The following is a 55532-nucleotide window of genomic DNA, read 5'->3' as shown; positions in this document are numbered from 1 at the left end:
CCAGCGGACGCAACCGACGGAAACAGCGCCACCAGCCAACGAGAGCCAGTCGACCCCGGCACCGTCGGCGAACTCCAGTTGCGCTCGCCCCACGCCGCGACCGGCTATCTCGACAACCCCGAAGCCACCGCCGAGACGTTCGGCGACGGCTGGGTGTCGACCGGAGATCTCGCCCGCGTGGATGAAGACGGCTACTACTACATCGAGGGCCGCACGAAGGACATGTTCGTCAGCGGCGGCGAGAACGTCTATCCCGCCGAGGTCGAGGACGTCATCTCCGAACATCCCGCCGTCGCGGAGGTGGTCGTTATCCCGGTTCCCGACGACCAGTGGGGCCAGGTCGGGAAGGCCGTCGTCGTACTCGACAACGGTCTCGGCCGGTTCTCGCTGGCGGACCTGCGGGCGTTCCTCGATGACCGCCTGGCCCGGTACAAACACCCCCGTGAACTGGCCTTCGTCGAGGAGATGCCCACGAGCGGCCCGTCGAAGATCGACCGCCAGGCGATCAGTGACCGCTTCGGCGAGGGCGAGTAGCTACCGGACGAACAGCGCGACCTCGCTGTCGGCCAGTTCGACGGGCTCGTCGGCATTGTCGACAGTCAGCCCGGGCGAGGCCAGCGCGACCTCCCATCCGCCACCGTCCACGTCGACCAGTTCCGTCGGCGTCACCGTCTCCGCGACCCCTTCCATCGTCGCGACGAACAGGAGTTCCTCGCTCCCGTCCGGGGCGCTGCGGTAGCCGTAGTACAGGACTGTCCCGTCGGTCGGATAGGCGTAGTCGAGGGTGTCCTCGTCGGTGAGGTTCCCGGTGACCCACGGGTGGTCGTGGCGGAACTGCCGGATCTTGCGGTCGAATGCCGTCCGGTCGTCGTCCTGGCTGTCGTGCCAGTGGGCGAGGTTCGCGAACGCGGCCACGTCGCGCATCCAGTCTCGGCCGAGTTGTTCGAGTTCCGCGATGGTGAAGGAGTCACCGACGGGCGTTCCGAGCGTGTTCAGCAGCGTGACGATGTCCGCCTTGTCGTACTCCGTCATGTCGACGGCGTCGGCGAGCAGCGAGAGGAACTCGGTGAGCTCGTCGCGCTCCTCGAAGCCCCACTCCTTGAGCCGCCGGAAGTGCCCCTCTTCGCGGAACTCCTCGGGGCGAATCTGCCACTCCGGGAAGTTCTTCTCCTCCGCTAGCACCTTCAGGTTCCAGACAGCGTCCGTGTCCCGGACGAATCCCCACGGCGCGCGCATGTTGGCGTGCGTGAAGTCCATCGGACAGCCGGGCATGAACGCGTGAAAGAGGACCGTCGAGGCGGGGTTGTTGTATGCCCGGTCGAGCTTCTCCGGTTCGGTGTCGCCGAGATAGCGGTTTATTTGTGGCTGGCTGAAGGGCGGCTCCGGTTCGAGCTGTGTCCCTCGCCTGATAGTATCGTGGTTGGCGACGCCGGAAATCCAGTTTTCGCCCATGTCGGCGACCTCCCTGACCCGCCACCATTTGGTCGCCCAGAAGGTCTGGAGGGCGGGCGTGTTGTGCGCGAAGGTGACCGGCCCCCACTGGTAGGCGTGGGGGTGTTGCTCGATGAGAGTGCGGTACGTCGAGGCCAGTTCCCAGTCCGAACGGGGCCACGGGCGGCCGTCCTCGTATATCATCCAGGGCCGGTACTCGACGCCGGCGACCGCCTGGGTGACCCGGTCCATCTCGGCGAGGTACTCGTCGTCGTGCCACTCTTCCTCGGCCTCCGGGTCCCAGTTGGTGAAATCCTGTGCGCCGTCGACGCGGATGCCGTCCGCGCCGAAATCCATCTTCCGGCGCTGGAGTTCCAGCAGGCCGGCCCGAACCACGGGCTGGGTGTAGTCGAGTTCCTGGCCGTACATCCCCGGGCCAGCGAACCACTCGTCGTTCAACAGCGGCAGGGCTCCGTTGTCGGCGTGACCCAGCGCGATATCGAAGACGACCTTGACCGGCTCCGGCAGGGTGTGCATCGTGGCGATGAAATCCACGAGTTCGTCGGGCCGTCGCGTCTCCAGGATGGCGGGGTTCACCGTGCCGAACCCGGAGATGACGATGTCGTACCCCCAGTTGACCATGTCCGGCCGCCGCAGTGTCGCCTGCAGGGCGTCGTCGCTTTCGGTCTCGGGCAGCCAGTAGCCCAGTTCGTCCTCGTTTTGGGTAATCGGCGCGAGGGGCATCAGCTGGACGGCGTCGTAGCCAACGAAGTTCCGCTCGGCGGGGGTCAGCTCCTCGCCGGCGGCCTGCTTCTCGCCGATGGTCTCGAACTGCCGGGTCAGTCCGGCGAGCGTCCCCGACTCTGTGGCCGTCCCGGGGTGGATCTCCAGCATGCTGGTGGCCGGCTCGAACCGCGGGAGCCCGTCGTCCTCGGTCGCATGCGGCGCAACGCCGTCTTCCGCAAGCCGCTGGAAGTAGTCGCGGTCCGCCCGCTCGTCGTCCAGTCGGCCCATGTCGTACAGTTCGGGCGGACCATACGCGCCGAAGGGAAGCGAATCAGCGAAGGGGTCGGTGATGGTCTCGCGGTCGCCGTCGGGTCCGTAGCTGAGCCGGTACAGCGTCCCCAACTGTTCACGGGTTCCCGGCCGCACGCCCTCGACAGCTGCCCAGGTGAACTCGCCTTCCCGTCGCGTCTCGACGAACTCGCGGTCGAAGGTCACGGTCTGCTCGTCGGCAGTGAGGTCGACGTCCTCGGTGGCCGTCAGCAGTTCGAGGTGCACCTCCGTGGCCGGCACCGAATCGACGAGCTGTGGCGTCCAGAAACCGAACGCGGCGTGGTCGCCACGACAGTGCGCGCCCAGCCGTGTCGTCAGTTCCTTACACGCCTCGAATCGGTCGTCGTGGGCGTTTAGTGTCTCCCGCTGTGACTCGACCAGGGCCTCCGACTCGTCCGTCAGCAGTGAAGCCATCGCCCTCTCCCGAGCTGTCCTGTTACCCGTCGCATATACTGACCTGACGGGCGACTGGAATATCAAACTAGCCCAAATATACAACAGGTGTTGTTAATCAAAACACCGCCAGTACACGGCCACTCACACGGTACAATCGCGGTTCGGCGTGGAAGTACCGCCCAGTCCTTAGGGTGGCAGAGCGATGGTTCGGTGGCTGTCTTTGAGACGGTCGGGACGACTGTCTCTGCCGAGAGAGCGGGATGAAATGTGGTGACGCTTGGGAGCCGAATACCCTGTGCATCCACCCGAACGACGTGATGCCGACTGACGGTCCGGACGAAACCGACCGTGATGCGATTTCGGATCAATTCGGGGCCTAATCCGTCAATCCAGGCGTATCTTCAAGAGGGAGGGAGAGGTTATCTTCTCTAGAAATACTATTGACATGTACGATCCAGCAGATCCGATACACGTACTGCAGGTAGACGATGCGCCGCTGCTCGACGACACTATCGAGTTCCCGGATACACGGGAGACGGACTCGCTCACGGTGACCACGACCGGCCGAGCCGAGAACGCGCTCGACCTCCTCGAGGCGAACGCTATCGACAGTATCGTCGCCACGGACGAGTTACCCGACAGTGCCGGCCTCTCGTTTGTTGACGCGGTCCGCCAACGGGACGACGACATCCCGATACTCCTGTTGACCGAGTCGGAGTCCGTCGCTAGTGACGCCATCTCGCAGGGTGTTACCGACGTTTACAGAACCGACACACACGCCGGCCACAGCGACCTCCTCGCTAACCGGATTCGGCTGCTTGTCGAACGGCACCGATCAAAAGAAACCGCCGACCGGGCCAGACGGCGACTGACGGAACTGGCGGCTCAGTCCGACGAACTGCTGTGGGTGTTCTCCGGGGACTGGACCGAGATACAGTTCGTCAATTCGAGGTACGAATCGCTGTACGGACGGTCCGTCGAATCGCTGCAAGCCAACCCCGCGGAGTTCATGACGGCGATCCATCAAGACGACCGGGACAGAGTCATCGGGGCGATGCAGCGCGTGTCGGCGGGCGAATCCGTCACGCTCGAATTCCGCATCACCCGACCTGACAGCGAACAGCGTTGGGTACAGGCTGAGGCGAAACCGGTCGTCGAGGACGGTACAGTCGACAGAATCGTCGGCGCTTCACGCGATATCACTGAGCAGAAACGCCGTGAGTCACGACTTTCCGCTCGCGACGGACGCCAGCAGGCCCTCGAACGACAGAACGAGCGTCTCGAAGCGTTCGCCAGCGCGGTCAGCCACGACCTCCGAAGCCCGCTGGACGTTGCCCGCGGTCAACTCGAACTCGCCCGGAGGGAACACGACAGCGACTACCTCGATGCGGTCGAGCGGGCACACGACCGCATCGGACAGCTCATCGAGGACCTGCTGACGCTGGCCCAAGACGGCGAGGCAGCGCTCGACAGCGAGCCGGTGCCGCTGCAGACAGTTGTCGAGCAGTGCTGGCAAACCGTCGAGACCGGCGACGCGACGCTGGAACTCCAGACATCGGCTGTCGTCCGAGCGGACCCGAGCCGGCTCCGACAACTGTTCGAGAACCTCGTCCGGAACAGTGTGGAACACGGTTCCACAAGCAGTCGGCCGCGGGCCGACGACAGCGTGGAACACGGTCCGACGCCACACACCGAGAGAACGGCGGACACGGGCGAGCAGCGTGGGACGACCTCGTTGTCACAGTCGCAGGGGACCGCAGCCACCGACCTGACGCTAACCGTCGGCCAACTGGACGACGGCTTCTACGTGGCCGACGACGGCGTCGGGATTCCGGCGGACGAGCGCGAGAAGGTGTTCGAGGGCGGCTATTCGCTGGGTTCGGGCTCCGGATCGTCAGCGAGATCGCCGAGGTCCACGGCTGGTCGATAGCGGTCGGAGAAAGCGACGCCGGCGGTGCTCGCTTCGAGATCACCGGCGTCGAGTTCGAGACGGCGTAACCGTGTCGCCGTGGTATCGGGTGACCACCACGTCACCCGGTGCCGCCCCAGCCAACACCAACTAGGGGTCCGAACCTTACGCTTCGTCGAAGACGGTGTCGCCCTCGACAACGTGTTCTTCGACGGCGTCGAGGTCGAGGGTGAGGCCGAGGCCCGGCTCTTCCGGAATCTCGATGTAGCCGTCCTCGATGACGTCTTCCTCGACAAGGTCCTCCCACCAGCCAAGTTCGTAGGAGTGGTACTCGACGGCCAGGGAGTTCGGGACCGAGGCCCCGACGTGGGCGCTCGCCATCGTCGCAATCGGCGAGGAGACGTTGTGCATCGCCACCGGGATGTAGTACTGGTTGGCCACGTCGGCGACCTTCCGCGTCTCGCGCATCCCGCCGACCTTCGGCATGTCCGGCGCGATCATGTCGACCGCCTGGTTCTCGATGAGCCGGCGCTCTTCGGTGACGCGGTAGCGGTTCTCGCCGACGGTGATCGGCGTGGTCGTGGACTTGGTGACCTCCTCCTGGACTTCGATGTTCTCCGGCGGGACCGGGTCTTCGAGCCACCAGACGTCGTACTCCTCGATGGCGTCTGCGAGGCGCTTCCCGGAACTGCCCGAGAACGTCCAGTGACAGTCGAAGGCCACGTCGGCCTCGTCTTTGACCTCCTCGGTGACCTTCTCGACGATCTCGGCCTTGTGGCGGATCTCGCCCGGGCGGAGGTGGCGGTTCGCGCGGTCTTTCTCCAGCCCGCTCGGGACGTCGAGGTCGAACTTCAGGGCGTCGTAGCCCAGCTCGTCGACGACGCGGCGGGCCTCCGCGGCGCAGGCGTCGGCGTCAGCCTCCTCCTCGGTGTGGCAGTCACAGTACACGCGCATCTCGTCGCGGTACTTGCCACCCAGGAGCTGGTAGGCCGGGACTTCGAGGATCTTGCCCGCGAGGTCGTGCAGCGCGACCTCGATGCCGGCGATAGCGGTGACGGTGACGCCCTCGACGCTCCCCTCGCCGCTCATCTTCTGGATGAGGTGCTCGTAGAGGCGGTCGATGTCCAGCGGGTTCTCGCCGACGACGAACGGCTTCATCCGCTCGATGAGTTCCGGGACGCCAGCGCCCCAGTAGGCCTCGCCCGTGCCGACGATGCCTGCGTCGGTGTAAATCCGGACGAGCGTCCACGGGAAGTTCCCGTCGACCATCGTCGTCTGCACGTCGGTGATCTCCACGTCGCGGCCGCCCCCGCGCTTGGCGGTGACGCCCATCGTCTCCGCGGAGAGCTCCCGCATCGTGTACTCTGCGTTCGGGTCGTGCAGGTCAGCGTAGTCTACGTCGTTTGCCTTTCCCATATCTCCGCTTGCTATCGGCGTCACAAAAGTGTAGAGGAAATCGGTCGCACACCGTTTCAGCTACACAACATCTGTTTTGACTCGTACCCACACTCTCAATCTGTGTTCGCTTTCCGGTCGTGCACGACGGCTTCGGTACACCTAAATGGAACAGTACTGCCACTATCTGATCGGCTTTTGCAGAAATTGTGATGGGACCGCCGAGATTCGAACTCAGGTCCGACGCACCCCATGCGCCGAGGATACCGCTACCCCACGGTCCCGCACTCTGGGAGAGGGGGGTGTTTTAATTAAGGGCTTCGCTTTGGTGACGAGAGTGCCAGCCCGTGACGGGGTTGACGGTGCTGGCGCGTCCCCGTCACTCGGCGACCTCGATGCCGGGACTGTCGATGGTAACGTTGGCAAGCGACCAGCCCTCGCTTGCGGAACGGGCGTCGACACCGATGGCGTTCCGATCTGCGGTCACGGAGATAGTCGAACCGGAGACAGTCCACGACGTGTTCGTCTTGACAGCGTGGATACCCTGCTGCCGGCTTTCGATGGTCGTATTCTGGATCGTCCACGCGCCGGTCGTTCGAGCGGCGAACACACCAATATCGCGGGTATCGAGTGTGGCGTCAGTGACCGTCCACGCGCCGCTTGAGAAGGCAGTGACGAGGCCGGTGTCGCTCCGCCGGACCGTTAGGTCGGTCACTGTCCAGTCGCCCTCGCTGCCAATAGCTTTCACGCCGGTGTCGCTCCGGCGGACCTCCGTATTTTGGACCGCCCAGTCGCCAGTTGTCCCTGAGGCGTCGACGCCGTCCGCACCGGAGCGGTCGACGACCACCGCTTCGACCGTCCAGTCGCCGGAAGACCTGCGGACATCGACACCGTCACCGCCGACTTCGACGAAGCGGGTATCACGGATCGTCCAGTCGCCACCGGTCGCGCGGGCGAACACACCGCTGTAGGTCGTGCTGGCAACGGCGGCATCCTCGATGGTCCAGCTCCCTGTCGTGTTCGGCGCGTACACGCCGACGTCGGCGGCGATCACAGTCGTGTCAGTGACCGTCCAGTCCCCGCTGGTGCTGTTGGCAACGACCCCAAAGCGGTAGTTCCGCACGGTGAACCCGGTGACGGTCGGTTCCGCCGAGCCGGTTACCGTCACGCCGGTCCCGTTGACGAACCGCGAGCCGTCAAGGATCGCCCGGTCGGGGGCGACGAGGGAGATGTTCTCGTCGACGCTGACCTGTTCGTAGTAGGTGCCCGGCCGGACCTCGACGGTATCACCGCCGTCGGCGGCATCCACGGCGGCCTGTATCGACCGGTAATCGTCGCTCCCGTCTTTGTCGACGGTCAGCGTCTCCTGTCCCGTCTGTGCCCCAGCAACGCTCGCCGGTAGCACGGCAACAGTCAGCACAACCGACAGCAGGAGGGCAAGCAGTGTGGTGCGCGCGTCGTCCATAGTCGAACGATAGGTACGAGTGGACGTAAACGGTACTGATATTTCACCGTGGGCGCGCAGGGGTACGGCCCGCGAAAGCGTTATCGGCCCGACCGGCGAACCCCTGCGTGTGCTGGAGTTGACGTACGAGTCGGGGACGGTCCGCGTGACGGGGGACCCGCCGTCGGACCTGCCCGGCGTCGAGTACGACGAGCGTACGCAGACCGGACGAGCACCGGCCTACCGGTACGCCGACCTCGTGGCGGCGCTTGACGAGCGCGGCGTGGCCTACGACAACGCCGTCTGCTCGCTCCCGTCGCTGTCGCTCTCGACGACGTACGACCTCCGAGAATACCAGCAGGCGGCGCTGGACGCCTGGCGGGACGCTGACGACAAAGGGTGTCTGGAGCTGCCGACAGGGAGCGGCAAGACCGTCATCGGCATCGCGGCGATGGTCGCGCTGGGGACGCCCACGCTGGTCGTGGTCCCGACCATCGACCTACTGGAGCAGTGGCAGCGCGAGCTACAGCGGGAGTTCGACCGGCCGGTCGGCCGCATGGGCGGGGGCGAGCAGCGCGTCGAAGACATCACGGTGTCGACGTACGACTCGGCGTACCTGCGGGCCGACGAACTCGGCGACCGGTTCGGACTCGTCGTCTTCGACGAGGTCCATCACCTCGGCGGCGAGGGGTATCGGGACATCGCTCGGCTGCTCACCGCGCCGGCACGGCTCGGACTGACGGCGACGTTCGAGCGGCCGGACGGGGCTCACGAGGTTATCGAGGAGCTCGTTGGGCCGCTCGTCCAGCGGGTCAGCGTCGACGATCTGGCCGGCGAGCACCTCGCGGACTACGACATCAAGCGAATCGAGGTCGCGCTTACGCCGGACGAACGGGACCGCTACGAGGAGCACCAGGGGACGTTCACCGACTACCTCACGCAGTCGAACATCCAGCTCCGGTCGGGCAGCGACTACCAGGAACTCGTCAAGCGGTCCGGTACCGACCCGGCAGCCCGCGAGGCGCTGCTGGCGAAACAGCGCGCACGTGAGGTAATGATGAACGCCCAGCGGAAGGTCGACCGGCTGGCAACGATTCTAGACCGCCATCGCGAGGACCGAATCATCGTCTTCACCGCTCACACCGACCTCGTGTACTGCCTCTCCGAGCGGTTCCTCATCCCGGCGATAACACACGAAACGGGCGCGAGCGAGCGCCGGGAGATCTTAGAGCGGTTCCGCGACGGGACCTACGCCCGTGTCGTGACGGCGAACGTCCTCGACGAAGGGGTGGACGTGCCCGACGCGAACGTCGCCGTCGTCCTTTCCGGGAGCGGGTCAGAACGGGAGTTTACCCAGCGGCTCGGTCGGATTCTCCGGCCGAAAGCCGACGGCGGGCGGGCGTTGCTGTACGAACTCGTGACCGAGGAAACCGCCGAAGAACGGGTCGCCAGGCGACGCAGATAGCCGACAGTAAAGCGTCGACGGACCACCTCAGCGTGTCGAGGCAGGATCGCCCTGACTCCCCGTGTTTTTGTCGCTCCGTGGCGGAGATACGCATGTGCTGACGAAAGACCTCCTGCGGGTGTCCCGCGCCGGCGGCGGGTACCACTTGCAGTTCGCCGACGCCGATGCGGAGCGACTGGCGGCCCGCGTCATTGGCATCTACCAGGGCCACGTCGCCGAATCCCGCGAGACACTGGAGACGGCACTCGCGGATTTGGAGCGGGAGGCCGACGATTTCAAGCTCGTCCGCGGGCTGGCGAAGCTCGTCGAGCGGGAGGCCACGTTCGAGACGCAGGCACCGGTCGACCCCGTCCGCGCCCGTCGCCGAGTGTTCGAAGCCGCGGCGGACATCGGCGTCGTGAGCGAGGTCGAGCGGGAACAGGCACTCGCAGCGGCCGCCGACCACTTCGGCACGGACGCCGCGACGCTGGCCGATGCGCTGTACGCCGACCGGGAATCGCGCCAGATTCTCACCGCCGTCGACTCCCGCTGGGGGCCGGCCGAACTGCGGACCCAGTACAACCTCTCGCTGGCGCAGACAGCGCTGTTCGACGCGACCGAGGTACGGGTCCGCTCCTCCGACCCGAAGGCGCTCGTCTCGGCGGTCAAGCGCCTCCGGCTGATGTACGAGATTCGCCGGACCGAGCACGGACGAGAGGTCGTCGTCACGGGGCCGGACGCGCTGTTCTCCAACACCCGACGGTACGGCACTCGCTTCGCTCGACTCCTGCGAACGGTCGCGACCGCGAGCGAGTGGGAACTGACGGCGACTATCGACGACCGGGGCACCGAGCGGGAACTCACGCTCTCGGACGGGGATGTCTCTGTCCCCGGCGTCGAACCCGTAACAGAGGTCAGCTACGACAGCGGCGTCGAAGCCGACTTCGCCGGCCGGTTCGCCGCGCTGGACCTCGACTGGGACCTGATCCGCGAACCGGAGCCGCTGGCGGCGGGCGAACACGTCGTCATCCCGGATTTCGCCTTCGAGTGGCGACCCGGCGCTGACACCGGGGTGCGGGATACGGGACGTGGGGAAGGCTCCGATGGAACCGACGGTGACCTACCCTTCCGGGTTTTCTTCGAAATTATGGGTTTCTGGACGCCGGAGTATATCGAGAAGAAACTCGCCTGTCTCGACGCGTTGGAGGATGTCGAGATGCTGGTCGCTGTCGACGAGTCCCTCGGCGTTGGGGAGGACATCGAAGCGACGGAGACCCGAGCAATCCGGTACGCCGGGACGGTCAGAGTGAAAGCCGTGCGGGACGCCCTGCGGCCATACGAGGAGCGACTGGTGCGCGAGAGCGCCGCAGACATCCCTGACGAACTCCGCCCTGACGCCTCGGTCATTTCTCTCGCTGACCTCGCCGCGGAGTACGGTGTCAGCGAGGATGCGCTGGAAGACGTGGCCTATCCGGCTCACGAGCGCGTCGGGCGCACGCTCGTTTCGCCTGCCGTGCTAGACGACCTGGCAGAGCAGATCGAGCCCGGAATGGCCTACGAGACGGCGAGTGACAGACTGGCCGACTACGGTATCGAAGACGACAGCGCCGCCCTGGCACACCTTGGCTACCGCGTCGCCTGGGAAGGGCTGGGTGAGGGGACCATCGAATCGCGGGACTGAGAGGCCAGTGGAACATAGCGGGGAATCAGCTCCCAGATACAGAATGCCGCACCGCGATGAACGGGGCGACCGTCGCTCAGGTCGCTTCGTCAAGTGGGTCCTCGGACCGCTGTCGCCCCCACTGTGGCATTTCGAAGAGGAGCCGGAGCGGCCAGATGACGTAGTACAGCGGATGCAGCGGGCCGGGGAGCGGACAAAATTGGTACTCCGAGTAGGTCGGGTGAAGTGACGAATGTAGCAGCAGGAATGGCACCAGCGCAGTTGCCGAATCGCTGGCAGCAAGATAAAACCGAGCGGCTTCGAACTGTGTGGGCGCCTGTTGCGTCCCAGTGGCCAGCGGTTCGACGACGTCCTTGGCTAATTCGGTGACGCGGTCGTCCGTGTGAAGGCGATCCAGCATCGGCGCTGGAAGGGCATACCCGAAGATAACACGGGCAAGTGCGGCTCCGAGCAGTAGGTTCCGCTCGACGCCAGTTTCCCGCGCCCGAGCGAGGACGTGTGACCAGTCGGCTTCCGTCGATTCCAGTGCCGCAACGAAATCACAGAGCCACTTCAGGAGATACCAGCGGTGCTTGGTTCCGTGGAACGCCAGCATGAGTAGCCGGTCTGGCTGCGCAAGCGCCGGAAGCGGTTGGCTGCCGACCGCTACTGTATCACGGCGATTCCAGAGTTCATCGAACGGTTGGGAGAACGGTCGCTCGGCGTCTCCCACGCGCCAACGAAGTTCCACGTCGAACTCCGGACCTCGCATCTCGTACTCGTGAACAATAGCTTTCGTCACGGGGCCGCCCAACAGCGCTGTGTCGTCCAATCGCGGCGTGCCCCCGCGCCACTCGTACCCCCGTCCTTCCAGAATATCCGCGGCAACGGTGATATCTTCCGGATGGACTAGCAGGTCCAGGTCGTTGTACTCGCGTACCGTTGCGTCGTCGTAAGTGGCTGCCGAAAGCACCGGTCCCTTGAATGGTATCGCACGGACACCGCGCGTCTCAAAACTCTCGATTATCTCCTGTAGCTCGGCCGTGAATGCGAGATTTCGCATCCGCTTTCCCTGTACTGTGCTGCTAAGTCGTGTCAACACGGACTCTGGCACGGTGAACTCATCACCACTCTCGGCTGCCATCGATTCCAGCCCCTGATAGAGGAGTTGCACGACGCCGTGGTAGCGGGCGAATTCAACAACGCGGTCCCAGTCAGGCGTGTCATCCAGCACGGGTGGATCGGGGGAAGCGTCGGTAACGATTGCGGTACGAGCACAGTCGACTACCAACTGGAGTTCGGGTTCAGCCTCCGTCAGCATGGCTCACTCTTGAGATCAGACTCAATCCGGTCTACGACCTCCGGAAGCGTATTGAGGTCGCGCGGTCGGCGGAGCCGTTTTATATCGGTCATGTCGACGACCTCTCCACAGGCGCTAAAGTTGGACACAGCCCGGCCGTCGGCTTCCAGCGCACCCAGCGTGTACGTGTTATCGACGAGCGCCATGATCTGTTCATCTGGCCTGACCGGTTCCATCTCGATGGTTTTCCCGTCCTCGAGCAGGTAGATGCGTTCCAGTGGCACCGGGGTCGCGGGCTGTTCATGCATGAGCCCGTAGAAATGCCGCTTACGTCCGTCATGGGTCCGTTCCGGTGGTTCGACCGGAGGGTCGAACGCTTCGACCGCTGCCGGATCAAGCTTTATCGAGGGATATCCGCTCCGGACGACTGGTCCCGCGTCACCCAGTACTATCGCAGCGACATCGTCGCTCAGAACGCGATGGTTATTGACCAGGCAGGCCATAGCGGTCGTCGTTTTCCCGACTCCAGACTCCCCGACGAACGCCACTGCACGCCCGTCGACGCTGACAGTGCTCGCGTGCAGCACGAAGTACCCCCGCTGGTCCAGTAGGTGGTTCAATGCCGGGCCGACCAGTACGTGCCGGAGGACTTCGCTGGGCACGTCCGAGACCGGGTCTACTGCGATAGACTTCCCGTCCCGGATTCTGACGGTTGCGGCGTCATACAGAAGGTAGTACTCGCGCTCGGTTATCGCGTGAAAGGTCGATTCGGGGTCCGCGGACAGTGGACGGGGAATCCGCTCCTCAGTGATAGTGATATCGGCCTGCTCGCCTGGCGCCGGTTCAGCGGACGGGAACTCCGGTACGTCGAAGGCCGAGCGGACCGTCAGCCCGAAGGCTTCGTACGTGGTTGCGTCTGTCGTTGCCATCCCGCTAAGTTCCTCCCTGCCTAGTTATCCGTCGATTCCGTCCGTCGTGATACACACCCCATCTACGACACCCCTGGTTCATACCAGGTCGCTTGACTGCTATGGTGGATAAGAATGATCTCTCTACTCGCCACCCACAGGCACGAGAACCGTCGGGATATGTCTACTGAACGGGTAAGTCCAAAGTCGAGTGCAAATGAAAAGAAGAATCAGCTAGGTGTGTGGACCGTCAATGGACGCTAGTTCCACTTCCCGTACCCGTCGTCGTAGTCCCCCCAGTTCGTCTTTTCTTCGACAGTTCCGTACGTTTCGACCGACGGCGTTTCGTATTCCTTCATGGGTTACCCCATCCTCGGCTACAGAGATTACTGTATTTGTTATAACACCTATTCTTATTAAATTCATATCAGAATAGGACTGTTACTACCTGTTAGCCACGTACTTCTCGTTCCGTGAGTGCTCGGAACCGACCGAAATCGTCGACCTCCCCGATAAGGACGTCACCGTTCGACTCGATCCAGGCGTGGGCCTCGAAGGTGTCCGACCGCGTATCAACACCGAAGCGGAGACAATGCGGCTGGTCGTTGGCCACCAACAGTGTGCTGCCCGTGAGGGCTCGATCAAGGCAATCGTAGGTGCCCGGGAGATGTGTCGCCGCTGTCAAAACCGCCCAGCGGACTGACGCTGGTGATCCCGTCTGATGATGGCACGGCAGGAACTGAGAGATAGTGCCGAAATATCGCTCTGCAGCCTCCAGCCCAGCGACTGCAAGCAGTGTTTTGCTCGCCGCGACCAGGACCGCAGCTTCACAGAGCAACAGTTTCTGTGCCCGTGGCAACGCCCTGAACTCACGGAGTCGGGCTCGCATCGATCTTGATGAGTTGCTCCGCGGCAAGCGTTTCCAGGAAGCGCTCTACGTCGTTTTCGGCTCTGTCCCTGTCGACATCGTACTCCTCGATCAGCGCCGAGACGATTTCCGTTGGCTCCGTCGGCTCCTGAATCCGGCCCCAGATATCCGGGCCAGTGCCCGACAGGCCCTGGTACCGCCCCGTTTCGTTGTTCAGCAGCACGATTTCACCGTCGATTGTCGTGGTGACACAGTTGTCAGTTGCCACGACAGTCGATCCGGAATCTATCGCTACCATGTGAATATCGGCGATACTCACACCATTTGTTATGGCCTCTTTTCGTCGCCGTCGCAACCAAGGCTGGCGGTAGACGCTCCCTTCGCACCCATACTGCCCGAATGTAGTGAGTCGGTAACTATGTTACATAGAATCTGCATCCAGAACAATGACTGATACTCCCTCAATCAGTGAGAAATACGCATCGCTGCGCCGCGTGGCGCTGTATCGTCCGGCGCTGACGGGGAGTATCGTCGCCGCCAGCCTCTTCGTGATGTTACTCGAGGGCGTTGGCCTCTCGTTCCTGTTTCCGATACTCGACGCCGCACAGGCGGGGCAAGGCCTCCCGCTTCAGGCGGACGGCGTTACCGGTGAGTTCCTTTCCGCGTATGCCGCCGCCGGACTGCCGCTCACGCTCGAATTCCTGCTGGTCGGCCTCGCGTGCGTGATGATCGTCCGGTACACGGCGTCGTTTGCAGTGAAATGGCTCGCGGCGAAGCTCACACAGACGTACGAACGCGACCTCAAGAACCGAGCCTACGAACTGGCGATGGGCGCGTCGGTTGCCTACTACGACGACAAGGGGTCCGACGACATCATGAACACGATTCTGACACAGACCCGGTATGCCGGCCGTGTCATCGGCCGGATCATCCAGTTCTTCCAGCAGGGGATTCTCTGTCTGGTGTACATCGGAATCGCACTGGCTATCGCACCGGTGCTGGCAGTCGGTGCGGCTGTCGCCCTCGGCGGCATCACAGCGCTCATCAGGTACGGTATCGAGCCCGGGTACGCCGTCGGCGACCGTGTGGCGACGGCCAACGAACGACTGCAGGAGACGACTCAGGCGGGGACCCAGGGTATCCGTGACGTGAAGCTGTTCGGCATGCGCGACGGACTGCTTGCCGAGTTCCGGGCCACGCTCGACCGATACACCTCGACCAGCGTCGCTGTTCGCCGAAACGAGGTCGCAATCGGGAGCCTCTATCGGCTCTCGGTCTCACTGCTCCTGTTTGGTCTCGTCTACGTCGCTATTAGTTTCCGGGCGCTGTCAATCGCGGAACTCGGTGTGTTCCTGTTCGCGATGCTCCGACTCGCGCCCCGGCTGAGTTCGCTCAACTCTACCGTCTACGCTATCGAAGGAGAGCTCCCACATCTGGTCCGAACCCACCAGTTCATCGACCGCCTCGAAACCCAGCAGGAGCCCACCGGCGGGCGGCCAGTCCCGGACCGAATCGCGGAAATCGCGTTCGAGAACGTCTCGTTCGCCTACGAGGACAAGCCAGTGCTTGCGGACTTCTCGATGGCTGTCGAGCGAGGCGAGTTCGTCGGCATCGTCGGCGAGTCCGGTGGCGGCAAATCGACAATCGTCTCGCTGCTCACTCGGCTCTATGCCCCGGACGGCGGTGATATCCTGGCGAACGGGACACCGATTTCGACCTACGACCTCGACGGCTGGCGTAACGCTGTTGCGATGGTTCGACAGGACCCGCACATTTTCAACGACACGTTGCGGTACAACCTCACTGCCGGTCGGAATATCTCCGACAGTGACCTCTACGAGGTCGCTGAGAAAGCTCTCATTCTCGGATTCCTCGATGACCTTCCGCAGGGGCTCGATACGGTACTTGGCGACGACGGCGTGAAACTGTCCGGCGGACAGCGCCAGCGCGTCGCACTGGCCCGGGCGCTCCTGAAGGATGCGGAGATACTCGTGCTCGATGAAGCCACCAGCGACCTCGACTCGAACCTGGAACGGCAAATACATCGAACCGTCGAGACGCTTGCGGGCGATCGGACCGTGATCGCAATCGCCCACCGGCTCTCGACCGTCTCCAACGCCGACCGAATCTACACGGTCGAGGACGGGCAGGTCACCGAACAGGGAAGCCACGCCGAACTGCTCGACGACGACGGGACGTACGCGGAGTTGTACGCGATGCAGGGTACGGCGGCCGCGGAGTTTTCAAGCGGCTGAGCGGTCGCCATCGGATCTGAATACACCGCCGGGTCAGACCTCTCGGCGGCGACCCTTCGGCACCTGTGACCTGAGTTCGCCGTAGACGTACAGGCCGACGCCGACCGGCTCGGCCGTGCCGGCGAGGTCGTGGGTGACGACGAGATACCCCCAGTCACCGTCCCAGTCGAGTTCCCGATCCTCGCCGGCTACGAACGCCCGAGCGGCGTCCTCGTCGAGGTGGATGACGTTCTTCGAGGCGTGCTCACCGAACCGCTGGACAGCCTCTAACGTCGGCTTCCAGTGTTCCTGGCGCGTCCGCAGGACCGTCATTCCCAGCCCTTCAATGTCGACTGGCGACGGCGGGCTCCCCCGATACAGCCACAGTTTGCCAGCGCCGCGCTCCCAGAACGTGTACCCGTCGAAGGTATCCGGCGGGACGCCGAATCGCTCGGTCCAGAAGTCGAGTACTTCCTCGCGGGTCGCTCGCTCGGGGTCCTCGCGCTCGTCGTCCGTTTCGGGGAGCCGCGTGAACACGGTGCTCTGGTCGCTCATTCGGCGGGCACCTCCAGTTTCGCACAGAAGAACCCGCCCGTGTCGTTGTGATGCGGGTAGATGCGCTTGGCGTTGGTCACGCTGGGGTCGAAATTCTCGTCTTGCCACTCGGTGATTCCGGACACGTGATCGAGCGGGAGGTCGTACTCGACGATCTCACAGCCCGTCTCGTCGAGCACGTAGTCCAGCACGGCTTCGTTTTCCTCCGGAGCGAACGTACAGGTGGAGTAGACGACGGTGCCGCCCGGTTCGGTCACTTCGACGGCGCGTTTGAGGATGCCCTTCTGGACGCCGGAGATGCCTTCGACGTGAGAGATGGTCCAGTCCTCCAGCGTATCGGGGTTCTTGCGGATGGTCCCCTCACAGGAGCAGGGCACGTCGACGAGCGCACGGTCGTACCCCTCGCCGCCGAAGGGCTTGAGCGAGTGGTTACGGCCGTCCTCGTGGGTGACGGCGACGGTCGTCGCCCCCAGGCGCTCGGTGTTGGTCCGCAGCGCCGAGATACGCCCGAGGTTGTTGTCGGTCGCGACGACCTCGCCGGTGTCGTCCATCAGCGCGGCGAGCTGGGTCGTCTTGCTGCCCGGTGCCGCACAGGCGTCCCAGACTCGCTCGCCGGGCTGGGGGTCCAGTACGGTCGCCGGAATCACGGACACCTCCTCCTGGCCGTGAATCCAGCCGTGGAAGTACGGCCAGTTCGCACCGGGGGAGTCCTCGGGCAGGACGAACAGGCCGTCGTGCCAGTCGACGGGGTCGTGGGTGATGTCCGCCTCCGCAAGCGCCGTCCGGACCCGCTCGACGGTGGCTTTGATGGTGTTGACCCGGACAGCCGACGGCAGCGGGCGTTCACACGCGTCGATGAACGCCTCGAAGTCGTCGATGATGGGCCGATAGCGGTCGAGTGGTTCCATTGTCCGGCGTTCGCTTGCGGTCGGTTTGTGGGTTTCGAAGGGCACCGGCCCATGGCTTTCAAGCCGCCGGCGGCCGATACCTGATGTATGGCACACATACAGGTCCACCGCGACGACATTTCGCTCGACTCCCCGACACTAATCGAGGGACTGCCGGGCGTCGGACTCGTCGGCAAGATAGCTGCCGACCATCTCGTCGACGTCTACGACATGGAGTACTACGCGTCGGCCCACTGCGAGGGGTTGCCGGAGATCGCCGTGTACGGAACGGACGACCCACAGGTTCGCCCGCCGGTCCGCCTGTACGCAGACGAAGAGCGTGACCTGCTCGTTCTCCAGAGCGATGCACCGATCTCCCCGTCCGGAGCGAAGGAGTTCGCCGGCTGTATGGTCAACTGGTTCGAGGCAAACGACGCGACACCGATCTATCTCAGCGGCCGCCCTGCCGAGAAAGACGGCGTTCCGAACGTCTACGGCGTCTCGACCGGCGACGGGGCCGCGATGCTCGAGGAGGCGAGCGTGGACCCGCCCTCGGAGAACGGCGCGATCACCGGACCGACCGGCGCGCTGATCCACGAATCACAGCGGGTCGGACTGACGGGCATCGGGCTCATCGTCGAAGCCGACCAGCGGTTCCCCGATCCGGAAGCGGCGCGAGCCCTTCTACAGACGGCGATCAGCCCGCTGGCCGACTTCGAAGTCGACACTGATGCGCTAGTCGACCAGGCCGAGGAAATCGGCCGGGCAAAGGCACAGCTCGCTCAGCAGCTCCAGGAGAACCAGGAGGAGAGCACGAGCGCACGGCCGCTCGGGATGTATCAGTAATGGCGGACGCAAACGACATCGTTCGTGGGTTACTGGTCGTGGCTGTCGGCGTCGTCGCAGCGATAGCGGCGTGGTTCCTGTTCGTCGCGGTCCCGGACGACCTGGCGGAACTGCTTGGCGTCCTGTTACTGCTCGGTGTCGTCATCGCTGCGGCGCGCATCGGTAGCAGTATCGCCGGCTCGCTGCTGCCGGCACACAACGTCGCGGAGGTCGCCGTCGAGGGACCGATTACCCGCGACGGGGGTGGCGGCATCACCAGCCCGCCGGTCGGCGCGTCGGCCGACGACATCGTCGAACAGATCGAACGCGCCGACGCGGACCGCGGCTCGCAGGCGCTCCTCCTGAAACTGAACACGCCAGGAGGCGAAATCGTCCCCAGTGAGGACATCCGCATCGCCGCTGAGCAGTTCGACGGCCCGACCATCGCCTACGCGACAGACGTCTGTGCCAGCGGCGGCTACGACATCGCCGCCGGCTGTGACGAACTGTGGGCACGGGAGGGCTCTATCGTCGGCTCGATCGGCGTCATCGGTTCGCGGGTCAACGCCAAGGATCTGGCCGACCGCCTCGGCCTCTCCTACGAGCAGTTCACCGCCGGCGAGTACAAGGACGCCGGTGTGCCGTTGAAGGAGATGACCGAGGACGAGCGCGAGTACCTCCAGGGAATCGTCGACGACTACTACGAACAGTTCATCGACACCGTGGCCGAGGGCCGCGAGATGGACACGGAGACGCTCAAGGACACCGAAGCGCGAATCTTTCTCGGCAATGCAGCCGAGGAGCGCGGGCTCGTCGACCGACTCGGGACGCGGGACGATGTCGAGGCGAGTCTGGAGCAGCGGCTGGGCGAGACTGTGACGATCAAGGAGTACGAACCGGATCGCGGGCTGGCAGGCAAACTCCGCGGGGGCGCACAGCGAGTCGCGTTCGCCCTCGGTGCGGGTATCGCCGGCGTCGCCGACGGCGACATCGATGGCCTCTCCTTCCGTCGATAGCTCGGGAGGTTTTTTATCCGGGGACCGCCTTCGCCGTAGTGTGACTACGCTGGTGGTGTGTATCGACAGGGACAGTCCGGCGGCAGTGACGTGTCCCGTCGTCGGCCGCGACGCCGTCGAGTCACTCATCACGCAGACGGGCGTCGTGGACCCGGAGGATAGCCGGGTCAACTGTCTGCTGGAAGGGCTCGCAGTCGCGGACGAACTCGAAGCCGAGGGGTCCTCGCCGGTGCTTGCCGTCGTGGGCGGCGGGAGCGACAGCGTCGGTTCGGACCGGGAGATCGCAAGCCAGGTCGACGACCTGGTCGCCGAGCACGACCCCGATTCCGCGGTCGTCGTCGTCGACAGCGCCGACGACGAGCGGCTGGTTCCCATCATCGAGAGCCGCGTCCGGGTCGACGCCGTCGACCGGGTCGTCGTCCGCCAGGCCCGCGACATCGAGTCGACGTACTACCTGCTCAAGCAGTTCCTGGCCGACGAGGAGCTGCGCAAGACGGTGCTGGTCCCCGTCGGGATCATCATGCTCGCGTTCCCGCTGTTGCTCGTCGTCACCAGCCCGACTATCGCTGTCGGCGCTATCGCGGCCGCCATCGGCGTGTTCCTCATCTACAAGGGACTCGGTATCGACACGTACCTCTCGCGGCTGCCCGGCCAGACCCGGGAAGCCCTGTACTCCGGACAGGTATCGCTCGTGACCTACGTCGTCGCCGCCGGCCTCTCGCTCGTCGGGGTCTTCGCCGGCGTGCTGGGCGTCTCTGCGGTCGGCGATATCAGTCCCTTCCTGCTCGCGAATCGCTTTGCCTTCGCGTCCGTGCCGTGGCTGACCGGCGCGGCGCTGGCGGCCTCGCTCGGTCGCCTGCTGGACGAACTCATCCGGCAAGAGGGAGTCCGGAGCGCGTACGTGAACCTGCCGTTCGGTGCGGTCGCTGTCGGTCTCGTCGTTCGCGGCTTTTCTGCCTACTTCCTCGAACGCGGCGGGGTGTTCGAACCGTTCCAGGTCCCGGAGACGAACCTCGGCATCGTCCAGATCCAGGGGTTCACGCTGGAGGCTGGGACCCGCCTCGCGCTGTTCATCCTCGCAGGGATCCTCATCAGCCTCGTCGGCGTCCGAGTGGCGACCTACGTCAGCCACACCGATATCGAAGACGAACTCGTTGAATAGACAGCGATTTAGGCCGGCGACGGCTACCGACCGGCATGACAGACGGTGCATGGGTGTCGCTGTTCTCCGGCGGTAAAGACTCCTCGTGGGCGCTGTACCGGGCACTGGAGCGGGGCTACCCCGTCGAGCGACTGGTGACGGTGCATCCGGAGGGCGATTCCTACATGTACCACGTCCCGGCGACCCGACTGGCCAGCCTTGCCGCCGAGAGCATCGGCATCCCGCTTTTGGAAGTCGAGCCGGACGACTTCGACGCCGACGACGTGCCCGATTCCGGCGCGCAGGGCGACGCCGAACTCGAACCGCTGGAGGCCGCGCTACGCGAACTTGACAGCGAACTGGACGGTGGCATCGGCGGCGTCACCGCCGGCGCTGTCGAGAGCGAGTACCAGACGACCCGCATCGAATCGATGGCCGAGCGCCTCGAAGCCAACGTGTTCGCGCCGCTGTGGCAGGAGAACCCGCGAGACCTCGCGGATGCGATGCTTGATGCCGGCTTCGAAATCCGCATTATCCGGGTGGCCGCGTACGGACTCGACGAGTCGTGGCTGGGGCGCACGCTCGATGCTGACGCGCTCGATGAACTGGAAGCACTCAACGAGGAGTACGGCGTTCACATCCTCGGTGAGGGCGGCGAGTTCGAGACGCTCGTGACTGACGGTCCACACATGGACCGCCGGATCGAACTGGAGTACGAGACGGAGTGGGACGGGAGTCGCGGAACGCTCCAGATCGAAGATGCGTGGCTGGCATAGCAATCGGCGAACGAAGTGAGCCGATTCACCCGACCGAACAGCGTGAGGTCGGGATTTTTGATGCAGATTTTTCGAGGAGTGGGTCGCGACGCGACCCCGACGATGAAAAAGGTGCGGCGGCGAGTTCGAGACGCTCGTGACTGATGGGCCACACATGGACCGCCGGATCGAACTGGAGTACGAGACGGAGTGGGACGGGAGTCGCGGGACGCTACAGATCGAAGATGCGTGGCTGGCGTGACCTGCGGAGTGAATAAAACCGACAGCTGTTAGTCGTCGTTCGTCAACTGCGTGTGCGCACCGATGAGTGCGCCGGCCAGGTCCAGGCTCTCGATCTGCGTGTCGCGGTCGATGATCGACTGGCGGATGTCCGAATCGAGGATCGTCGTGTCAGGGAACACGATGGTGCCGTCGAGACTGGAGTTGACGACCTCGGCCCCAGAGAGGACGTGGACGTTCTCGCCAAGCGTGGTGTTCTCGATGGTGGCGTCCTCCGCGATGACGTTCTCGCCGTCGAGTTCCCACGCCACGGCCTCCAGGTAGCTCTCGGGGGTCCCGATGTCGTACCAGGCGTCGTCGAACGTGAACGCACGGACCGGCCCGTCGTCGACGAGCCACTGGATGAACCAGCCGGGTTCGTCGGGGTTGTTCCCGTCTTCGAGGTACTCCCCGAAGCGAATCGCGTCGGCCGGAAAGGCGTAGCAGGCAATCGAGACGAGCGTGCTGTTGGGGTCGTCGGGCTTCTCCTGGAAGTCCGTGACCGCCTCACCGTCCAGTTCGATGAGGCCGTAGGAGCTTGCTTTCTCGCGGGACCCCACGTCGTAGGCGGCGAGCGTGGGGTCGTCGTACTGTTCGAAGTAGTCGATGAACTCGGCGATGTCGAAGCTGATGAGGTTGTCGCCGGCGATGACCAGCAGGTCCTCGTCGCCGAGGCCCTCCCGGTCGACCAGCTGGGCGAGCGCGCCGACGACGCCGAACTTCTCGTCTTCCTCGGCGGTTTCCTCGACGGTCAGGGACGGCTTCTCGAAGCTGCTCGCGGCGATGTGGTCCCGGAAGTCGTCGGCAAAGCGCTGGTTCGTGCTGACGAACACGTCAGTGATGCGATCGTCCTCCTCTAACTCGCCGAGAATCCGGTCGATGACGGTCGTCTCACCGACGGGGAGCAGCATCTTGGGCCGGTGCTTGGTGACTGGCCAGAGCCGGGTGGCGTACCCGCCCGCGAGGACAATCGCTTTCATGTCCGGAAGCAGACAACCAGAATACAAGTTCTTTTTCATCGGCTGGACCGCGGCACTTATCGGTGCCCCGGAGTACAACCCCGTATGACTGACGACGCCGACGGTCCGGGGACTGGGGATGCGAACCTCACGGAGAAAATCAACCAGACGAACGTCGACAAGCGTATTTCGAGCCTGGAAGCGGCCTACGACGAGGTCCCGGTCACCGAGGAGATCTTCGAGCTGTCGCCCGACGAATACGCTGATGTGTTCGCTGCGACACGCGGGACCGGCTACTCCGGGAACAGCGTCGTGTTCGTCACCCGTGACGGCACCGATTTCCCGGAGCTGAGCGATCAGATACCCGACCAGGCTGCCGGCGACACCCGTGACCGCGTCCTGCTGGTGCTGGGCCGTGGCGCTGACATGTGGGCGCTGCCGGGCGGCGGCAAAGGCGACGAATACGAGTCGGTGCAGGGAACCGCGGTCCGCCGCGTCAACGAACAGACCGGCATCCGCTGTACGGTCACCGGCGTCGCCGAAGTCGTACACTCGAAGTACTATCCGGACACCGACGCAGAGGGGTCCGTGCACACGCTCGATATCTACCTTGAGGCGGAGTACAAGAAGGGCGCTCTCGACGTGGACGAGTCGGAACTCGTGGGGGCGGCGTGGTTCGCTGAGGCGCCGGAGCGTCTGACTCCCGGTGCCGAAGAACGGTTTGCGGCCTTCCTCGACAACGGCGACGAGTAGGACGGCCGCAACACCGCCGATTAGTGTTCGACCAGTTCGACGAGTATGCCACCGGTCGATTTTGGGTGGAGAAACGCCACATCGTGTCCCCACGCGCCCGGCCGCGGCTCCTCGTCGATCAGGTCGATGCCGCAGTCGCTGACCGTTTCGAGCGCGGCCGCGATGTCCTCGGTTTCCAGAGCAACGTGGTGAATGCCCGGCCCGTTGCTGTCGAGATACCTGGGAATCGCGCCATCGGCGTCGGGCATCGGCTCCAGCAGTTCGAAGTAGCCGTTGTCTAGCTCCAGGAACGTCACCTGCAGACCGTCAAACGACTCCTCGTGGACGACTGGTGTCTCGAAGGCGTCGGCGAACAGTTCCGCGAGCGGGTCGGCGTCGGCGGTGGCGATGCCGGCGTGGTCGAATCGCATGACCGGGGGTTCGAACGTGGGGTATAAAACTCTGTGACCGACTCCGGCTTCATTCGGCCGAGTGCGTCAGTCCGTCCGCACTGCCATGAGGTTGTACGTGTATCGCTCCCCTGTCCGATACGACGAGTAAATAACGCCGTCCGAGACAGCCGGGGTCATATCGACATCCGGGACGGGAAGCGACCATCGGAGATCGCCAGTCGTCGCATCGAACGCGTACAGGCCTGATCCATCTAACGTCGCTCCAGCGATCAGAGTATCCCCGACTCGAACCGGTGCTGACTGGGAGAATCTTGCGTCCGCGCTCTCATAGCGCCACTCGGGGGTTCCGTCGGTAGCGAGACAGTAGAGCTCCCCGTCCGAGGTGCCGAACGTGACGGTTCCGTCCGCGTACACGGCTGAGCCGTTGGTCCCGTTCAGCGTTTCGAACGTCCAGCGCGTCTCCCCGGTTTCCTTATCGAGTGCGACGAGCGTCTTCGGACCCACGTCGTTCGGCGTCGTGACGTACACCGCCGAATCACCGATTGTCGGCGCGCCACGAACCTCCTGATCCACAGCACCCCACAGGAAATCGCCCGTCTCGGCATCGAGTGCCCGCAATCCGTGGTCCGCCTGACGGTCGCCGGCGACGTACACGATCCCGCCGTCGACGGCCACCGGTGGAGTCCCGGTGCTACCGAGCTCGGTTTGCCAAGCAGTGGTTTCGGCGTCGGTATCGACCGCGAACGCATTCGTCGTCCCGTCGGTGTACGTCGTGCCGTACAGCATCCCGCCGTCGTATCTGAGTCCGCCGATCGTTGGCGTCCCGTCTATCACGGATGCCCGCCACCGCTCTGTGCCAGTTTCCAGGTCCAGGGCGAATACGTGACCCCCCGTTCGCATGCTCTGAGCGCCGACGAACACCGTTTCGTCGACGATAATCGGATCACGGACGTTGATCAGCTCATCTGCCGGAAGTGTTTCCGTGGTCGTCCACGCCGTTGCACCTGTTGAACGTTCGAATGCACTGAGTCCTTCGTCACCGGTTCCGCCGGCGATGACAAACTCATCCGACAGTATCACGCTCGAAGAGACCGGACCGATCTCCTCCCGCCGCCACGCGACGCACGCGGAGGACCGGCCAACTGTCTCCCCGGGAACAGAGCCAGTGTTTCGCGGCCCGTTGTGTGGCTGCTGCCAGTCATCAGTGTTCGATGGAGTAAGCGGTTCCTGGTTCGCACACGCGAGGTCCGCTATGGATGGGCGTTCAGTCCCCGTCTCCGCCTCCGTTTCAGTCGCTGCGTCACTGGTCGCTTCGGCCGTCGGCTGCGGATCCGTCCCCGACGGCTCAGCCGATTCGGAAGTCGAGCTAGTATCGGCGCTTTCGTCGTCAGAATCTGTCAGGCGGAGACAGCCAGCACCGCTCAGCCCGATCCCCACCGTCGCGAGAAGTGCTCGGCGTTGCATGCGTGTGCTAGTCGAATGCAGACATAACAATACTCCTAATTAACCAGGTAATAGTAGCATATATACTATTTTAGTGTGTACATATCTGGTGAATACTATTAGATAAGATTACTCTCCAGCTAACCACTATTTTTATTATAGTTGTTGTCAAGTACATTGATACTCAGTCATATGTTACGGAGACGTGTGTTGGCGGCGTTCTGTACTGCCGGACTCTCTGGTTGTTTGCGCTTGACCGGTGACACCGCACAATCCGATGGCGCGGAAGCTTCAGGATCGGAACGGACCGAAACTATCGATGACGCTCGGGAACGGACACCTACGGAGTCAACCGGGGGACAGACGGGATCCGACACGGAGGGACTGTTCGCGTCCCGATCCGAAGCCATCGAATTCGCCCAGTCCTTTGCTGCGTCCAGCGTTTCGAACCCGATCTCCGCGGACGGGCGAACCAGCGCTGAATTGATACAGCACGGCGGGGGCTGGGGGAGCAGCTGGGGATCCGGGGAGCAAGGCGGCGTCTACACGTCGTCTGATATCAAATTCGAGGCTGTCTCCGACGAGGGCATCGCCTTCGGCGGGGACTCGAACCGGTCGATCCGGATCCGAAATCTGACGCTTGGATCGGAAATAACGTTCGAACCGTCTTCGGACAGCCCCGCCTACCGTGTCAACGACTGGGATATCGACCCCGAAACCGAAGGCGTTCCGCCCTCGACGATTGGCCTGGAAGTCGGTGATGGGAGCGAGCACGTCTCGATGTCAGGAACGTGGACCGGTGACCGCGACATATTCAACACGCAGACGTTCTGCGCGTACCAGGTCGACCTCCTTGAAGGCGGGACGAGAATCGGCGGAACCACGCCGAAAGTCTACGGGATCCGGTACAACTGGGGGGCGAAACAGACGGCAGACGAACTGTACGTCACTCGGCAGCCGTCCACGGACGAAAAGTGGGTCGCCGAGCTCTTCATCGGAGAGAATACGTTCGAGTCGAAGGCCCGGCAGAAAGCCGAGCACGTCGTCGATGATGACGTTTTCCGCGTAGACCTGTCTGCTATCGACCTAGACTCGGGACAGTACGGGTGGACGCTCCTCATCGGAACTGCACAGCCAATTCAACGGAACCAAGTGATCAAGCTCACCCCGACAGACACCGGGCTCATACTCCGGTGAACCGCGCCTGTCGGTCTGAAACTGATCCGATATTTATAATAGGCAATACGTCACTCTACTATCTGCACAATCGTCTCTAAGTGGTACATATATGGGTGAAATAGCGCAATCGGCCGGCAGCCTGTTCAACGCAGTCTTCCGGCCGTCGCAGTTCGTCAGAGCCTCCGACGCTGTCACCCAGACCTCCGTCTGGGGCAGTCTTGACCGAACCAAGTCCCTGCTCGCCGTGTTTCTCATCAACGTCGTCCTGTACGCGACGCCGCTGACGCTCTCGGGGTATGGCGTCGCCGTCGAATCACAGGCACCGACGTGGTTCGGACCAGTCGTGGGTGCAGTGCTGGGCAACCCCGATACGGTCTGGTGGCTGGTTGCTGGAATCGCACAGAACTCGGCGTTTCTCATCGCCCTCTCCGGCGTGACGCTGCTGACGTATCACCTCGCGCTGGTTCTGACACGCAGTTCCAACGGGTTCGTGCTGACGTTACACACTGTCGTGTACAGCGTCAGCGCGTATCTCGCGGGGATATTTACGGTCCTGGTGTTTCTCTCGCAGCACAGCGCCTACGCGACGGCCCGCACGCTCGTCGCCAACCTGCAGATCCGATTTATCACCGTGTTCTACGACCTGTTCGAGGTGCCCCCGTCCGAACGCGTGTTCACTGTCAGCGAGTCGGTCGCGGCGGGACAGTTGACTGACGCCGAAGCCGGGATCGTTGCCGTCCTCATCACGTTGGTGCTGTATTTCGGCTACTCGATGTATCTCGGTGCGCGACTGAATCACGGAACCGGCGTTACGGGGGCCGTTCTCGCTGTCCTCGCGGTCGGTCTCTCCCCGGCGGTATACGTCACCGCCCTGCTCGTTTACTCGACTGGAGGCCTTTCGATATGAGCCACGAACACACTGACACACGACAAGCATCGGAGACAGACACTGATGGGCAGGCCGATACGACCGACGGGCGACAGGACGAGGTCGTCGTCGAAACGCAACCGACGTTGAAGCCGACCGCGATAGCCATCGCCGCGGTCGTCTTACTCGGGATCGGCATTATCGCGTATCTGTACGCTAACCCCACGCTGTTTGGCTCCGTGGACCGGACCGAGATCGCGCTCAATCTCACGGCGATTCTGATGGTCATCGGACTCGTGCGGTTGCTGCTCCGGCTGTACGTGCTGACCCGGACCCGCTACGTTCTCACGACCGACGCCGTCCGCCGGGAGTACTCGCTGCTGTACAAGTCGTTCTCGCGTGAGCTGCCCCTGGCGAAGGTCCGAAGCCACGAACTCCGCCGGAACAGGACCGAGACGCTGCTCGGTATCGGAAGCGTCTCGTTTCTCACGGGGAGCGTCGCCCAGAGCCCCGCCCACCTCCGGTTCCAGAACGTCCCTGACCCCGAGCGGATTCGGAAACAGGTCCGGGAGCGGCTTTCGGACGACGACGTACAGTAGCTGGTCGTTCGGAAAAGCGCTTACATCGAGGAGCCGGGCTGGTATTCACCGAACACGTCACGAAGCACGTCACACACCTCGCCGGTCGTGGCGTACACCTTCACGGCGTCGATGATGTAGGGCATGACGTTCTCGTCGCCTTCGGCCGCCTGCCGTAGCGCGTCGAGTTTCGCCTCGACGGCCTCGTCGTCGCGCTCCTCGCGGACGGTGGCGACGTTGTCCTGCTGGGCTTGCTCGACGGCTTCGTCGACCTCCTCGATGTCCTGTTCGGCCTCCTCTTCGACCTGGTACTCGTTGACACCGACGATGATGCGTTCGCCCTCTTCCTGTTCTCGCTGGCGCTCGAAAGCCACGTCCTGGATCTGGCGCTGGACCCACTGCTCCTCGATGGAGCGGCGCATCCCGCCGCGCTCGTCGACCTCTTCGATGAGTTCGCGGGCCTCGGCTTCGAGTTCGTCGGTCAGCGACTCGACGTAGTAGCTGCCGGCCAGCGGGTCGATGGTGTCCGCGGCCCCTGACTCGTGCGCGAGGATCTGCTGGGTCCGCAGCGCGGTCCGGACGGACTGCTCGGTCGGCAGGCCGATGGCCTCGTCCTTGCCGTTGGTGTGGAGGCTCTGAGTCCCGCCAAGGACCGCCGCGAGCGCCTGGTAGGACACGCGGACGACGTTGTTCGCGATCTGCTGGGCGGTCAGCGTCGAGCCGGCGGTCTGAGTGTGGAACTTCAGTTGCTTTGACTTGGGGTTCTGGGCGTCGAAGCGCTCGTCCATGATTTTCGCCCAGAGGCGACGCGCCGCCCGGAACTTCGCTACCTCCTCGAAGATGTTGTTGTAGGAGGCGAAAAAGAAGGATAGCTGCGGGGCGAACTCGTCGACATCGAGCCCGGCCTCGATGGCCGCCTCGACGTACTCGATGCCGTCGCCGAGGGTGAAGGCGATCTCCTGGGCGGCCGTCGAGCCGGCCTCGCGGATGTGATAGCCGGAGATGGAGATGGTGTTGAAACTCGGCGTCTCGGCGGCACAGAACTCGAAGATGTCGGTGATGAGCCGCATCGACGGCTCCGGCGGGTAGATAAACGTATTTCGGGCGATGTACTCCTTGAGCACGTCGTTCTGGATAGTGCCGCGAAGCTCCTCGCGGTCGACGCCCTGCTTGTCGCCGACGGCGATGTACATCGCCAAAAGCACCGACGCGGGGGCGTTGATCGTCATGCTCGTCGACACCTCGTCCAGCGGGATGCCGTCGAACACGGTCTCCATGTCGTCCAGCGAGTCGATGGCGACGCCGGTTTTGCCCACCTCGCCGGCGGCCATCGCGTTGTCGGAGTCGTAGCCCATCTGCGTCGGGAGGTCAAAGGCCATCGACAGCCCGGTCTGGCCCTGGTCGAGCAGGTAGTTGAACCGCTCGTTGGTCTCGGTCGCCGTCCCCATCCCGGCGTACTGACGCATCGTCCAGAGCCGTCCGCGATAGCCGGTCGGGTACACGCCGCGGGTGTACGGTTCCTGGCCGGGGAACCCCAGATCCTCTTCGTAGTCGAGATCGGAGATGTCTTCGGGGGTGTACAGACGGTCTACCTCGTGTCCCTCGGTGTCCGTGGTGAACGTCTCCTTGCGTTCGCCGAAGCGGTCGACGGTGGGCTGGACGTCGTCTTCCTCCCACTGGGTCTTCGACTCCCGTATCTCCGCCAGCTCGTCGGGGTCAAACATGGGCGGACTGTCGGACGGCGGCGGCTTAAGGGTTCCCAAATCCTTCACGGTTTTTAACATTCACGGCGGGCCAGAGACGGTCCGTTCCGAGGTGGGTTTATATCGTCGCCCGCTATCGAGGACGTATGCCAATCGAACCGGGTGACGGCGTCACCATCGAGTACGTCGGCCGCTTCGAGGACGGGGCCGTCTTCGACACGTCACGTCCCGAGGTCGCCAGGGAGCACGGGCTCATCGAGGCACAGGGCGTCGAGGCGAGCGAGTACGCGCCGCTCTCCTTCACTGTCGGTGCGGGGGAGATAATCGAAGGGATCGACGAAGCTGTCGTCGGCATGGCTGCTGGAGAGGAGGCCACCGTCACGGTCCCTCCGCGAAAAGCCTACGGGGAGTTCCAGGCCGACCGCGTCCGGGAGTACGACCCGGAGACGTTCGAAGGCATGGTCGGGACGGAACCGGAAGTCGGGCTCCACGTCGAAGCCGAGAACGGCCTCCACGGGGACGTGACCGCGGTCCGAGACGACGCCGTTGAGGTCGATTTCAACCACGAACTGTCCGGCAAGACGCTCGTGTTCGACATCGAGGTCGTCGACGTCAGATAATCAGCCTGTCGTCAATAGCTGATCAGCCGCCCGTGTCGTACTTGTAGGTCGCTTCGTCGGGGTCGATGCCGAAGTCCTCGGGGCCCTCTTCGGGCTCGGGTTCCTCGGACTCACCGGCGCTGGCCTGCTTGAACCGGCTTCGGAGGTGGCCGGGTACCTCGAAGCGGTCGACGGCCACCCGGAGCGGCACCGCGTCGGGCTGGATGGTCTCCTGTTTGGCCGCGAGCCGGTCACGGAGCGAGTCGGGGAGCTGGGCGACCTCGATACGCTCGAACCCGAACTGCGAGAGGTACCCCGAAGCGTTCGTCAGCGAGTAGACGGTGTCGAACCCCTCGTCGCCGGCGTACTCGACCAGCCGCTCGATGACGTGTGCGCCGACCCCCTGGTTGCGCCACTCGGGCAGCACGCCGATGCTGGTCAGTTCGCAGACGGACTCCTCGTCGCCCTTGTGAATACGGATCCGGCCGAAGCCCGCCTTTTCGTGGCTCTCCTCGTCGATAGCGACGACGTAGTCCCGGGATCTGAAAGCGGTATCGTCCAGCCCCATCTCTTCGATACGGTCGAGCAGCCAGACTTCCTCTCGGTTTTTCGCATCCCGGACGTACATGCCCGAAACTTAACTGCCCCAGTCAAAAGGGTTTGCGGCGTAACTTGCGGGGTAGGAGTCTGTGGCGGAGAGGCAATCACTAAGAGAGTTCAACATGATTGATTATCTATGATCTCGCTCGAGATGGACATGGTCCAGTACGACTGTCCGTACATCGACACGACACGGGACTACGAGGTGTCGTTCCTGGCCAAGCAGTGGGATTTCCACCCTGTCGAGCGGGAGTTGGAGACGCGGATCATGGTCAACGGCGCGGACCGAGCGGAACTGGACCGCGGATTGAACGCGCTGGAAACACACGACCACATGGAGTCCTATCAGCTGCTCCGCCGGAAGGGGGACCTGGCGCTCATCCGCTCGCGCATCGACGAGACGAACGCGATGAGCGTCATCCGCGACCACAGCGGCTACATCACCGGGCCGTTCCGCATCCGGGACGGCTCCGAGATCTGGCACGTCGGCTTCGACACCGAGCGGGTCGCCGACGGAACGCTGTCGGAACTGGAACGGGACAACGACTACACGATCCGGTCTCGGGAATCGGTCGACCTGGAGGACTACTACGACCTGCTGCAGAACATCGACTCGGCGAAACGGCTGGTCGACGGCTGCCGGGAGCTGTCGGATGTGGAGCGGGACACGCTGGAGAAAGCCGTCGAAGGCGGCTACTTCGACACGCCCCGGGACGCGACCCTGTCGTCGCTCGCCGAGGAGTTCGACGTCTCGAAGATGGCGATTTCGAAGAACCTGCGGCGGAGCCAGCGCAAAATCCTCGACCGCGTCACGACGGCGATGAACGACGTGACCGAGTGAGGAGGATACGGCGCGTCTCGGCTACTCTCGGCTCGCTACTCCGCCCCGCTGCCCTGCATCAGTTTCTGGATGTCTTCGTCGGCCGCCAGTTCTTCCGGGTCGCCGCTGGCGACGATGTCGCCGCGCTCGATGACGTAGAGGCGGTCGACGACCTCCGGGACGTGCGTGACGTTGGATTCGGCGATGAGCACCGCGATGTCGCGGTCGTTGATCGCCCGGATGTAGCGTTTGAGGCTCTCGACGACGACCGGAGCTAACCCTTCCAGTGGCTCGTCAAGGATGAGCAGGTCGGGCTGGAGCGCCAGCGCACGGCCGATGGCGACCATCTTCGCCTGGCCGCCGCTGAGGTTCTGGACCTTCGCCGTCCGGCGGTCGTCGAGTTCGGTGAGTACGTCGTAGACGCTCTCGATGACGGCGTCCTCGTCGTCGATACCGCGGGCCTTCCCGCTCGTCCAGATGGGGAGCCGGAAGTTCTCGTCGACGGTCATCCCGGTGAACAGCTTCCGGTCTTCGGGCTGGTAGCCGATGCCCCGCTTGGGAATCAGCTCCGAGCGGATATCGGTCAGCTCCTCACCGCGAAATTTGACTGAGCCGTTCCAGACTGGCGTCAGACCCATGATCGCACGAAAAGTGCTGGTCTTGCCAGCTCCGTTGCGGCCGACCAGTCCGACCGCCTCCCCGGCGTTCACGTCGAGGTCGATGTCCTCGGTCACCTGGAACCCCTCGACGGCGGCACTGAGGCCGCGAACGGACAGCAGCGGCTCGCTACTCATCGTCACCCACCCCCAGGAGGAGCCGCCGGAGTTCGTCGTCTGTTTCGAGCATCGTCGGCGGGCCGACCCCGTGGACGGCCCCCTGATGGAGGGCGACGACGCGGTCGGCGTACTCCGTGACGATGTCCATGTCGTGTTCGATAGTGACTGTCGTCACGCCCTCGGCCCGGCCGACCTCGACAATCGTCTCGATGACGTACTCCTTCTCGCGGGTCGACACGCCCGAGGTCGGCTCATCGAGTAGGAGATAATCCGGGTCGAGGCCGAAGGACATCGCCACGTCGAGCAGTTTCCGGTCGCCGTGGGGGAGTTCCTCGGCGACGGTGTCGGCGGCGTCTTCCAGCCGGAACTTCGCCAGCAGCTCCTCGACCTGTGCCTCCACGTCCGCGTGGCCGTCAGCCATCGAGAACAGGCTCCAGGTCTTGCCCCGTTCGGTCAACACGACCGTCCGGAGGTTCTCCCGGACCGTCATCTCCTCGAACACCTTGACGACCTGGAAGCTCCGGGCGATGCCGGCGTCGACGCGCCCGTTTGCCGACATCCCGGTGATGTCGTCGCCGTCGAGAACGATAGCGCCCTCGTCCGGCGAGAGGAACCCGGTCAGGAGGTTGATGAATGTCGTCTTCCCGGCCCCGTTCGGGCCGACGATGAAGACGAGTTCGCCCTCCTCTTTGCCGAACTCGAGCGTGATGTCGTCAGTCGCGACCAGTTCACCGAAGGACTTCCGTAGATTGCGTGCTTCGAGCATATCAGTCGACTCCGAAGAGGATTATCCGCAGGCTGGTCAGCGATTCGGCCACCTTCCGTTCTACCGATTCCACCGCTGTCCGGCCCCACGTCGACAGGACGGACGGTTCCCGACGCAGCTCGCCGAGTCGCGTGTTGACGATGCCACCGGACCGGAGCGACCCGACGATGCCACGCGGGAAGCCATACACCAGTATCAGGAGCACCACGCCGGTCAGGAACTCGTAGTACTGGGTGACGTCCTGGCCCACGTCCTGCAGGAAGATGAGCACGACACCGCCGATGAGCGGGCCGACCAGTGTCCGGAACCCGCCCAGTATCGCCATGAACAGGATGTCCCCCGACCGGAGGAAAAACAGCGTCCCCTCCGGGCGGACGTACTGGCGGACGACGGCGAACAGTCCGCCCGCGACGCCGCCGTAGATGCCCGAGATGACAAACGCGGCCCAGACGTAGCGGCGGACCGGCAGGCCGATAAACCGCGCCCGGGTCCGTTCCTGCCCGATGGCATCGAGGGCGTTGCGGAACGGCGACTGCGTGATGCGGTACATCACGAACAGGCCGATGAGGATGACGACCACCGTCAGGTAGTAGGTGAGCACCTGGTACACGTCGGGGCTGAACGCGGTCCCGAACAGGAGCGGCTGATTGGCGGGGCCGGGCCGAATCGGCAGTCCGTCGCTCCCGCCGAGGGCGCTCTGGCCGAGCGCGATGGCATACAGGAGCTGGCCGAAGGCCAGCGTCAGCAGGGCGAAGTACAGCCCGGTGTGTCGCAGCGACAGCGCCCCGATGATGGCTGCCATTACCGTCGCGGCCGCGATGGCACCGAGCAACAGCAGCCCGACGCTCTGGATCCCGGCGTAGCGGGCCAGCACTGCGGTCGCGTACGCGCCGGTCCCGAAGAAGGCCGCGTGGCCGAACGACGTGAGTTTCGTGTGACGAAGCAGGAGGTTCAGCCCGACTGCCGCGAAGCCGAACAGCAGGCCCTGGTGGATGACGCTGAGCTGGAGGCTGTCGGAGAGGCCCGCGATGTCCGGGATGACGAACAGGAACACGACCCCGAGGACGAGGAAGGCCGCTTCCCGACGGGTCATCTCGACCCCGAGGAAGCGATACGCCGGCGTCCCGTCGCGGTCGACGCGCTCCGGCATCACGCCGTCTCACCCCACGTTCCGAACAGGCCTTCAGGCTTGACCAGCAGTATGAGCGCCATGATTGCGAATGGGGCCGCGATTTCGCCCGGCGGGTACAGCGTGATCATCCAGCTACGGATGACGCCGACCAGGAGCGCGCCGACGAACGCGCCCCGGAGGCTGCCGAGGCCGCCGATGACGATGACGACGAAGGAAAGCACCAGCGGATTGGTGCCCATCTCAAGGGTCGCCGCCGTCGGCGGCACGGCCATCGCGCCGGCGAACCCGGCGAGAAACGCCCCGAGCGCGAACACGAGCGTGAACACGCGGTCGGTGCTGACGCCGATAGCGGTCGCCATCTCGCGGTCGATGGCCGTCGCGCGGATGATGCGGCCGGTCTTCGTGCGCTCGAAGAACCAGAACAGGCCCGCGACGACGGCCGAGCCGACGAGGATGACGAACACGTTGTAGGTCGGGTAGTTCAGCCCGACGAGTTCGCTCGTCGGGATCGTGTTGATGGCGCTGTAGACGGCATCGGTTCGCAGCGAGCTGTCCCCCCAGATGAACTTCTTGACGTCCAGCAGGATGAGCAGGAGCGCGAAGGTCAAGACGAGCTGGTACACCTGGTCGCGGTCGTAGATCTGCCGGAGGAACACCGCCTCGAAGATGGTTCCCACGGGAAGGAGGATAGCCGCCGTGACGAGGACGGCGGCGATGACCGCGAGGACGAACACGGCGGTCCCGACGACGCCGCCGCCCGGCGGGCCGATAACGCCGATGATGAACCCGAACACGCCGATTGCGGTGTACGCGCCCAGCGAGAACAGCTCGCCGTGGGCCAGGTTCAACACGTCCAGGATGCCCAGGATGACGGTCAGGCCCGAGGCGATCATGAACAGGATGAACCCGAACTGGATGCCGTTGAGCGTCTGGACGAGCGCGGCTGTAGCTGAGACTGCCATGGCTCGGTATCAGGCGCTCCAGCTGTCCAGCCAGTCGCTCCCGGTGACGCCTGGCGGCGGCGCGGTTTCGGTCGCCGGGTACGTGTTCACGTCGTCGAGCCTGGCCGCGCCGAGGTCGTCGTCGTACACCATCTGCCCGGCAAAAGAGTTCGACGCGCCCTGGTGGTCCTCGGCGATGTTGTGGTAGCCCGCCGGCGTGAAGAAGCCGTGGCCCTCCAGCACCTGCGCGATCTGCTCCTGGCTAGGGTAGGTGCCCAACAAGTCGATGGCCTTCTCGACGGCAGTCGCCCAGGCGGTGACCGCCCCGTACCCGCTCATGTAGTGAGCCGTCGGGACCGTTACGCCCTCCTGCTGTGTCGCGGCGTCGAACAGGTCGCGGCCGGGCTGCCAGTTCCCGAGCGCCGGCAGGCCCCAGTAGTAGTTACGCGACCCGGAGTAGATGTCCGTCCCGGCCAGCGCGTCGGCCGGGACGTCGCCGGCCGCGCTGTAGAGGGTCGTCCCGAACACCGTCGTGTTCTCGAACATGTTGTTGGCGCTGGCCTGCCGGACGAACGTCGTCACGTCGCCGCCCCACAGGCTGGAGAAGGTCACGTCCGGCTCCTCGTTGTTGATGGAGGTGATGTGGTTCGCCATGTCGCTGGCCCCGAGTTCCGGGAACCCCTCGTAGACGATTTCGGCGTCCGTGAGCTTCTGGATGGCCTGCGTGAACACCCGCATCTCGTCCTCGCCGAAGGAGTAGCCGGGGTTGACCCCGGCGACGGTCGAGATGTTGTCAGCGCCGATACGCTGGACTGCCTCTCGGGCCATCGTCACTACCTCCATGATGTCGTAGTTCTGGAAGCGGAAGGAGTAGGTCGGGTCGGGAACGGTCTCCTCGTACAGCGTCGTCACCGTGCCGTCGGTGCCGACGTTGATGACCCCGTTCTTCTCGACCTCCGGGGCGATCTGGCTGTGCGTACCGCTGGAAATCGGGCCGAACGTGACCTCCTTCCCCTCCTCGATGAACTGGTTGTAGCTGTCAAGCGGGTTCGACCCCTCGTTGACCACGTCCAGTTCGATTTCCCGCTGGCCGCCGATACCGCCCGCATCGTTGATGCGCTGGACGGCGAGCTCGGCCCCGCGCTGGGCCTGGATGCCGAGGACGCCCGGTGCGCCACGGGTGAACGTCAACAGCCCGGCCTGTATCGGTTCGTCGGAGATGCCGTCGCCGGACTGCCCGCCCTGGTCCGCTGTGTCACCGTCGCTCAGCAGCGTCGAACAGCCAGCGAGCGCTGCGGCGACGGCCGAGCCGCCGACCGCGGAGAGCAATTGTCGCCTGCCGATGCCACCAGTGTCATGATCCGTTGTCGTTCGTTCCATAGGTGTGTCCCAACGAAGCCCGGACTCGTCCGGGCTGTCTGGTCACGCGGTGTGTGCCACGCTCACAGGGATAACTGATGCTTCCGACGTAACCCCCGAATAACGGGAGGTTTACACGTAAACCACGGGAGCCGGTGAAACAGCGGATCGACGTTCTCGAACTGAACAGCGGCAGGTCCCCATAGCGGGTCGGGTATACATATCAACCCACCCCTATTCGGCCATGTCTGGAGAACGTGTGACTGAATGGCATCCAGTACCTCTCACGAACGGCTCGAAGTCGAGCCAATCGACGAGTCCTCGATCCTGTTCGTCGACGACGACCACTACACTGGCGACACCGTCTGTCTGGTGACCGGCGGGGGGTCGGGCATCGGACGGGCGACGGCGCTGGCGATGGCCGCAAACGGGGTGACGGCCGTCGCGACGGACATCGACGAGGACGGCCTCGCCGAAGTCGAGACGGCCGCGGCGGACCTCGATCTCGACGGCAGCGTCGAGACCGTGGTCGGCGACCTCGCGAGCGACGACGACATCGAAACCATCGTCGAGACCGCTGCGTCCCACGGGACGGTGCGCTATCTCGCCAACATCGCCGGGCTCCAGCACATCGACGCCATCGAGGACTTCCCGATGGAGAAGTACGACCAGATGCACGACGTAATGCTTCGCGCCCCGCTCGCGCTCGCGAAGCAGGTCATCCCCCACATCCGCGGGACCGACGACGGCGTGGGTGCCATCGGGAACATGGCTTCGGTCCACGGCCACTACGTCACCTCGGATAAGGTGGCCTACAACGTCTCGAAGTTCGGGCTGCGGGGGCTGACACAGTCTATCGCCGCCGAAGGGGGCGACGGATTGCGGGGATTCTCCATCAGCACGGGCTACGTCAAAACACCACTCGTCGTCGACCAGATCCCCGATACCGCCGAGCAGCGCGGTATCAGCGTCGACGAGGTCATCGACGACGTGATGTTGGGCCAGGCGCGGGTCAAGGAGATGATGGACCCGGTCGACGTGGCGAACCTCTTCGTGTTCGGCTTCTCGTCCCACGCCGACCATCTCAACGGCGGCGATCTGCTGTTCGACGGCGGCATGACGAAGACCTACGAATGACTAGAGCCTCGACCGACGACACAGTCCCCACGTGTCTGGCATCGGTATCCGCGGTAGATTTGTGTAACTGTATAGCAAACACCCACATCACATGAGCGACCAGCAACACACTGAAACCATCGTCCACGAACCGAGCCATTCGTTCGTCGAGTCGACGAACGTCTGGGAGTTCATGCAGGAATACGACATCGGCGACTACGACGAACTCATCGAGCGAACGACCACCGAACGACCGGACGAACCCGAATCGGGCGTCGAGTGGTTCTGGGACGTGCTCCCGGAGTACCTCGACATCGAGTTCTTCGAGGCGTACGACGAAGTCCGAGACAACAGTGAGGGGCCGCAGTTCACCGATTGGTACACCGGCGGGACCATCAACGCCGCCCACAACGTGCTGGACCGCCACGCGGCGCGGGACAGCCCCACCCGCAACACGGTCGCGCTCATCTGGGAGGGCGAACCCGGCGACGTGCGGGAGGTCACGTACCACGAACTGAACCGGCAGGCCAGTAAGGTGGCGAACTACCTGGAGTCCGTCGGCGTCGGCACTGGTGACACCGTCGGCCTCTACATGCCGATGGTCCCCGAAGTGGCGTCGATACTGTACGGCTGTCTCAAGGTGGGCGCAATCGCTGTCCCGATCTTCTCCGGGTTCGGCGTCGACGCGACGGCGACCCGTATCGCCGACGCCGAGTGTTCAGTGCTGTTCACCGGCGACGGCTTCTACCGCCGTGGCTCGGGAGTTCACCTCAAAGAGAGCGCCGACGAGGCTATCAAACAGGCCGGCGACGAACTCGGGACGACACCGGTCGAACACACCGTCGTCTACGACCGCCTCGGCGTCGGCGACGACCCCGAGGAGACGATCCGCTGGACCCGCCGCGACGAGTGGTGGGACGACGCGATAGAGACCGCTGACGACGAGTACGCGGCGAAGGAACTCCCGAGTAACCAGGAGTCGATGCTGCTGTACTCCTCCGGGACGACCGGGAAACCGAAGGGCATCGTCCACACGCACGCCGGCGCGCTCATGCAGGCGGCCAAGGAGATCTACTTCGGCTTCGACCACAAGCCCAGTGACCGCTTCTTCTGGGTCAGCGATATCGGCTGGATGATGGGTCCCTGGACGCTGCTCGGGAACCACGCCTTCGGCGGCACGGTCTTCATGTACGAGGGCGCGCCGGACCACCCCGAGCCGGACCGTTTCTGGGAGATGATAGACCGCCACGACCTCACCACGTTCGGCGTCTCGCCGACAGCCGTCCGGGCGCTCCGAAAGAAAGGCGACGAGTGGCTGGACGGCCACGACCTCTCCAGCCTGCGGTTGCTGGGGTCGACCGGTGAGCCTTGGGACCCCGAGAGCTGGCTCTGGTTCTACGAGCACGTCGGGGACGAGGACTGTCCCATCATCAACATCTCCGGCGGGACCGAGATCATGGGCTGCTTTCTCATGCCGATGCCCATCCAGTCGCTCAAACCCTGCACACTCGGCGGGCCGGGACTTGGCATGGACATCGACATCGTCGACGCGGACGGCGAATCCATCGCCGACACCCACGAGCGCGGCTATCTGGTCGCCCGGGACTCCTGTCCCTCGATGACTCGCTCGCTGTGGAGCGGCGACGAGCGGTATCTGGAGGAGTACTGGTCGACCTGGGACGACGTGTGGGACCACGGCGACTGGGCCCAGAAGGACGAGGACGGCCTCTGGTTCCTCCATGGCCGGGCCGACGACGTGCTCAACGTCGCCGGGCGGAAGGTCGGGCCGGCGGAGGTCGAGGGGGCGGCGATGGAACACGAAGCCGTCAATCAGGCCGCCGCCGTCGGTGCGCCGGACGACACCACCGGGACCGCCGTCGTCCTCTACACCGTGCTCGAACCCGGCCACGAGCCTTCTGACGACCTCCGGGACGACATCCGTGCGGCCGTCGGCGAGGAACTGGGCAAGCCGTTCCGACCCCGCGAGGTGCTGTTCGTCGACGAGTTCCCCAAGACGCAGAGCGGGAAGATCATCCGCCGAGCGATTGCCGGCGTCTACCGCGGCGAGGACTTGGGCGATATGTCCAGCATCGAAAACCCCGACGCGCTGGACGAGGTCCGCGAGGCGTCCTAATCAGCTACTGACGGCATCGTCGGTCGGTTTTTCCAGCCGGAGCAGTCCGGGCAGGGCAAGCACGGCGAGAACGATCTCTGTCCCGCCGGCGACGAGAAACGCGATGGGGTAGCCGAAGGCTCCCGCGACGGTGCCGCCGACGAGGATCCCGGCGAGGAAGCCGACGCTGCCGAAGATGTTGAAGCCGGCCATGGCGGTCCCGCGCTCCGTCTCGCCAGCGAGGTCGGAGACGAGCGCCATCGTCGCCGGGGCCATCAGCGCGCCGATGACGCCGGTCAGCACCATCCCTGCGCCGGCGATGGTGACCGTCGGAGCCTGCCCGACGCCGATGACGGTGAGCCCGTACAGCACCGACCCGGCGACGATGGGTGCGGTGCGACCGATGCGGTCCGAGAGCACGCCGAAGGGGTACTGCAGCAGGGCGAACGGCGCGAAAAACAGCGCCAGCATGACGCCGGTTTCGCCCGGCCCGAGCTCAAACGTCTCCCTGAAGTACAGCGTCCCGACGAGCGCGAAAAAGCCCGCGGTGAGCCGGTCGATGAACCCGAAGGCATAGGGGACGCCGAGCGTCGGCCGCTGTTTGAGCCCGGAGACAGTCGCGGCCAGCCCTGACCGCCCGTCCGACGGCGCGCGGTCGGTCACGAGCAGGGCGGCCATTGCGACGACGAGCGACAACGCGCTCGCCACGTACAGCGGCAGCGTCGTCCCGATCTCGTACAGTTGGCCGCCCAGTGGCGCGCCAAGCGCCGTGCCGCTGCCGATTGCGATACCCGCTGCTCCCATGTTCCTGCCGTGGCCGCCGCCGAGGTCCATCAGCATCGTCATCGAAAGCGAGAACGCGGCGATGGTGGCTCCACCCTGGAGCGCCCGCAGAGCCAGTACGCCGGCAAACGGGAGCGAGACAGCGCCGGGGAGTGCGGCGATGAGGGCGTACAGTACCGCACCTGCGCCCGCTCCACCGACGATGAACGGCGTGCGCCGTCCGGTGGCGTCGCTGACCACCCCCCACACGCCGGCGAACACGACGAACGCTCCGAACTCAGCGGCGAGGAACCACATGCTCGCGTTCAGGTCCGTGGTCGCACCCAGTGTCCGGACGAGTCTGTCGACGCCCGGATACAGCAGGACCTGTGCGAGCAGGACGGCGAAGATAATCCCGGCGAGAAGCCCCCGGTCTGTGCGGTCCGTCACGGCCGACGATACAGCGAGCCCAGAAAAATAGATGTCGGACCCGAATATCAGACCCTACACGTAATCGTCTACAACTATCAACCACAGAACGGCGCGTCCGCTAACTCGACTTTTATCGGCTTACTCGGCGCTGTGTGGCGGAACGAAACCGCAGTTCGAACAGCCGTTGTGCTTCGTCGTCTGGTAGCTCAATTCCGCCCCGCAACTCGGACAGTTGTACTGGTCTGAACTCATTCACCTTCTCGTAGAGTTCGACAGTACCTAAACCTTTCCTCGACAATCGTCTATAACGTTCTTTTAGCCGGGTTTCGGACAGTAGCGTGGCTTAGGCTGGTGTCGCACAGTCCATGAACCGAATGATTGCGTCGTTCAGAAGCGGTGAACAAGGACCTGGAACGGTGGCCAATCGACCCGTGTCGCCGGAGAGGCGCATCCAGCGGCAGATCTGCACGCTCCGTGTGTTCGGCCACACGGGATCCGAGGTCGTTTCCGTTACTGTCCACATCGACTCCTGTCGAAGTGTTACAGTAATAACACTCAGCACTGACAGACTGTACCGAGACGGCAGAGGAAACAACGGTACGGAAACGGCGACGTTCCGCGTCCGCTTACATGTAGCCGAGGTCGCGCAGGCGCTCCATCAGGTCCTCTTTGTCCTGGGCGCGGCCGGCGCGCTCGGTCGTGTTCTCCATGTCCTGCAGCCAGGCGGGCTCTTCGGCGGACTTGTCGGTGCTGACCTCGCTACCGAGCGAGCGGAAGCCGGCGAAGTACTTCGGTGAGACCGGCACGTCTTCCTTCTCGATGCCCTCGGGCAGGTCGTCTTGGCCCTGCGGGACGTAGCCGTCGTCCGGGTAGCCTTCGACCGTGTCCGGGACGACGAAGTTCCAGAAGGCCTCCCACACGTCGGCTTCCGCGAACTGGAGAATCGACTGGATGCGGTCGTGGGGCGGGTAGATGTCCGGGTCGTGACGCGGCGAGAAGAACGTCTCGTCGGCGCGGGACTCCTGTTCGTCCCAGCGAATGCCCGACAGGATGCCGTCGACGTCGTGTTCCTCGATAGCGTCGTTGAGCGCCACCGTCTTCAGGAGGTGGTTGCCGACGTAGGTGTCGAGCAGGAACGGGAACGTGTCCTCCTCGTATTCGAGGATGTTCCGGACGTGATGCTGGTTGTGCTCGGAGAGTTCATCTATGGGGATGTCGTCACCCGGTTCGAGACCGTTCTCGTCGACGTAGTCGCCCACGTCCTCGTTGCGGGCCCAGATGACGTCGAGGTCCCACTCCTCGGCCCAGTGCTCGACGAAGTCGATGAGTTCGTCGAAGTGCTGGTAGTGGTCGATGAAGACGACCGGGGGTACTTCGAGGTCGAAGCGTTCGGCGACCTCCTTCACGAAGTACAGGGTCAGCGTCGAGTCTTTGCCGCCGGTCCACATCACGACAGGGTTATCGTACTGTTCGAGGCCGGTCTTCGTGACCTCGATAGCCTTCTCGATCTTGTGATTGACAGTCGGGTACTCCTCAGGGGATTCACCCTCTCCGTCAGTGTAATCAACGTCCAGATAGTCCGGGAACTCTGCTGATTCGGACATTGTGTAATGAGATATAATTACGAGTGCCAAGTACTTTTTGGATGTTCGACAGGTGTGTGAGGCGATGGCAATACGACGCTGTCGGTGTACTGCCGGTCACTCGGGTTTTTTGTTGCCGGCGCGAAAGGCGTGGTATGGACGACCGCCCAGGCCTTCCAACCCGTCTCTTTCACCGCTGGCTGTTACGCTATGTTCCCGTGGCCGCGCTGATACTCGTTGCCAGTGTACTGGTCGGATACGGGCTCGGCAGCCAGATTCCCGCTGAATGGCTGCAGAACCCCGGAACGACCGGCGAAAGCGCTTTTATGCCGGCTGAGCTCACGACCCTTTCGCTGACGATCAACAACCTCGGTGCGTTGCTCGTGATGGCCCTCGGCGCTGTCTCCCTCGGTGCGATGACGGTGGTGTCGCTCGTCTTGAACGGATTGGTTATCGGCGTCGTCGTCGGCATCGCACTCAAGCAGGTCTCCCCTGTCGTCGTCGCCGCGCTCATCGTCCCCCACGGGCTTATCGAAATCCCCGCGTTGCTCATCGTCGCCGCCGTCGGGCTCCGGTTCGGCTGGTGCACGATTCAGTACATCCGCGGCCGCACGGACGAGCTGGTCACCGGCCAGGATATCCGGGACGCCGGGTGGCTGCTTGCGACGGCCGCCGTGCTCATCGTGATTGCGGCCTACATCGAAGCGAACCTCACACTCGAAATCGCGTCACGGTTTACCGATGCTGATCTCTCGGGCATCACGACCGCGTAGCGGCTCATAGTGATTGTTGTGACTGTTTGCCGCTCCGACCACACGCTGTCGTGCGGTAGATGTGGTACTGACTCGCAATAATCACTATCAGAGCGTCCACCAAGCGATACTGAGCTGCGGCTTGACAAATTCGAATCTGTGACCGAGTGCTACGTAAACTGCGTTACGAGATGAACTCGTTGTCGCGCCAGTTGACGCCCTCTTCTTCCTCGCCGTCGCGGGGCTCCTCTGCGACGTTGATCGCAGCGGGTCGCTCTTCCCCGTCGACGATGCGGACAGCTTCGAGTTCCTCGTCGACCGCCGCAATTGCTGTCAGCGTCCCCTTCTCGGCGACTTTCGCGATGTCACACAGGACTTCGAACATCGCGTACTGGAGCGCGGTGTTCTGGAGCACGGTCTCGCGGTCGCCCTTGAAACAGGCGTACTCGACGAGTTCGGACTCGATCTCTTCCTCTTCCTCTTCGAGTGCGCCCCACTGGGGGCCGCCGCCGGAGCTGCCGGTACTCGCGGCCCCGGGCGGCCCCATTTCGTCAGGATCTTCCTCGTACACCCGGTTCTCCGTGACGCTGGCCTTGAGCTGGGCCGTGGGGGTGTACTTGCTCATGGAGTCGTCCTTCGCGACGGCGCTGACAATAAGCGTATTATTTCGCCGGGTGATGTCGATGTCAGCGATCTCTGGGGGAAGGTCCGGATCCTCGAAGAAATCGTAGGCGTCTTCCAGTGGCAGTTCAAGTGTCGAGTGGAGTCTGTATACGCGGCTGGTCATGGTTGGGGAAGCGTGTCTCAGTCGTCGAAGGCCGTCCGCTGACGCTGTAGTCACTACTCCATAAGGGCCACTTGCTTATATGACCTGTCCTTCATTCGCGGACTCACCGCTCTATATCAGGCAATATCTAAGCCCCGTGTTAAAGGTATTTAGAGACCTTCTAGCAAGCAGTGTGTTAGCGGTATTCAGTGCCTACTAGTCGTCCGCGGGTGTGGGATCACCGTCTTCCGGGCTGACATCCCCTTCGATACTGGGCGGGTACTTCCCGCGGTCGAGTTTCAGATCCGACTGCGGCCGCGCCATGCAAGTCAGCGCGTAGTTCTCCCGCTCCCGGTCGGTCAGTCCGCGGGCGGCGGGTTGGGTGACCGACCCCTCGATGATTTCCGCCGAACAGGCCAGACACATCCCCACGCGACAGGAGTACTCCTGGGCGATACCCTCCTCGATACACCGCGAGAGAATCGTCTCCTTCTCGGAGACGGTGATTTCCTCGCCCGTCCCCACGAACGTCACCGTGTACTCGGTCATGCTCGGCCATTTGATACCCCCCAGCAAAACTCTTTATCACCGCTGTCCCGGAGTGAGGCGGACTGCTGTCCGATATTGCCGCATCGACCGCCCCAGTCAGCGGTCGTCACGGGAAACAGGGACAGCAGTCCGTCTGAAACCGATAGTCGGAATAATTTTCTCTCTCCGGGCAGGACGGAAGTGCATGACCACACACCAGGACGGCAACGCCGGCGGAGCGTCGGCGGGCGCACGGACCGTTTCCGTGGACGTTGTCGTCGTCGGGGCCGGGACATCCGGCTGTTACGCCGCCGCGACCGTCGCGGACGCGGGCTACGACGTCGTCGTCGTGGAGCGCAAGGACGAGACCGAGGCCGGCCACATCGCCTGCGGGGACGCGCTGAAGGGGGCCAGTGACTTCCCCGACGCGATTCCGAAGTCCCAGCTCGAACCGGCGTTTACGAACACGGACGTCGACCACGGCCGGTTCGAGATTCCACAGGAGGACACCGTCCTCGAAATCCCCGTCCCGGGCGAACTCGCCGTCATCGACCGCTGGGAGTACGGTCGCTGTCTCATCGAAGGTGCGGCCGACAGCGGCGTGGCGTTCCACTACGATACCGTCGTTCAGGACGTGCTGCAGGACGACAGCGGCCGCGTAACCGGCGTGAAAGCCATGCGGAAGGGCGACCCGGTCGCCTACGAGGGCGACATCGTCATCGACGGGGCCGGCGCGCTGTCGATCCTTCAGGACAAGACCGACCTCGAAGACGCGACCTTCGATACGAACGTCCAGTACTCGCAGTTCTGCTCGGCGTACCGGGAGATCATTGAGGTCGACGAACCGGTCGAGTGGGACGACGCACTCGTGTTCAAGCCGACTGAGCGCTCCGCGGGCTACCTCTGGTACTTCCCGCGCACGGACACGGAGATCAACGCCGGCCTCGGCTTCCAGATGAACGAGGAGCCGATGGAACTGGTCGACGATCTCAAACGCGACCTCCAGGGCCGAAGCGAGTTCGAGGGCGCGGAGGTGCAGGACAAACTCGGCGCTGCGCTGCCGACCCGGCGGCCGTACGACTCCGCCGTCGCCCCCGGGTTCATGGCCGTTGGCGACGCCGCCGGTCACGTCAACCCGACCACCGGCGGGGGTATCGCGGGTGCGGCCTACGCAGGGACCTACGCCGCCGAGCAAGCTATCGAGGCCATCGAATCCGGTCGTACGGGCGACGAAGCCGCGCTCTGGGAGTACAACGAGCGCGTGATGGACCACTTCGGCGCTCGGTACGCGGCGCTTGACGTGTACAACATCTTCACCACCGCCTACGACGTCGACGACCTGATGGCCCTGCTGGCCGCGTTGCCCGGCGAAAAACTCGCCGAAGCGCTGTACGGCGGCTCGACGAGCATCGGGCTCGGCCTCAAGCTCAAGATGGCGGTCAAGAGCATTGGCCACCTGGGGACTATCCGGGACCTCTATCAGACGAAGAAGGCCGCCGACCGACTGCTGGAGCACTACGAATCCTACCCCAGCGACCGCAGCGGCTTCGAGGCCTGGCAGCGCGAGCGCGACTCGATCATGGACGATATCTACGCGGTCACCGGCGCAGAGCCAAAGTACTGATTCGGCGGCTATTTACGGATCTCGGCCGATGTTGATACCTTGATTTGGGTTTGCCAGCGAACGATACAGCGCTTCGATCCGCATTCTGGATAGTAGTTGATTAAAACGTGAACTATACGTTTGAACAACAAGTTTTATTATTTAACAACATGATATCCAACTGAAGTCACTTCGGGGTCGGTCGACCGGGGGGTCACCGAGACGGGACAGTGTGTCGGCCGTCGCCCGAGTGGGGGTCAATCATGCTAGGGAACGGGTTCCGATCCGACGACAGCGCAGTCTCACCAGTTGTGGGTGTTATCTTGATGGTCGCAATAACGGTGCTGTTGGCGGCGACAGCAGCGACGTTTTTCCTCGATTTCGGGTCCGGTAACCTCGGCGAAAACGCGCCACAGGCCGCGTTTTCGTTCGATTACGACGCCGGGAGTCCCGACAGTCTGACGATCGAACACCGGAGCGGCGACTCGGTTCGGGCCGGGAGTCTGTACATCACTGTCAGCGGTACGTCCGCCCACAACGGACAGCACGACTTCACGAGCCTCGACGGTGCACCGGCGGATAGTTCACAGATCTCAGCGGGGTCACGGGTGACGTTTTCGGAGCCTTCACTCGACCTCTCAGATGCGACGGTTACGCTAAACTGGAAGCCACCGGAGCGCGACCAGTCTATCCGGCTCGCCAGCTGGGACGCGCCTTAGTCACTCGCTCAGACTCCGGATCGCCTCGCTGACGACATCGACGCCGATGGCCAGCGAGTCCTCGTCGACATCGAACGTGGGTGTGTGGTGGCCGCCAGGATGGTCGGTGCCGATTCCGACGAACGTCGCCGTGCCGCCGTGGTCCTGCACGCGGTCCATCAGATAGGTCGCGTCCTCGCTCCCGCCGAGGTCGTCGGTCCGGAGGCGGCTGGTGACGCCGGGAACTGATGCTGCCGCGTCGTACACCACACCCGCGAGCGCGTCGTCGCTGACCGCGCTCGGGGCTTCCGCGGTCGTCTCGACAGCGACCTCGCAGTCGTGCATCTCGGCTGCGGACGACATGACGGTATCCGCTCGCTCGCTCATGTACTCCTTGAGCGGGGTCGTCTCGCCACGGACCTCCCCCTCGATAGTCGCTTCTCCGGGGACGATGTTCGTCGCCGTGCCGCCTTCGACGACACCGGCGTTGACCCGCGTCGCGCCGTCGCCGTGCCGGCGAATCGCGTGAAGGTTCTGCACGGCAGTTGCCAGCGCCTGGACGGCGTCCCGCCCCTGAGCGGGGTGCCCGCCTGCGTGGGCCGTTTCACCGGTGAATGTCGCTTTGAACTGCCGGACAGCGAGGAAGCCGCCCACCCCGGCGACGATCTCGCCGGTCGGATGGTCGAGGCCGATGTGTATCGCCAGCAGGTGGTCCACGTCGTCGAGATGGCCGCTTTCGGCGACAGCCTTTCCGCCCCCGATGACCTCTTCGGCCGGCTGGAAGACGATCTTGAACGTCCCGCGGAAATCGCTCTCCTTCACCGCTTCCAGCACGCCGAGGCCTATCGTCGCGTGCGCGTCGTGCCCACAGGCGTGCATGTACCCCTCGTTCGTTGAGCGGAATCCGTCTGTCGCCGGGGCGTGTGCCGTACTGTCGGCCTCCCGTATCGGCAGTGCGTCGATGTCGACCCGGAGCGCGACGGTCGGCCCCTCGCCCCGTTCGAGGACGGCGAGGGCACCAGTGAATCCCCCGTCAGTGGCCTCCAGGACGTCCTCGCGGGCACCGGCTTCGCGGGCCTTCGTCTGCCACGCGTCGAGTTCGTCGCCCTCGGGGACTGCCATCCGCGCGTCGCCATCGAGCACGTCCCGGCCGAGATGCAACTGGTCGACACCGATACGCTCCAGTTCGTCGACGATACGACTGGTCGTGTAGAACTCCCGCCACGCGGGTTCGGGGTAGCTGTGTAGGTCACGTCGGAGGGACCTGAGCCGTTCCTGCCGAGCCTCGTTCATGCCGGCGAAACGGGTCACAGTCACTTATAAGAATCTACAGGCGCGGACGGCGGCCCTACGATCCGCTGCCGACCTGCGTCCGCTGTTCGACGCCGGCTTCGACGTGGATGGCGTTCGGGAAGGTTCGCTGGGTGACGGTCCGGGCGAACTCCTCGTACCCGACGATCTCGATCGTCCGGGTGTAGACGGTGTGGTTCCAGGACTCGAAACGGCCGCCGCTCGGCCCCAGCGACTTCGACTGTGGGATCCGCAACTCCTGTGGCTGCTTCGGGTGCGGGCCTTTCAGCTCGACCCCTTTCTGCTCGGCGCTCTGTTTGATCTCTGTGACAACGTCGTCGAGGCGGTGTCGGTCCCCGCTCGTGAAGGTCAGCGTCGTAACGAAGGGCATCTGTAGACAGACACTCAGCCGCGAGTGACAAAAGGCCATCTGTTTCCGCTGTGTCTCCGATATTCTCTTAAGTAGCGGTGTCATAAAATCCGATAATGATAGAGGCCACGAGCGCGGGAGCCATCCTCTTTCGCGATACGCGTGGCCGGCGGGAGTACCTCCTGCTCAAGAGCCGACCCGGCGATTGGGAGTTCCCCAAGGGCGGCGTCGAGGGCGAGGAAGAGCTCCAGCAGACCGCCATACGCGAAGTGAAAGAGGAGGCCGGTATCGGCGATTTCCGGCTTTTAGACGGGTTCCGCGAAGACTACGACTACGTGTTCGAAGCGAACGGGAACACCATCCACAAGACGGTCCACCTGTTCGTCGCGAAGTCCTTCGAAGCGTCAGCCGAACTGTCCACAGAACACCGCGACCTGCAGTGGCGCGACTACGAGCAGGCCATCAACACGGTCACGCAGGACGGCCCCCGCGAGATACTCGAAGAGGCACACGAGTTCCTCGACGAGCGTGAGGACGACGAGTAACCGGGATCGAGAGAACCCGGTCGTCAGATCGCGACGCCGGCAAGCAGCAGCGCTGCTACCGCTGCGTTACCCATGCCGAGCACGAAGCTCCCGACGACGGCGGCAAAGATGATGAACAGCACCGGAATCCCCAGCAGCGCGAGCGCGATGATGATTTTCGCGCCCGTTTCCCCGCCGAGTTCGACCGCGACGATACCGATAATTCCGACGAGGATGACCGCCCACGCCTCCCAAGCCCCCTGCTCCCGGGCGGTGCCGTTGGACGTTTTGATGTAGAAGTAGGCGGGAACGGCGAGTCCGATCGGGAACGTCAACACCGCGACGAGGCCCGCTGCGATCCACTGTATCGTGGTGTACTGGTCAAATATCCCATCACCCCGGGGTGACGAGCTCATACTGCACCTCCGTTGGCATCACTCGGCGCTCCATTCACTGTCAGTCGGTCTCCTGCAGCGCTACCGACACGTATCGATGAGCGGTGTTCGGGTCTTTGACGAATCATATGTAACCGACCGTTTGTTTCTGAAGCTATTACATAAATAACTGGGTTGTGTTTCCGAACGAAACCGGTCGTCAGTATTCCGGCCGCGGACAAGCACCCGTGTGGGGCCCCATCGAAACCCTTCTATCCTGATAAAATTGGGTGCTGAATACACCGCGTGAATGCAATACAGAATCTCGAATGCACCGTGTCACAGTGGAGAACCGAAAGTAGTGTTAAACCGATAGCGTGTCAAATTGTGCTCATGAGCCGAACGATCAACTCGATTCTCGTGCCGACCGACGGCAGTGACGGGTCACGGATAGGTGCCCGGCGAGGCATCGACCTCGCCGCCACAATCGGTGCCGACCTCCACGTACTGTCAGCGGTTGATTCCCGTGACATCGAACCGGAGCTGAGTTCCGATGGACAGTCCGAGCGGGAGCGACTCCTCAAAGAGGAGGCAGAGCAAGCGGTGGAGTCAATCGCGACACTCGCCCGGACTCACCTCGCTGGTCAGATCACCACTGCCGTCGAGTCGGGAATCCCGTTCCAGACGATCAACGACTACGTCGATGCCCACGATATCGACCTCATCGTCATGGGGACGCAAGGACGGACCGGGTTCGAACGGGTTGTACTCGGGAGCGTTGCTGAAAAGACGCTCCGGACCGCAACTGTCCCGATTGTCACGGTGACTCCGGATGGGGACATCGTCGAAATCGGCGACCAGCGGTACGAAAACGTTCTTCTCCCGACAGACGGTAGCGAGGGAGCAGAGCTCGCAGTCGAGTGGGCGATTACGCTAGCCGAGGTGTATGACGCGACGATACATACGGTCTATTCCGTCGATACGAGTCGATTCGGCGGCACTGAGGGGACAGCAGAGATTCACGACGAACTTGAGCAAACCGGACAGGCGGCACTTGAGACGGTCCACGAGCGTGCCCGGGCAGCTGACGTCAGTGTTGCGGGCAACATCGCAAGCGGCCCGGCCGCACGCACGATACTCACCTACAGCGAGGACCGCGACATTGACCTTATCGTGATGGGAACGCACGGCCGGTCCGGCCTCACTCGATATCTCACCGGAAGCGTCACCGAGACAGTTGTCCGTAATGCGGCTGTCCCGGTTTGTTGTGTCCCGATGCAGTGACACTCTTTCGGGTCGGCGATCTCCGGTCAATCCTCGGTTGGCGATACCCGACCGTCCCGCCGGCGGTTTCCGATGCCGTAAGCGACCGGGGGTTACGTCCAGACGGTGAGTCGTCGGAACGATTCCCGCTGAACATCCGTTCTACAGTCAGCCCGCCCGCAAAACATAGCAGCAGTGGAGAGCTTCAACGAAGCCGCGTCGTAACAAAGGGTTTTGGTCCGAACCCGACAAGGACTGCTCGTGCCCGCCGACTCCGAGTTCGCGTTCGAACTGACCGTCTGCCAGTGGGCCGAGCGAGCGTGGTCGCCGGCCGACGACGCGGCGGTGCTGGTCGCCAGACAGTTCGGGACGAAACACCGCCGCTGGGATACCATCGTCCTGGAGTGTGACCCCGCCGGACTCCGGGAACGGGCGAAGTTCGGCGCCGATCCGTTCGACTCGGACCTGCTGCACGTCCTGCGGAACGCACCGGCTGACTGGACGTACTACCGCGACGCGCTACCCGATCCGGGCTATCCGTGGCGGTACGTCCGAGAGTCGATTCACAAGGCGGCCGACCGGGACGCCGTCGAGACCCGCAAGCGTGGCAACCGCATCGAAATCCGTCGGGTGCGCCCCTATCCAGCGTGGCTCCGGCGAATCGTCGCTATCGAGAACAAACCCGATCTGACGGCCAGCGCGGCCAGACACCTCGTCCCGCAACTACAGCGGGACATCGCGCTGTCGCTTGCCGACGAGGTGTGGGTCGCGACGGCGGCGACCGACGAGCGCGTGGAGCCGATCCTGCTGACGGATCTGCCCGCGGCCGCCGGCGTGCTGACTGTCGATCCAGAGCAGGGGGCTGCCGAGGCGGTCTGGCAGCCGCGGTCGCTGTCGGTCGACGAACCCGGAACTCGCATTCTCGAGCGGCCCGATGACGACACCAGCGCGGCGCGGTTCGAGTACGTGAGTCCCGACTGGAAGCGCGAGCGACGGCTCGCTATCGCTGAGCGGGCGTACGCTCACGGATGGCGCGCGTATGCGGACACAATGCGTCCTGACTGCCGACACTTCCAGCTCAGTGCAGACGAGACTGGCGTGTTCCCCCGCTGTGCGGCGAAGGAATGCCTGCCGACGGCGGCGGAGTGTCGGGGGCAGTGCCCGTCCTACGAGCCGGAGCCGCCGGCGTGGCGCTCGCTGGACTGGCCGCTTGCGGGCGGGCCGGGCAAGGCAATACAGCGGGTGTTAGAACGGCGGCGGCGACGACACCGGCCGGGACTACCGGAGTGACGGACCGATACCCCAGAAGGGACTCACTCCTCGGACAGTTCGATGTCCAGTTCGTCGCGCGGAACGGCCAGCCTGAACGTCGGGACGGTCTTCTCGACGGTCTCTACGATACCTTTATCCGCGAGGCTGCGAAGCGCGGAGCGAACGTCGTCGGTGTCGCGGTCCTCGCCGACCTCGCGGAGGGCGTGTAACACGGCGACGACGCTCTGGCTCTCCTCGTCTGGCCCGGCGATCACGTCGACGATGGCCTGCTGGAGCGGGGTGACCGTCACCGTCTGTATCCGTTCCGAATCCTCCCCGTCGATGAGCGTCGTCGCCTCCGGCGTCGCACAGATGAGGCTGTTGTCGTTGCGGTAGTAGTACTCCTTGAGTTCGGATTCGAGGTACTGGTGGACCTCGCTCCCGCTGTCCATGTCCCAGCGCTCCTGTAACTCGCCGTTTTTCGTCGGCTGGAGTTCGACGATGTCGGCGAGCCGTTCGCGGGCCTCCTCCGAGAGGGTCATCGGAAGGCGGTACGACGACCACGTATTTCGGTGTTCTGAATCCCGCTAATGCTCACTCGTGTCTGAGCGCGTCGATGGGGTCGACTCGCGCCGCCCGCCACGCCGGGTAGAGGCCGGCGACGACGCCGACGAGCACGCCGACGCCGACCGCAAGCGCCATCCACAGCGGGGCGAGCGAGAACGTGACCTCGGCGTACCGGGTCGCACCGTAGCCGACGAGGAGCCCCAGCGGGACACCGAGCAGCGAGCCGAGCGTCCCGAGCAGCGCGGCCTCCACGAGGAACACCTGCATCACGTCGCGGTTGCGCGCCCCGACGGCTTTCATGATGCCGATCTCGCGGGTCCGTTCGGTGACGCTGACGAGCATCACGTTGGCGATGCCGATAGCGCCGACAACGAGCGCGATGACCGCGATGCCGGTGACGAAGCGGGTGATCCGCTCGATGACGTCGCTGATCTCCTCGACGAAGTCGTTCCCGGACCGGGCGACCAGTTCCGTGTCGTCGGCCGACAGCGACCGCGCGTCGGAATCGCCGGAGAGGTACGTCTCTATGGCCGACTGCGTCTCCGGGATTTCTCGCGGATCGACGACGAGCGTCACCTGCGGGTACGCGCGCTGTCGCACGCCCGCCGACGGGCTCTCGACGACCGAATCGTAGAACGGATCGATTGGGGCGTACACTCTCGGTTGGCGGGCGAACTCGCTGACCGGGACCTCGCCGCGGGTCCCGTTGACGATGCCGACCACTGTGACGGTGCGCTCGCTGCCGTCGGGCATCGTCATCGTAAGCCGCTCACCGGCCGTGAGGTTCTCGGAGAACGCCCCCGCCATGCGCTCGTTGACGACGACGGCTTCCTCGTCGGCCTCGAAGGAGCGCCCCTCGACGAGGACCCCGTCGGTGATGCTGGCCGGCCGTGTCGCCGTGACCTGCTGTCTGGCGAGCGTCCGATTCCCGTGCTGTATCGATTGTGTCTGGACGATCCCGCGCGGGAGCACCGCCTGTACCCCCTGGATTCCCTCTAACTGTTGAACGTCGTACTCGGTAAACACCGGCTGGAGCGTCCGGTCGAAATCGTCGTCCTCTGCCGGCGTTCCGAACACGTAGATGTTGCCCGCGTTTGACGTCTCGATGTCGCCGACGATCTCCGCCTCGACGCTGGCCCCGAACGTGGCGAAGGTGATGACCGACGCGATGCCGATGACGACGCCGACGACAGTCAGCGCCGACCGGAGCTTGTGCGCCCTGATTGACCGGAGCGTGATGCGAACGCTCTCGCCGGTGTCCATCAGTGCTCGCCTCCGGAAACGTCCTCGACGGACTGGATGTGGCCGTCCTCGACGTGGACGATACGCTCCGCCCGCTCGGCGACGTGGCGCTCGTGGGTCACGAGCAGGAACGTGTTGCCCGCCGCGTGGAGGTCGTCGAACAGGTCGAGTATCTGTGCGCCGGTATCCGTGTCGACGTTGCCAGTGGGCTCGTCGGCGAGAATCAGCGCCGGGTCGGTCGACAGTGCGCGGGCGATGGCGACCCGCTGGCGCTGGCCGCCGCTGAGTTCCGAGGGGACGTGGTCGGTGCGGTCGGCGAGTCCCACGTCGGCGAGCAACGACTTCGCCCGCTCGCGGCGACGGGCGCGGTCCCAGCCGTCGAAGACCAGCGGTAGGGCGACGTTCTCCACCGCGCTCAGTCGCGGCATGAGATTGAACGTCTGGAAGACGAATCCCACTTCCGTCCCGCGGATGTCGGCCCGCTCGGCTTCGCTGGCGGCCGAAACGTCCTGTCCGTTGACGACGACTCGCCCCGACGACGGGGTGTCCAGTCCGCCGATCAGGTTCAGGAGCGTGCTCTTGCCGGAGCCGCTCGGCCCCATCACCGCCGTGTACGACCCCGCCGATAGGTCCAGGCTCACGTCGTCCAGCGCCGTCACCGTCCCGCCGAGGTCGTACTGCTTGCTGACGCCATCGACGCGGACGGTCGTGTTCGCTGACTCGCTCACGGCCCCGCGTACGGACTGGACGGCAATGAGGGGTTCGCCGGGTCCGGACCCGACATGATACAGTCCGCGGTCTGACAGGAGGAACCCACTTACCATTCCAGTCCTAAGCCCAGACAATGACAGCCGATACCGGGCGGAGACTGGCTATCGTCGCGGTGTTTGTCACCGTTGGACTCCTGGCCGCCGGGGCCGTCGCTGGTGTCTCGGGCCTTGACCAGATGGGGCAGCCGTCCGGCGACGAGGTGCTCGACCGGACCGAGCAGCGCTACGATGGGGCCGAGACGATTACCGGAACGGCGACGGTGACCGTCGCGAACAATTCTGATTCGAAGACTGCCACAGTCGAGTACGCCGCTGCCGAACCGAACAAGACGTGGGCCGCCGTCACGAGCGAGGACCGGTCCTACGAGATGGGGACGAACGGGACCGTCGTCTGGGCGGTCGGCGAGAACCTGTCCTACGCCCGCGAACTGTCCGAGGAATCGGTAGCGATGGACGACACCACGGATCCGGTTCCCGAGGAGAACGTCACCGCGACGCTTCGCGGGACCGACGACATCAACGGCGAGTCAGCATACGTGCTTGATCTCGAACCGACAAACGAGAGCATCGACGCGCCGAACACGACGCTGTGGGTCGACACTGACGACTACCGGGTCCACAAGCTGACCACCGACGACGGGACGAACCGAACCGAAATCACCGTCGAGGAGACGAATTTCAATGTCAGCATCGACGACAGTCAGTTCGCGCCACCGGCTGACCGGGTCGCCGTCACGACTACCGAGACGTACGACTCCTACGACGCGGCTCAATCCGCGACAGAGATGGACCTGCCCGAATACGAGAACGGGACCTTCGAGGACGCCCGGCATATCACCCGGGCCGACAGTACGGCTGTGGTCCAGCAGTACGACGCTGACGGGGAGAACGTGACGGTCCTGACCGCCACCGGCGCATCGAGCTATCTGGACGATGCGGAGAACGGCACGGCGGTGCAGGTGAACGGGCAGAACGCGACCGCAATCGAGCGTGACGACAGGACTGTGGTCTACTGGACTGAAGGCGACGTGACGACCGGTGTGGTCGTCGAGGGGACGACCGACGAGGCCGTCGCCGTGGCCGAGGAACTGTAGGGACGCCCGGTGGGGTTCCGTATTTTACAAACTATCGAGCGTCGACTGGACTGACGCCCAGTG

At 64.0% G+C, this 55532-nt stretch carries 53 protein-coding genes, 1 tRNA gene and 2 pseudogenes (2 of these 56 running past the window's edge); 25 read left to right on the top strand and 31 right to left on the bottom strand.

Annotation, left to right across the window (positions count from 1 at the left end):
* Nucleotides 1-534, top strand: the 3' end of a protein-coding gene (locus ACY9XZ_RS12765) for an AMP-binding protein (RefSeq protein ID WP_463457397.1). It extends 1113 nt beyond the left edge of the window; the window shows 534 of its 1647 coding nt (coding positions 1114-1647); its start codon lies off the left edge, out of view; the stop codon is at nucleotides 532-534.
* Here the strand turns inward: ACY9XZ_RS12765 and gghA are convergent, their stop codons facing one another.
* Nucleotides 535-2901 (bottom strand): glucosylglycerol hydrolase, encoded by a 2367-nt coding sequence (gene gghA, locus ACY9XZ_RS12760; protein ID WP_463457396.1) that lies wholly within the window; start codon nucleotides 2899-2901, stop codon nucleotides 535-537.
* Between the two features lie 427 nt (nucleotides 2902-3328).
* Here gghA and ACY9XZ_RS12755 point away from each other — a divergent pair.
* Nucleotides 3329-4881: pseudogene (locus tag ACY9XZ_RS12755) on the top strand (sensor histidine kinase).
* A gap of 76 nt (nucleotides 4882-4957) precedes the next feature.
* Here ACY9XZ_RS12755 and ACY9XZ_RS12750 read toward each other — a convergent pair.
* From ACY9XZ_RS12750 to ACY9XZ_RS12740, 3 genes are all read right to left on the bottom strand, one after another.
* On the bottom strand, nucleotides 4958-6208 hold the full coding sequence (locus ACY9XZ_RS12750; protein WP_463457395.1) for a mandelate racemase/muconate lactonizing enzyme family protein: 1251 nt from the start codon (nucleotides 6206-6208) through the stop codon (nucleotides 4958-4960).
* Nucleotides 6209-6400: 192 nt separating this feature from the next.
* Nucleotides 6401-6471: transfer RNA gene (locus ACY9XZ_RS12745), tRNA-Pro, on the bottom strand.
* A gap of 95 nt (nucleotides 6472-6566) precedes the next feature.
* Nucleotides 6567-7652 carry a right-handed parallel beta-helix repeat-containing protein gene (locus tag ACY9XZ_RS12740; RefSeq protein ID WP_463457394.1) on the bottom strand — a complete coding sequence of 362 codons (1086 nt, stop codon included), beginning with the start codon at nucleotides 7650-7652 and terminating at the stop codon, nucleotides 6567-6569.
* Between the two features lie 109 nt (nucleotides 7653-7761).
* Here ACY9XZ_RS12740 and ACY9XZ_RS12735 point away from each other — a divergent pair, with 109 nt between their 5' ends.
* Nucleotides 7762-9096: a DEAD/DEAH box helicase gene (locus ACY9XZ_RS12735; RefSeq protein WP_463457393.1), complete on the top strand. Its 1335-nt coding sequence runs from the start codon at nucleotides 7762-7764 to the stop codon at nucleotides 9094-9096.
* Between the two features lie 94 nt (nucleotides 9097-9190).
* A complete protein-coding gene (locus ACY9XZ_RS12730; protein ID WP_463457392.1) occupies nucleotides 9191-10756 on the top strand; it encodes a DUF790 family protein in 1566 nt (521 codons plus the stop codon).
* 76 nt (nucleotides 10757-10832) lie between these two features.
* Here the strand turns inward: ACY9XZ_RS12730 and ACY9XZ_RS12725 are convergent, their stop codons facing one another.
* The 4 genes from ACY9XZ_RS12725 to ACY9XZ_RS12710 form a co-directional block, all read right to left on the bottom strand.
* On the bottom strand, nucleotides 10833-12056 hold the full coding sequence (locus tag ACY9XZ_RS12725) for a nucleotidyltransferase domain-containing protein (RefSeq protein ID WP_463457391.1): 1224 nt from the start codon (nucleotides 12054-12056) through the stop codon (nucleotides 10833-10835).
* Complete coding sequence (locus tag ACY9XZ_RS12720; protein ID WP_463457390.1) at nucleotides 12050-12964, bottom strand: phosphoenolpyruvate carboxykinase (ATP); 915 nt, start codon at nucleotides 12962-12964, stop codon at nucleotides 12050-12052. Before ACY9XZ_RS12720 ends, ACY9XZ_RS12725 begins: the two co-directional genes overlap by 7 nt.
* Before the next feature lie 430 nt (nucleotides 12965-13394).
* Complete coding sequence (locus ACY9XZ_RS12715; RefSeq protein ID WP_463457389.1) at nucleotides 13395-13832, bottom strand: lasso peptide biosynthesis B2 protein; 438 nt, start codon at nucleotides 13830-13832, stop codon at nucleotides 13395-13397.
* Nucleotides 13813-14109 carry a PqqD family peptide modification chaperone gene (locus ACY9XZ_RS12710; protein WP_463457388.1) on the bottom strand — a complete coding sequence of 99 codons (297 nt, stop codon included), beginning with the start codon at nucleotides 14107-14109 and terminating at the stop codon, nucleotides 13813-13815. Before ACY9XZ_RS12710 ends, ACY9XZ_RS12715 begins: the two co-directional genes overlap by 20 nt.
* 148 nt (nucleotides 14110-14257) lie before the next feature.
* Between ACY9XZ_RS12710 and ACY9XZ_RS12705 the strand changes: the two genes are divergently transcribed.
* A complete protein-coding gene (locus ACY9XZ_RS12705) occupies nucleotides 14258-16066 on the top strand; it encodes an ABC transporter ATP-binding protein (protein ID WP_463457387.1) in 1809 nt (602 codons plus the stop codon).
* Between the two features lie 33 nt (nucleotides 16067-16099).
* On the opposite strand, the gene ACY9XZ_RS12700 is transcribed toward ACY9XZ_RS12705, so the two are convergent.
* Nucleotides 16100-16600: a DUF7122 family protein gene (locus tag ACY9XZ_RS12700; RefSeq protein ID WP_463457386.1), complete on the bottom strand. Its 501-nt coding sequence runs from the start codon at nucleotides 16598-16600 to the stop codon at nucleotides 16100-16102.
* A complete protein-coding gene (locus tag ACY9XZ_RS12695) occupies nucleotides 16597-17508 on the bottom strand; it encodes an RsmB/NOP family class I SAM-dependent RNA methyltransferase (protein WP_463457385.1) in 912 nt (303 codons plus the stop codon). The genes ACY9XZ_RS12700 and ACY9XZ_RS12695 overlap by 4 nt, the downstream gene beginning before the upstream one ends.
* 87 nt (nucleotides 17509-17595) lie before the next feature.
* On the opposite strand from ACY9XZ_RS12695, the gene ACY9XZ_RS12690 reads away from it, so the two are divergent.
* From ACY9XZ_RS12690 to ACY9XZ_RS12670, 5 genes and pseudogenes are all read left to right on the top strand, one after another.
* Nucleotides 17596-18333, top strand: a complete 738-nt coding sequence (locus ACY9XZ_RS12690; protein ID WP_463457384.1) for a proteasome assembly chaperone family protein — start codon at nucleotides 17596-17598, stop codon at nucleotides 18331-18333.
* On the top strand, nucleotides 18333-19328 hold the full coding sequence (gene sppA, locus ACY9XZ_RS12685) for a signal peptide peptidase SppA (RefSeq protein ID WP_463457383.1): 996 nt from the start codon (nucleotides 18333-18335) through the stop codon (nucleotides 19326-19328). The genes ACY9XZ_RS12690 and sppA overlap by 1 nt, the downstream gene beginning before the upstream one ends.
* A 40-nt stretch (nucleotides 19329-19368) precedes the next feature.
* On the top strand, nucleotides 19369-20490 hold the full coding sequence (locus ACY9XZ_RS12680) for a DUF373 family protein (RefSeq protein ID WP_463457382.1): 1122 nt from the start codon (nucleotides 19369-19371) through the stop codon (nucleotides 20488-20490).
* A gap of 35 nt (nucleotides 20491-20525) precedes the next feature.
* A complete protein-coding gene (locus tag ACY9XZ_RS12675) occupies nucleotides 20526-21245 on the top strand; it encodes a diphthine--ammonia ligase (RefSeq protein WP_463457381.1) in 720 nt (239 codons plus the stop codon).
* A 115-nt stretch (nucleotides 21246-21360) separates the two neighbouring features.
* Nucleotides 21361-21486, top strand: a pseudogene (locus ACY9XZ_RS12670) (Dph6-related ATP pyrophosphatase); the annotation flags it as partial.
* Nucleotides 21487-21514: 28 nt separating this feature from the next.
* Here the strand turns inward: ACY9XZ_RS12670 and ACY9XZ_RS12665 are convergent.
* Nucleotides 21515-22483, bottom strand: coding sequence for a sugar phosphate nucleotidyltransferase (locus tag ACY9XZ_RS12665; RefSeq protein ID WP_463457380.1), 969 nt, complete (start codon nucleotides 22481-22483; stop codon nucleotides 21515-21517).
* An 84-nt stretch (nucleotides 22484-22567) separates the two neighbouring features.
* Here ACY9XZ_RS12665 and ACY9XZ_RS12660 point away from each other — a divergent pair, with 84 nt between their 5' ends.
* On the top strand, nucleotides 22568-23215 hold the full coding sequence (locus tag ACY9XZ_RS12660) for an NUDIX hydrolase (protein ID WP_463457379.1): 648 nt from the start codon (nucleotides 22568-22570) through the stop codon (nucleotides 23213-23215).
* 20 nt (nucleotides 23216-23235) lie between these two features.
* Here ACY9XZ_RS12660 and mce read toward each other — a convergent pair whose 3' ends face one another.
* Complete coding sequence (gene mce / locus ACY9XZ_RS12655) at nucleotides 23236-23625, bottom strand: methylmalonyl-CoA epimerase (RefSeq protein WP_463457378.1); 390 nt, start codon at nucleotides 23623-23625, stop codon at nucleotides 23236-23238.
* 66 nt (nucleotides 23626-23691) lie between these two features.
* Nucleotides 23692-25071 carry an outer membrane protein assembly factor BamB family protein gene (locus ACY9XZ_RS12650; protein ID WP_463457377.1) on the bottom strand — a complete coding sequence of 460 codons (1380 nt, stop codon included), beginning with the start codon at nucleotides 25069-25071 and terminating at the stop codon, nucleotides 23692-23694.
* Between the two features lie 225 nt (nucleotides 25072-25296).
* Here ACY9XZ_RS12650 and ACY9XZ_RS12645 point away from each other — a divergent pair, with 225 nt between their 5' ends.
* From ACY9XZ_RS12645 to ACY9XZ_RS12635, 3 genes are all read left to right on the top strand, one after another.
* Nucleotides 25297-26247 (top strand): hypothetical protein, encoded by a 951-nt coding sequence (locus ACY9XZ_RS12645; protein WP_463457376.1) that lies wholly within the window; start codon nucleotides 25297-25299, stop codon nucleotides 26245-26247.
* Between the two features lie 91 nt (nucleotides 26248-26338).
* Nucleotides 26339-27136 carry a hypothetical protein gene (locus ACY9XZ_RS12640; RefSeq protein ID WP_463457375.1) on the top strand — a complete coding sequence of 266 codons (798 nt, stop codon included), beginning with the start codon at nucleotides 26339-26341 and terminating at the stop codon, nucleotides 27134-27136.
* Nucleotides 27133-27696 (top strand): PH domain-containing protein, encoded by a 564-nt coding sequence (locus tag ACY9XZ_RS12635; RefSeq protein ID WP_463457374.1) that lies wholly within the window; start codon nucleotides 27133-27135, stop codon nucleotides 27694-27696. The genes ACY9XZ_RS12640 and ACY9XZ_RS12635 overlap by 4 nt, the downstream gene beginning before the upstream one ends.
* 20 nt (nucleotides 27697-27716) lie before the next feature.
* Here the strand turns inward: ACY9XZ_RS12635 and ACY9XZ_RS12630 are convergent, their stop codons facing one another.
* The gene (locus ACY9XZ_RS12630; RefSeq protein ID WP_463457373.1) at nucleotides 27717-29399 is read right to left on the bottom strand and encodes an acyl-CoA mutase large subunit family protein; all 1683 of its coding nucleotides are present in this window, start codon (nucleotides 29397-29399) and stop codon (nucleotides 27717-27719) included.
* A 125-nt stretch (nucleotides 29400-29524) separates the two neighbouring features.
* On the opposite strand from ACY9XZ_RS12630, the gene ACY9XZ_RS12625 reads away from it, so the two are divergent.
* The gene (locus ACY9XZ_RS12625) at nucleotides 29525-29998 is read left to right on the top strand and encodes an FKBP-type peptidyl-prolyl cis-trans isomerase (protein ID WP_463457372.1); all 474 of its coding nucleotides are present in this window, start codon (nucleotides 29525-29527) and stop codon (nucleotides 29996-29998) included.
* Nucleotides 29999-30020: 22 nt separating this feature from the next.
* On the opposite strand, the gene ACY9XZ_RS12620 is transcribed toward ACY9XZ_RS12625, so the two are convergent.
* Nucleotides 30021-30605: a GNAT family N-acetyltransferase gene (locus ACY9XZ_RS12620; protein ID WP_463457371.1), complete on the bottom strand. Its 585-nt coding sequence runs from the start codon at nucleotides 30603-30605 to the stop codon at nucleotides 30021-30023.
* A gap of 108 nt (nucleotides 30606-30713) precedes the next feature.
* Between ACY9XZ_RS12620 and ACY9XZ_RS12615 the strand changes: the two genes are divergently transcribed.
* On the top strand, nucleotides 30714-31418 hold the full coding sequence (locus ACY9XZ_RS12615) for a helix-turn-helix domain-containing protein (RefSeq protein WP_463457370.1): 705 nt from the start codon (nucleotides 30714-30716) through the stop codon (nucleotides 31416-31418).
* Nucleotides 31419-31453: 35 nt separating this feature from the next.
* On the opposite strand, the gene ACY9XZ_RS12610 is transcribed toward ACY9XZ_RS12615, so the two are convergent.
* The 5 genes from ACY9XZ_RS12610 to ACY9XZ_RS12590 are packed head-to-tail and all read right to left on the bottom strand — an operon-like array spanning nucleotide 31454 to nucleotide 36392.
* A complete protein-coding gene (locus ACY9XZ_RS12610; RefSeq protein WP_463457369.1) occupies nucleotides 31454-32191 on the bottom strand; it encodes a branched-chain amino acid ABC transporter ATP-binding protein in 738 nt (245 codons plus the stop codon).
* A complete protein-coding gene (locus ACY9XZ_RS12605; RefSeq protein WP_463457368.1) occupies nucleotides 32184-32939 on the bottom strand; it encodes an ABC transporter ATP-binding protein in 756 nt (251 codons plus the stop codon). The genes ACY9XZ_RS12610 and ACY9XZ_RS12605 overlap by 8 nt, the downstream gene beginning before the upstream one ends.
* A gap of 1 nt (nucleotide 32940) precedes the next feature.
* Entirely contained in the window at nucleotides 32941-34089 is a 1149-nt protein-coding gene (locus ACY9XZ_RS12600) for a branched-chain amino acid ABC transporter permease (RefSeq protein ID WP_463457367.1), read from the bottom strand.
* A complete protein-coding gene (locus ACY9XZ_RS12595; RefSeq protein ID WP_463457366.1) occupies nucleotides 34089-35033 on the bottom strand; it encodes a branched-chain amino acid ABC transporter permease in 945 nt (314 codons plus the stop codon). The genes ACY9XZ_RS12600 and ACY9XZ_RS12595 overlap by 1 nt, the downstream gene beginning before the upstream one ends.
* A 9-nt stretch (nucleotides 35034-35042) precedes the next feature.
* Nucleotides 35043-36392, bottom strand: a complete 1350-nt coding sequence (locus ACY9XZ_RS12590; protein WP_463457365.1) for an ABC transporter substrate-binding protein — start codon at nucleotides 36390-36392, stop codon at nucleotides 35043-35045.
* Between the two features lie 246 nt (nucleotides 36393-36638).
* On the opposite strand from ACY9XZ_RS12590, the gene ACY9XZ_RS12585 reads away from it, so the two are divergent.
* Both ACY9XZ_RS12585 and ACY9XZ_RS12580 read left to right on the top strand, forming a co-directional pair.
* Nucleotides 36639-37508 (top strand): SDR family oxidoreductase, encoded by an 870-nt coding sequence (locus ACY9XZ_RS12585; protein ID WP_463457364.1) that lies wholly within the window; start codon nucleotides 36639-36641, stop codon nucleotides 37506-37508.
* A 91-nt stretch (nucleotides 37509-37599) separates the two neighbouring features.
* Nucleotides 37600-39621: an AMP-binding protein gene (locus ACY9XZ_RS12580; RefSeq protein WP_463457363.1), complete on the top strand. Its 2022-nt coding sequence runs from the start codon at nucleotides 37600-37602 to the stop codon at nucleotides 39619-39621.
* Here the strand turns inward: ACY9XZ_RS12580 and ACY9XZ_RS12575 are convergent, their stop codons facing one another.
* Nucleotides 39622-40812: an MFS transporter gene (locus ACY9XZ_RS12575; RefSeq protein WP_463457362.1), complete on the bottom strand. Its 1191-nt coding sequence runs from the start codon at nucleotides 40810-40812 to the stop codon at nucleotides 39622-39624.
* Between the two features lie 608 nt (nucleotides 40813-41420).
* The gene (locus tag ACY9XZ_RS12570; protein ID WP_463457361.1) at nucleotides 41421-42398 is read right to left on the bottom strand and encodes a phosphoadenosine phosphosulfate reductase family protein; all 978 of its coding nucleotides are present in this window, start codon (nucleotides 42396-42398) and stop codon (nucleotides 41421-41423) included.
* A 134-nt stretch (nucleotides 42399-42532) separates the two neighbouring features.
* Between ACY9XZ_RS12570 and ACY9XZ_RS12565 the strand changes: the two genes are divergently transcribed.
* Nucleotides 42533-43150, top strand: a complete 618-nt coding sequence (locus ACY9XZ_RS12565; RefSeq protein ID WP_463457360.1) for a stage II sporulation protein M — start codon at nucleotides 42533-42535, stop codon at nucleotides 43148-43150.
* A 163-nt stretch (nucleotides 43151-43313) separates the two neighbouring features.
* Here ACY9XZ_RS12565 and ACY9XZ_RS12560 read toward each other — a convergent pair whose 3' ends face one another.
* Nucleotides 43314-43916 carry a DUF7110 family protein gene (locus ACY9XZ_RS12560; RefSeq protein ID WP_004516874.1) on the bottom strand — a complete coding sequence of 201 codons (603 nt, stop codon included), beginning with the start codon at nucleotides 43914-43916 and terminating at the stop codon, nucleotides 43314-43316.
* A 195-nt stretch (nucleotides 43917-44111) separates the two neighbouring features.
* Nucleotides 44112-44444, bottom strand: coding sequence for a 2Fe-2S iron-sulfur cluster-binding protein (locus ACY9XZ_RS12555; protein ID WP_463457359.1), 333 nt, complete (start codon nucleotides 44442-44444; stop codon nucleotides 44112-44114).
* Nucleotides 44445-44628: 184 nt separating this feature from the next.
* Here ACY9XZ_RS12555 and ACY9XZ_RS12550 point away from each other — a divergent pair, with 184 nt between their 5' ends.
* Nucleotides 44629-46047, top strand: a complete 1419-nt coding sequence (locus tag ACY9XZ_RS12550) for a geranylgeranyl reductase family protein (RefSeq protein ID WP_463457358.1) — start codon at nucleotides 44629-44631, stop codon at nucleotides 46045-46047.
* Nucleotides 46048-46289: 242 nt separating this feature from the next.
* The gene (locus tag ACY9XZ_RS12545; protein ID WP_463457357.1) at nucleotides 46290-46745 is read left to right on the top strand and encodes a type IV pilin domain-containing protein; all 456 of its coding nucleotides are present in this window, start codon (nucleotides 46290-46292) and stop codon (nucleotides 46743-46745) included.
* Here ACY9XZ_RS12545 and ACY9XZ_RS12540 read toward each other — a convergent pair whose 3' ends face one another.
* On the bottom strand, nucleotides 46746-48017 hold the full coding sequence (locus ACY9XZ_RS12540; protein ID WP_463457356.1) for an amidohydrolase: 1272 nt from the start codon (nucleotides 48015-48017) through the stop codon (nucleotides 46746-46748).
* A gap of 55 nt (nucleotides 48018-48072) precedes the next feature.
* Entirely contained in the window at nucleotides 48073-48405 is a 333-nt protein-coding gene (locus ACY9XZ_RS12535; protein ID WP_463457355.1) for a 30S ribosomal protein S10, read from the bottom strand.
* 95 nt (nucleotides 48406-48500) lie between these two features.
* On the opposite strand from ACY9XZ_RS12535, the gene ACY9XZ_RS12530 reads away from it, so the two are divergent.
* Nucleotides 48501-48929 carry a bis(5'-nucleosyl)-tetraphosphatase gene (locus tag ACY9XZ_RS12530; RefSeq protein ID WP_463457354.1) on the top strand — a complete coding sequence of 143 codons (429 nt, stop codon included), beginning with the start codon at nucleotides 48501-48503 and terminating at the stop codon, nucleotides 48927-48929.
* Between the two features lie 23 nt (nucleotides 48930-48952).
* Here ACY9XZ_RS12530 and ACY9XZ_RS12525 read toward each other — a convergent pair whose 3' ends face one another.
* Nucleotides 48953-49324: a hypothetical protein gene (locus tag ACY9XZ_RS12525; protein WP_463457353.1), complete on the bottom strand. Its 372-nt coding sequence runs from the start codon at nucleotides 49322-49324 to the stop codon at nucleotides 48953-48955.
* A 351-nt stretch (nucleotides 49325-49675) separates the two neighbouring features.
* Between ACY9XZ_RS12525 and ACY9XZ_RS12520 the strand changes: the two genes are divergently transcribed.
* Together ACY9XZ_RS12520 and ACY9XZ_RS12515 are read left to right on the top strand one after the other, a co-directional pair.
* Nucleotides 49676-50566 carry a universal stress protein gene (locus tag ACY9XZ_RS12520; RefSeq protein WP_463457352.1) on the top strand — a complete coding sequence of 297 codons (891 nt, stop codon included), beginning with the start codon at nucleotides 49676-49678 and terminating at the stop codon, nucleotides 50564-50566.
* 240 nt (nucleotides 50567-50806) lie between these two features.
* Nucleotides 50807-51835 (top strand): DUF5787 family protein, encoded by a 1029-nt coding sequence (locus ACY9XZ_RS12515; protein ID WP_463457351.1) that lies wholly within the window; start codon nucleotides 50807-50809, stop codon nucleotides 51833-51835.
* Nucleotides 51836-51858: 23 nt separating this feature from the next.
* Here ACY9XZ_RS12515 and ACY9XZ_RS12510 read toward each other — a convergent pair whose 3' ends face one another.
* From ACY9XZ_RS12510 to ACY9XZ_RS12500, 3 genes are read right to left on the bottom strand one after another with little or no spacing between them, the layout of a single operon-like run.
* Nucleotides 51859-52338, bottom strand: coding sequence for a DUF5797 family protein (locus tag ACY9XZ_RS12510; RefSeq protein ID WP_004516865.1), 480 nt, complete (start codon nucleotides 52336-52338; stop codon nucleotides 51859-51861).
* Between the two features lie 52 nt (nucleotides 52339-52390).
* Nucleotides 52391-53626 carry an ABC transporter permease gene (locus tag ACY9XZ_RS12505; RefSeq protein WP_463457350.1) on the bottom strand — a complete coding sequence of 412 codons (1236 nt, stop codon included), beginning with the start codon at nucleotides 53624-53626 and terminating at the stop codon, nucleotides 52391-52393.
* Nucleotides 53626-54333, bottom strand: coding sequence for an ABC transporter ATP-binding protein (locus tag ACY9XZ_RS12500; protein WP_463457349.1), 708 nt, complete (start codon nucleotides 54331-54333; stop codon nucleotides 53626-53628). The genes ACY9XZ_RS12505 and ACY9XZ_RS12500 overlap by 1 nt, the downstream gene beginning before the upstream one ends.
* Before the next feature lie 116 nt (nucleotides 54334-54449).
* On the opposite strand from ACY9XZ_RS12500, the gene ACY9XZ_RS12495 reads away from it, so the two are divergent.
* On the top strand, nucleotides 54450-55469 hold the full coding sequence (locus ACY9XZ_RS12495) for a LolA family protein (protein WP_463457348.1): 1020 nt from the start codon (nucleotides 54450-54452) through the stop codon (nucleotides 55467-55469).
* A 24-nt stretch (nucleotides 55470-55493) separates the two neighbouring features.
* Here ACY9XZ_RS12495 and ACY9XZ_RS12490 read toward each other — a convergent pair whose 3' ends face one another.
* Nucleotides 55494-55532 carry the final stretch of a Mut7-C RNAse domain-containing protein gene (locus tag ACY9XZ_RS12490; protein WP_463457347.1) on the bottom strand. It continues 426 nt past the right edge of the window, so the window shows 39 of its 465 coding nt (coding positions 427-465); its start codon lies off the right edge, out of view; its stop codon occupies nucleotides 55494-55496.

The organism is Haloarcula sp. HT12 (genome assembly GCF_055271655.1).
The sequence above is the reverse complement of the archived record's forward strand: the minus strand, read 5'-3'. Positions and strand labels throughout refer to the sequence as shown.

Coding starts and splice junctions, on each gene's coding strand:
- gghA (WP_463457396.1), bottom strand. CDS start 2,901: ATGGCTTCACTGCTGACGGACGAGTCGGAGGCCCTGGTCGAGTCACAG.
- ACY9XZ_RS12750 (WP_463457395.1), bottom strand. CDS start 6,208: ATGGGAAAGGCAAACGACGTAGACTACGCTGACCTGCACGACCCGAAC.
- ACY9XZ_RS12740 (WP_463457394.1), bottom strand. CDS start 7,652: ATGGACGACGCGCGCACCACACTGCTTGCCCTCCTGCTGTCGGTTGTG.
- ACY9XZ_RS12725 (WP_463457391.1), bottom strand. CDS start 12,056: ATGCTGACGGAGGCTGAACCCGAACTCCAGTTGGTAGTCGACTGTGCT.
- ACY9XZ_RS12720 (WP_463457390.1), bottom strand. CDS start 12,964: ATGGCAACGACAGACGCAACCACGTACGAAGCCTTCGGGCTGACGGTC.
- ACY9XZ_RS12715 (WP_463457389.1), bottom strand. CDS start 13,832: ATGCGAGCCCGACTCCGTGAGTTCAGGGCGTTGCCACGGGCACAGAAA.
- ACY9XZ_RS12710 (WP_463457388.1), bottom strand. CDS start 14,109: ATGGTAGCGATAGATTCCGGATCGACTGTCGTGGCAACTGACAACTGT.
- ACY9XZ_RS12705 (WP_463457387.1), top strand. CDS start 14,258: ATGACTGATACTCCCTCAATCAGTGAGAAATACGCATCGCTGCGCCGC.
- ACY9XZ_RS12700 (WP_463457386.1), bottom strand. CDS start 16,600: ATGAGCGACCAGAGCACCGTGTTCACGCGGCTCCCCGAAACGGACGAC.
- ACY9XZ_RS12695 (WP_463457385.1), bottom strand. CDS start 17,508: ATGGAACCACTCGACCGCTATCGGCCCATCATCGACGACTTCGAGGCG.
- ACY9XZ_RS12690 (WP_463457384.1), top strand. CDS start 17,596: ATGGCACACATACAGGTCCACCGCGACGACATTTCGCTCGACTCCCCG.
- sppA (WP_463457383.1), top strand. CDS start 18,333: ATGGCGGACGCAAACGACATCGTTCGTGGGTTACTGGTCGTGGCTGTC.
- ACY9XZ_RS12675 (WP_463457381.1), top strand. CDS start 20,526: ATGACAGACGGTGCATGGGTGTCGCTGTTCTCCGGCGGTAAAGACTCC.
- ACY9XZ_RS12665 (WP_463457380.1), bottom strand. CDS start 22,483: ATGAAAGCGATTGTCCTCGCGGGCGGGTACGCCACCCGGCTCTGGCCA.
- ACY9XZ_RS12660 (WP_463457379.1), top strand. CDS start 22,568: ATGACTGACGACGCCGACGGTCCGGGGACTGGGGATGCGAACCTCACG.
- mce (WP_463457378.1), bottom strand. CDS start 23,625: ATGCGATTCGACCACGCCGGCATCGCCACCGCCGACGCCGACCCGCTC.
- ACY9XZ_RS12650 (WP_463457377.1), bottom strand. CDS start 25,071: ATGCAACGCCGAGCACTTCTCGCGACGGTGGGGATCGGGCTGAGCGGT.
- ACY9XZ_RS12640 (WP_463457375.1), top strand. CDS start 26,339: ATGGGTGAAATAGCGCAATCGGCCGGCAGCCTGTTCAACGCAGTCTTC.
- ACY9XZ_RS12635 (WP_463457374.1), top strand. CDS start 27,133: ATGAGCCACGAACACACTGACACACGACAAGCATCGGAGACAGACACT.
- ACY9XZ_RS12630 (WP_463457373.1), bottom strand. CDS start 29,399: ATGTTTGACCCCGACGAGCTGGCGGAGATACGGGAGTCGAAGACCCAG.
- ACY9XZ_RS12625 (WP_463457372.1), top strand. CDS start 29,525: ATGCCAATCGAACCGGGTGACGGCGTCACCATCGAGTACGTCGGCCGC.
- ACY9XZ_RS12620 (WP_463457371.1), bottom strand. CDS start 30,605: ATGTACGTCCGGGATGCGAAAAACCGAGAGGAAGTCTGGCTGCTCGAC.
- ACY9XZ_RS12615 (WP_463457370.1), top strand. CDS start 30,714: ATGATCTCGCTCGAGATGGACATGGTCCAGTACGACTGTCCGTACATC.
- ACY9XZ_RS12610 (WP_463457369.1), bottom strand. CDS start 32,191: ATGAGTAGCGAGCCGCTGCTGTCCGTTCGCGGCCTCAGTGCCGCCGTC.
- ACY9XZ_RS12605 (WP_463457368.1), bottom strand. CDS start 32,939: ATGCTCGAAGCACGCAATCTACGGAAGTCCTTCGGTGAACTGGTCGCG.
- ACY9XZ_RS12600 (WP_463457367.1), bottom strand. CDS start 34,089: ATGCCGGAGCGCGTCGACCGCGACGGGACGCCGGCGTATCGCTTCCTC.
- ACY9XZ_RS12595 (WP_463457366.1), bottom strand. CDS start 35,033: ATGGCAGTCTCAGCTACAGCCGCGCTCGTCCAGACGCTCAACGGCATC.
- ACY9XZ_RS12590 (WP_463457365.1), bottom strand. CDS start 36,392: ATGGAACGAACGACAACGGATCATGACACTGGTGGCATCGGCAGGCGA.
- ACY9XZ_RS12585 (WP_463457364.1), top strand. CDS start 36,639: ATGGCATCCAGTACCTCTCACGAACGGCTCGAAGTCGAGCCAATCGAC.
- ACY9XZ_RS12580 (WP_463457363.1), top strand. CDS start 37,600: ATGAGCGACCAGCAACACACTGAAACCATCGTCCACGAACCGAGCCAT.
- ACY9XZ_RS12570 (WP_463457361.1), bottom strand. CDS start 42,398: ATGTCCGAATCAGCAGAGTTCCCGGACTATCTGGACGTTGATTACACT.
- ACY9XZ_RS12565 (WP_463457360.1), top strand. CDS start 42,533: ATGGACGACCGCCCAGGCCTTCCAACCCGTCTCTTTCACCGCTGGCTG.
- ACY9XZ_RS12560 (WP_004516874.1), bottom strand. CDS start 43,916: ATGACCAGCCGCGTATACAGACTCCACTCGACACTTGAACTGCCACTG.
- ACY9XZ_RS12555 (WP_463457359.1), bottom strand. CDS start 44,444: ATGACCGAGTACACGGTGACGTTCGTGGGGACGGGCGAGGAAATCACC.
- ACY9XZ_RS12550 (WP_463457358.1), top strand. CDS start 44,629: ATGACCACACACCAGGACGGCAACGCCGGCGGAGCGTCGGCGGGCGCA.
- ACY9XZ_RS12545 (WP_463457357.1), top strand. CDS start 46,290: ATGCTAGGGAACGGGTTCCGATCCGACGACAGCGCAGTCTCACCAGTT.
- ACY9XZ_RS12540 (WP_463457356.1), bottom strand. CDS start 48,017: ATGAACGAGGCTCGGCAGGAACGGCTCAGGTCCCTCCGACGTGACCTA.
- ACY9XZ_RS12535 (WP_463457355.1), bottom strand. CDS start 48,405: ATGCCCTTCGTTACGACGCTGACCTTCACGAGCGGGGACCGACACCGC.
- ACY9XZ_RS12530 (WP_463457354.1), top strand. CDS start 48,501: ATGATAGAGGCCACGAGCGCGGGAGCCATCCTCTTTCGCGATACGCGT.
- ACY9XZ_RS12525 (WP_463457353.1), bottom strand. CDS start 49,324: ATGAGCTCGTCACCCCGGGGTGATGGGATATTTGACCAGTACACCACG.
- ACY9XZ_RS12520 (WP_463457352.1), top strand. CDS start 49,676: ATGAGCCGAACGATCAACTCGATTCTCGTGCCGACCGACGGCAGTGAC.
- ACY9XZ_RS12510 (WP_004516865.1), bottom strand. CDS start 52,338: ATGACCCTCTCGGAGGAGGCCCGCGAACGGCTCGCCGACATCGTCGAA.
- ACY9XZ_RS12505 (WP_463457350.1), bottom strand. CDS start 53,626: ATGGACACCGGCGAGAGCGTTCGCATCACGCTCCGGTCAATCAGGGCG.
- ACY9XZ_RS12495 (WP_463457348.1), top strand. CDS start 54,450: ATGACAGCCGATACCGGGCGGAGACTGGCTATCGTCGCGGTGTTTGTC.